We start from the raw sequence: 57,671 nt of genomic DNA, 5'->3' as shown, positions 1-57,671 counted from the left end.
TCGACAAGAGCTTCGCGGATTTCTCGGCCGAATCTCTTGAGCGCGCGCGCCTTCCCTCCCGCGCCGAAATGGCCCGCCCCTTCCTCGAGCTTCTGGCCGGCATCGATCTCCACGCGCCCGCCGACGAGCCGACCAGCGTGAAGCTCGCGACCACCTTCGCGGACTATCTGCGCGCCTGCCGGGCCGACCGCACCGCTTTGTCCACCCTGCCGCCCGGCCGCTTCCTGATGCCGGGCGATCTCGAGGGCTCGCCGGCGCTGACATTCGCGCCGCTGCCCGTTCGGGCGGACGAGACCTACGAGAAAGGAAGCTTCGGCGCTCTCCATGCGCGGCGCTACGAGGCCTACAAGACCGTCGTCGTGAAACCCTTCTTCCGCGAGCACTTCGCTCGGCTCGACCGGCAAATCCTGCTGATCGACGCGCTGCAGGCGATCAATGCGGGGCCGGAAGCGGTGCGCGATCTGGAACTGGCGCTCAGCGACATTCTCTCCTGTTTCCGCCCGGGCCGGGCGAGCTGGCTCGGCTCCTTCCTGAAACGGCGGATCGATCGCATCCTCGTGGCCGCGACCAAGGCCGACCATCTGCATCGCGGCGATCACCAGAAGCTCGAGAACATCGTGCGTCGTCTGGTGCAGGATGCCATGGCGCGGGCCGACTTCTCGGGCGCGCAGACCGACGTCATCGCCATGGCCGCGATCCGCGCGACGCGCGAAGCCAGCGTGACGGATCGCGGCGACACGCTGCCCGTCATCGTCGGCACGCCGATCGAAGGCGAGCGGATCGGCGACGAGTGGTTCGATGGGCGAACGGAGACGGCGGTCTTTCCGGGCGACCTGCCGAGCGATCCCGGCCGCCTTCTTCGCGAGGCCGAGACGCGCACACCCTCGCCCTCCTCGATCGCCTTCGTGCGCTTTCGCCCGCCCCGGCTGGAGCGCTCGGAAGACGGGCTGACCCTGTCGCTTCCCCATATCCGCCTCGACCGGGCGCTTCAGTTTCTTTTGGGAGATCGTCTGGCATGAGCGAGGACACGCCCCGCCGCCCCGCCGCGTTTCGGATGGACCCGCCGGCGCCGCCGCCCGTTGCCGTCGAAACCGCGCCGCGCTCGCCGCGCGCCATCGCCGATCTCGGCCGCGTCGCGATCGAGCCCGATGAAACGCTGGAAGCGGCGGCGATGGAAGCGCTGGACGCCCCGCCCGCCACGGCGCGCCGCCGCAAGGGCTTCTCCTTCGGCAAGCTGCTCATGACGGCGCTCGCGGCGATCGTCTCGATCACCTTCGGTCTCGCGCTCGATGCCTTCATTCGCGACCTCTTCACCCGCGCCGATTGGCTGGGCTGGGTGGCGGTCGGGCTGACGGCGGCGGCTCTCGTCGGTCTCCTCGGCGTCGTCGGGCGTGAAGTGCGGGGGCTCTTCCGCCTCGGCGTGGTGGAGCGCGAGCGCCGCGACGGAATGGAAGCCTTCCGCACCGACGACGAGCGAAAGGCGCGTGCCGTCGTCGAGCGCCTCGTCTCCATCCTGGCGAGCCGGCCCGACACGGCGGCGGGCCGCGAGCGGATGCGCGCCACCGCCGACGACGTGATCGACGGCCGCGATCTCATCGGGCTCGCCGAGCGCGAGCTTCTCCTGCCGCTCGACGCCAAGGCGCGCGCTCTCGTGCTCGCCTCCTCCAAGCGCGTGTCGGTCGTGACGGCGGTCAGCCCGCGCGCCATCGTCGATCTCGCCTTCGTCCTGTTCGAGACGCTGCGCGTGATCCGCATGGTCTCCGAACTCTACGGCGCGCGTCCGGGCACGATCGGTCTCATCCGCCTGACACGCGACGTTCTGGCGCATCTCGCCGTCACCGGCTCCATCGCGGTCGGCGACAGCGTGGTCCAGCAGGTGGTCGGGCATGGGCTGGCGGCGCGGCTGTCCGCCAAGCTCGGCGAAGGTGTCGTCAACGGTCTTCTCACCGCCCGGGTGGGCCTGGCGGCGATGGACCTTTGCCGACCGCTCCCGTTCCTGTCGGTGCAGCGACCGAAGATCGGCGATTTCCTGCGCGATCTCACGAGTTCCGCGACGTCCGGCTCGCGGTGAGTCCTTCCGGCAACATCGTCGTTTCGAGCGATCGAGGGCCGTTACGAGAAAGATTTGATTAACCCTCCGGCGTGATAAAAGGAGCATCGATCCGCTTCCCGAACGTGCCGGAAGGTCCCTCATGGTTCGCTCTCTCGCTGCCAGCCTCGCTCTCGTGGTCCTGTCCGGCCTCTCCGCGCCCACCTTTGCCGCGGACAAGGACGAAGCCTTCTTCCAGACCGTTTTCGGGCGCTGGGTCGGCCCCGGCGAAATCGTCGCCGGAAAGTACAAGGGCACGAAATTCGTCTGCGATCTCAGCGGCGCCAAGCCCTCGCAGGATGTCGGCATGTCGCTCGACGGAACCTGCCGTGTCGGCATGTTCTCGCAGCCGATGACGGCGACGTTCGTCAAGGGCGGCTCGTCCTACAAGGGCTCGTTCCTCGACGGCTCCTCCGGCAAGGGCCTCGACATCGTCTCCGGCAACGTCTCCAACGACAAGATCACCGTCGGCCTCGACCGCAAGCAGCTGAAGGGCGCCATGGTCGCCCGGCTCGACGGCAAGTCCAAGGACAAGCTGCTCATCACCATTTCGGTTCAGGTCGCCAACGAGCTGGTGCCGGTAATCGGGATGCAGCTGAAGCGGGACGAGACGGTAAAGCGCGCGTCGATCGACTAATCCTCGGCGCGGGCTTCATCCCGCCACCAGTCGCCGCCGGCCTCCGACAGTTCGATCCCGCCGGTCGCGATCCGCTCGCGCCAGACCTGGACCGTCTCGCCGTCGATGGTCAGCTTTGGCGCGATCTCTGCCAGCGGCACGAGCACGAAGGCGCGTTGCGTCATGTGCGGATGCGGGAGGACGAGCCGATCCGTCGCGACGCGTCGGCCATCATAATCGAGAAGATCGATATCGATCGTGCGAGGCCCCCAGCGCTCCCGCCGCTCGCGATGCAGCGCGCGCTCGACTTCGAGGCAGAGGTCGAGAAGCGCGGCCGGCTCGATCTCGGTGCGCAGACCGGCGCAGGCGTTCAGGAAATCCGGCTGATCCGTTTTCCCCCAAGGGGGCGTGCGATAGACTGGCGACACGATCTCGACCGAGATTTCGGGATGCGCGTCGAGCCGGCGTAGCGCCGCCGCCATCCGATGGAGCGGATCGCCGACATTGCCCCCCAATCCGATCCAGGCGCGGTTCATGGCTCGCCCTCGCGCAGGGTCGAAAGGGCGGCGTCGGTCAGAGCCAGCGCATCCCGGCTCGGCCCGATCTGGTGCACGCGGAAGATCGCCGCCCCGCGCTCGCGCAGAAGAACGCTGGTCGCCGCCGTCGCTGCATCGGAATCGGCGGTTTCATGGGTCAATGTTCCCCGCACGAAGCGCTTGCGCGAGGTGCCGACGAGGAGCGGCCGCCCGAAACGGTGGAGCGCACCGAGGCGCATCATGAGCGTTAGGTCCTCATGGGCGTTCTTGGCAAAACCGAAGCCTGGATCGAGAACGATCCGCGACGTCTCGACGCCGGCCTTCGCGGCGATCGCCAGCGAGACCTCGAGAAACTGGACCTGATCCTCGATTACGTCCGCCAGCCGCTCTCGGTCGCGGCCCGTGTGCATCAGGCAGAGGCCGGCTCCCGTACGCGCGGCGACATCGGCGATCGCCCGGTCCCGCTGCGCGCCCCACACGTCGTTGACGATATGGGCGCCGCGCTCCACGGCGGCGGCGGCCGTCTCGGATCGGTACGTATCGACGGAGATCAGACAGTCCGAGCGCTTCGCTAGGGCTTCGATGACCGGAAGGATGCGCGCCATCTCCTCGTCGGCCGTTACGGGAACGGCGCCGGGCCTCGTCGACTCCCCGCCGATGTCGATGATGCCGGCCCCTTCTTCCACGAGTCCAAGCGCAGCCTCCACCGCCCGCGACACATCGCCGCCATAGCGCCCGCCGTCGGAAAAGCTGTCGGGCGTCATGTTGAGGATGCCCATGAGGACGGAGCGCGGTCCGAGTTCGATCTGCCGCCCATGCGCCAGGTGCCAGACACGAGGCGCGAAGGCCTGCCCATCGATCATGACCGCACCCAAGATCGGAGACGAACCGGAGACACGTTAAAAAATCCTCGCGCAGACGGCTTGTGCCGCGTTTCTGATCGGGTAGCGTGGTGGTCGAAAGTTTCAAGCTTCCGGGAGAATGGCATGAAACGACGTCTCGCCCTGTGCTTTGTCTTGTGTGCCGCCTCCGTCGGGCCAGCGCTAGCGGGGGAGATTCGAGAACGCACGACCTTCTTCATGGTCCGGGGAAAGACCTTCGACGAGTTGAACCGCCAGCTCGGAATGAACGGACCCGATCTCGGCCGTGGCGCCCGCCATGCCGGGTCCACCGAAGTGTCGTTCAAGTCCAATGTCAGTTACAAGAACCAACCGGGCGGCTGCGGCATCAGGCACGCGCAGGTGACACTCGACCTTCACACCACTCTGCCGCGCTGGGCCTCGCCCGCGAACAGCTCGCCCGACACGCGCACGCTCTGGAAGACGCTGCGTGAGGATATCGCCACGCACGAAGCCGAGCACTCCCACATCGCCAAACTCTGGTTGAAGCGCATCGAGGCCAAGCTGCGCACGCTCCCGCCCGAGCGAACCTGTTCGGCGATGGAGGCGCGGGTGAACGAGTCCGTCCGCACGCTCCTGAAGCAGCATGAAAGCGAACAGATCGCTTTCGACGCCGCCGAATCCAAGCGCATCGACGCGCGCCTCAAGCGCAAGCTTCAGGAAAATCAGAGCCGCGTCGCGAAGCGTTGATCCCGATGCTTGGCCCCCCAGCCGTCAGGGCTGGCGGGCCGGCACCCGAAGCGTGAGCCCCTCCAGTTCCGGCCGGATGCGGATCTGGCAGGACAGGCGTGAATTGGCGCGAACGTCGATCGCGAAATCCAGCATGTCCTCTTCCATCGCCTCCATGGTCGGGAGAAGCGGCAGATAGGCCTCCTCAACATAGACATGGCATGTCGCGCAGGCGCAGGCGCCTCCGCAGTCGGCGTCGATGCCGGGAACGTCGTTGCGCACGGCGTTCTCCATCACGCTCGAACCGTTCGCGGCGTCGATCTCGTAGCGGGTGCCGTCATGGGCGAGGAAGACGATGGCTGTCATGGCGGTCGGGTAGACCGGTGAGCCGGCAAGGTCAACCGGCGCCGGTCACGCACGCCAGATCGGCACGAAGCGTTTCTTCCAGCGACAGGATCGCTTCCGTCACCGACGCGACATTTTCCTCCGCCTCCGGCTCCCCTTCCAGGCGGGCCGCTAGATCCCCCAGCCGCAAGGCGCCGCAGCTGCGCGCCGTGCCTTTCAACGCATGGGCGATCCCCATTCGCTCGTCCGGCGCGACCTCTCGCAGACTGCGTCTTGCGACCGACAATTGGGCGAGCAGAAGCCCCTCGATCTCCCCGACCAATGTTTCGTCACCCCCGCAGTTCGTCAGCAGAATGGTTCGATCGAACACTGGCAAATCTTGGGAACACGACGACATCTTCATTTCCGGTATGAAAAGGCGAACGAAATCGGGGGAAAATCACAAATATCCCGGGTTTGGAATGGCGGCCCTATCGCATGTTGGTCATTGTGGGCTCATGAACCGGACTTGCGAGTCGTCGTTTGGCGTCAGAACCACACACTCGGCTCGCAGAACCATCGGGCGGCGTTAACCAAATGTTTAAACTTGTAGGTTTCGCCCGCTTTTGCGGTTTCTTTCCCGAGCTCTCCTATTTACCTTATGAGCTAGGATCATGCCGTCTTGCCGCCCGTTCGGTGGCGAGAGGGTGGCGAGGTCCTTCGCGGCGCTGATCGGCCTGCCCAAGGCATGCCCGAACGGCCCTGACGGACCCAATGTAACGAGTATCGAGGCGCGGCGCACGATGTCGAAGATCAAGACGGCCGAACAGCTTTCCGACGAAGCGGTCAACGAGTTGGAGGCGGCTCTTCAGGATGAGGACTTCCTCAAGCTCGAAGGCGATGCCGACCGTCTGACGGGCAAGGCGGAAGGCCATGTTGAGAGCCAGACGCTTCGCGCGGAGGACATCTCGATCGAATTCGCCTTGAGTGACTTCGATCGCAGCGTCGAGGAGGCCACCCGCGCCCTTCGCGAGGATGCAGGTCTTGCGTCGTCGGCTTCGGTCGCCCCTACCGCTCCCGCCGCAAACCAAGCTTCCGCCGAGATCCCCGATCTCACCGACTTCAAGTTCGACGACATGGCCGATGTATCACCGGAAGCCTTGAGCCAGGCTGGAGCGGCCCCGCGCGCCGAGACCGCCGCGCCGCAGCCGAGCGTTGCGCCGGACGTGACGCTCGATGCCGCCGAGAACGCGTCTCCGGCGGTTCTGGCGGCCGCCGATGCCAGTTCGCGCATTCGCTCCGAGCGCCGCTCGCGCACGCCGGCGCAGCCGACCGGCGACCCGCGCCGCTCCGCCAGCGCGCCGCTCGCCGAGCCCCCGGCCCGCGCCTCCCGCAATTTCAAGACCGATGTCGCCAATGACGAGCAGCGCTCCGCCGCCGTCATGGCCGACGCACTTCTCAGCCGTCGCTCCTCGAACCGGCCGCTCGTCATCGGCGGCGTGATCGCCGCCGGTTGGGCGGCGCTTTCGGCGTCGGCCTCCTATTCCTTCCTGACGAGCGAGCCGGCGCTGACCGCCAATCTCGTTCCGCTTCTCGCGCCGCTCGCGGCCGCCGTCGTCCTGCCGCCGCTCATGGTCATGGGCCTGTCGGTGATGATCAAGCGCTCGCAGGACCTGCGCCTGATGAGCCGTTCGCTCGCCGAGGTCGCGCTGCGTCTGGCCGAGCCCGAGGGTCTGGCGTCCGAGCGCGTGAGCACGGTCGGGCAGGCGGTCCGCCGCGAAGTGGCGGTGCTCGGCGAAGGCGTCGAGCGGGCTCTGGCGCGCATGGGCGAGCTGGAAGGCCTGGTGAACGCCGAGGTTTCCTCGCTCGAGCGCGCCTATGCCGACAACGAAGTGAAGATCCGCTCGCTCGTGTCCGATCTCGGATCGGAACGCGAAGCGATGCTGTCTCATGCCGAGCGCCTGCGCGCGTCGATCGTCGGCTCGCATGACCGGCTGGTCGGCGACGTCGACAGCGTCTCCACCCGCATCCTGTCTCAGGTCGAGGAAGCCTCGGCCCGCCTCAACACGCTTCTCGACGAGCGCAGCGCCGAAATCTCCCGCGCCTATGACGAGCGCAGCCGCGCGCTCATGGCGCTCTTCGACGAACGTCGCCACGAAGTGGACGGCGCGCTCCTCGGCAGCAGCGCCGCCGTGGTCGATCGCCTGAACGAAACCGCCGAAGCGACGACGGGCCAGCTCCGCCAGACCGGCGAAGAGATCGCCCGCTCGCTGGCGGAGCAGATGGAGGCCTTGAAGGCCCGCTCCGCCGAGCTTCTGCAGAACGTCTCCACCGTCAACGAGGAAGCGCGGGCCCGCCTCGCCTCTTCCAACGAGGCGCTGCTCCAGGTCCTGTCCGATCGCGCCGAGCGCCTGGCCACGCAGAGCGCGGAGTTCGACCGCACGCTCGCCGATACGATCGACACCCGCTCGCAGCGCATGCGCACCGATGGCGAAGCCCTCGTGGGCTCGATCGCCGACAATCTCGACCAGCGCGTCGCGACGCTGTCGTCCGAGGCCGAGCGTTTCATCTCGCTGATGGACAGCGGCTTCGACGCGCGGATCGAAAAGGCGGCGGCGCTTCTGACCGAGCGCAACGCCGATATTCTCGGCCGGTTCGACGAGCGTCTGGCGCAGCTCGAGGAAGCGCTGTCCGGCAAGGGCACGGCGCTGGTCACCACGATCGAGAACCGCGCGGCGGCGATCGATCGCTCCGCCGACCGCATCTCCGACGCCCTGCGCGAGCGCACGGGCGAGTTCGCCAATGTCCTGTCGGAGCGCACCGGCGAGATCGGCCGCGCCTTCGCGACCGGTCAGGCCACGATCTCGCAGGCTGCCAGCGACGCCGTCGCCAATGTCGACGCCGTGTTCCAGTCGCAGACCGTCGAACTACGCAACACGTTCGAGCAGCGCATCGGCACGCTCGGCTCCGTGCTGAGCGACCGCGCCGCCGACATCGACACCTCGCTCGCCTTCGCGCAGCAGTCGCTCGCGGCGACGCTGGAGGAGCGCGGCAACGCGATCACCCAGTCCGTCGACACGAGCGTCACGCGCATCGAAGGGGCGCTGGAAGGCGCCGACACGCGCATCGCGGCGGGCGCCGAAGGCAAGGCGAACGAAATCCGCCTCTCGCTCGAAAATCATGCCGACAAGGTGCAGCGCCTCCTCGAGGATGGCCATGCCCTCCTCGGCAGCGATCTCGACGATCGCCTGACGCGCATCAACGCCCTGCTCGCCGAGAAGCGCGACGCGATCAACGTCGTTTTGGACGAACACTCGCGCGACCTCGCCGGCTCTTTCGATCAGCGCACGACGACGCTGCGCGACATGATCACGGAGCGCTCCACGCGCCTCCTGGACGAGCTGGACGAGCGTTCCGGCGCGATCTCGACCAACCTCTCGGATCGCCTCACCGCCAGCGAAGCCTTCATGCGGGCGAGCGGCGAGCGGCTGACCGAATCGCTCGAGCTCTACACGGCCCGCGTCGGCGAAGACGTCATCGGCCGTCTCGAAAGCGTCCTCGCGATGGGCGACGACCGTCGGCAGGCCTTCCTCGCCGGGCTCGAACTCCAGACCTCGGGTGTGGAGGCGGCCTTCGAAAGCTCGGTCGAGCGCATCGCCGGCGAGTTGCAGGCGCGGGTCGACGAGCTGCGCGCCCTGATCGACAACTCGCGCGACACGCTGGTCGGAAGCCTCGAGTCGCGCAGCGGCGCCTTCTCGCAGGAAGCCGAGGAAACGACCCGCAGCATCCTGGCAGCCGTCGAAGCCGCCGTGTCCTCGCTGACGAACGGGCTCGAAGGTCGCGGCACGCAGCTTCGCGACAGTGTGGAAACCGCGCGTCTGGCGCTGCTCGACGGTCTCGACGAACGCGTCATCGCGATGCGCGAGCTTGCGGACGCGTCGCAGTCCTCGCTGCTCACCGATCTCGAGGCCCGCACGGTCCGCTTCGGCGAGGAACTCGACAAGGGCCATTCGGCCATCGCTCAGACGCTCGACCAGCGCATCGGCGCGCTGCGGGACGCGCTTCTGGAATCCGACGGCCAGCTGGCCGCCGCCATGGACGAGCGCCGCGAAAACCTCACCTCGGCGATCGAGGATGTCGCGAGCTCGCTCGCCGCGACGCTGGGCGACCGGGCGGACGACGTGCGCCGCGTCCTGGAGCAGAGCACGGGCAACGTCACCCGCTCGCTCGAAGCCAAGCGCGAGGAAATCGTCGCCGCGCTGGAAGCCGGCGTCGTCACGCTCGCCCTTGCCGTGGACGAGCGCACCGAGTCGATGACCTCGACGCTGGAGCGCGGCCTCGCCAATGTGGAGCGCACCCTGTCGGGTCGCGCGACGCTGATCGCCGACACGCTGCGCGACACGATCGTCGGCGCCACCGCGACGATGGGCGAAGAGGCCGACCGGGCGCGTCTCGGCCTTCAGTCCGAAACCCAGAAGATCGCGATCGTCATCGGTGAACTCGGCAGCGTGTTCCGCGCGTCGTCCGAGGAAGCGCAGGCCCGCTTCGCCGAGGAAGTCGGCAAGTTCGAGGACCGGATGCGTGCCGTCGCGCAGTCGGTGCAGGACGTGTCCGCTCTCGCCCGCACGGAACTGACCGGCGAGAGCGAGCGTGTCGCGGAAGGCATCGCGGCCTCCGCCGAGACGATCCGCCACCTCAGCGACGAAGCGCGCCAGCGCTTTGCGCAGGAAGCCGAAACTCTCGGCCAGACCGTGGCCGAGGTCGCCGTGCGGATGCGCACGGATGCCGAGGAAGTGCGCGAGGCGCTGGCCCTGGAAGGCACGAGCTTCTCGACGCAGATCGGCGGAGCGTCGCTCGCGATGCGCGCCGAAGCGGAAGCGGCGCGCGAGCGTCTCGCCGAGGTCGCCAACGAGTTCGCCGGCGGCCTGGAAGACATGGCGCAGCGTCTGCGCGACGATGCCGAAGCCGCGCGTCGTCTCGTGGCCGATCAGGCCGTGGCCCTCTCCGCCGATGTGGAAGGCGCCGCCGACAAGCTGCGCATCGTCGGCACGCAGACCCGCGAGCAGTTCGCGGTGGACGCCAGCCAGATCCGCGAGGAGGTCGCCAACGCCGCGACGCAGATCCGCGAGAATTCCGACCTGGTGCGCCGCGAGGTGTCCGAACAGTCCGCCGCGATCGTCGCGGAGTTCCAGAACGCCAGCAGCCATCTGAACGAGGCGGGCGAAGCCTCGCGTCGTCTCCTTCTGGAAGACGCCGGTCGCATCGCCGAGCAGGTCGGCTCGGTGGCCACCGCCATGCGGATCGAGGCCGATCGCCTTCAGCAGGACGTCGCGGATCAGTCGCGTCGCCTCGTCGAAGAGTTCCAGAACGCCAGCGGCAATCTCAACGAAGCCGGCGCGACCTCGCGTCGCCTCCTCCTGGAGGATGCGGGCCGTGTCGCCGAGCAGGTCAGCTCGATGGTCACCGCCATGCGCGTCGAGGCCGACCAGCTTCAGCAGGACGTCGCCCAGCAGACCCGCCGTCTGGTGGAAGAGTTCCAGACCGCCAGCGGGAACCTCAACGAAGCGGGCGAGACGTCGCGTCGCCTTCTCCTCGAGGATGCGGGACGCATCGCCGAACAGGTCGGCTCCGTCGCCACCGCCATGCGCGGCGAGACGGATCGTCTGCAGCTGGAAGTCGCCGAACAGGCCCGCCGCATCGTGGACGAGGTCACGCAGGCGACCGATCGACTGCAGAACGGCGCCGGGGAAACCCGCGAGCGTCTGGCGGCCGAAGCGCTTCGCCTGTCGGAAGAACTCGACGCCGTCGCCCTGTCGATGAGCGAACAGGCTGAAGCCGCCCGCAACCGCCTGTCGGGCGATGCGGAAGCCTTCGCCCACCGCGTGCAGGATGCCGCCGCCCTCATCCGGGGCGAGACGGACCGCTCCTCCTCGACCCTCGACGAGCGCGCCACGCGCTTCGCGACGGAGCTCGCCGGACTGTCCGTGCAGCTCTCGCAGGTTCTCGACGGAACCACGGACGGCGTCCGCGAGGACCTCACGCAGTCGGCCGCCGTTCTTCGGGCCGAGATCGAAAGCGCGGCGAACCTCATTCGCGACGAGATCGTCTCGGTTACCGGGACGATGCGCTCGGACGCGACCGACATCGCGGGCAATATCCTGCGCGACGCGCAGGCCGCCCGTCAGAACCTCATGTCGGAAGGCTCCGAGATCACGCAGCGCCTGTCGGGTGTCGCGACCGCGATCCGCGTCGAGGCCGATCGCATTCGCGAGCAGATCGCCGAATCCACCGGCCTGTTCGGCAACGAACTGGTCCAGCGCGTGGAAGCGTCCGAAAACCAGCTTGTGGCCCGCGCCGAGGCCGTCAGCGACTCGATGAACCAGCGCACCCGCGAGTTGGCGGACCTTCTGTCCGGCCGCAACGCGGAGATCGCCCGCCTTATCGACACCGAAACCCGTCCGATCGTCGAGCGCCTGTCCTCCACCGGCTCGCAGGCCGTGGAAGCGCTGGAAGCCGCCGCGCGTCAGGTGGCCGAGCGCCTGCGCAGCGAGAACGAAGCCATCGTGGCGGACTTCGTTCGCCGCGCCGAGGAGACGGTGGAGCATCTGGGCATTTCGTCCTCCGGCCTTCTGGCCGCGCTGGACGACCGCTCCGGCTCGCTCACCTCGTCGATCTCGGATGCCCGCGAGCTTCTGGCGAGCGACATCGGTTCTCTGGCCGAACGGCTCGAAAGTGGCAATTCGGCCCTGCGCAACCTTCTGGACGATGCCGCCCAGAACATGGGCCGCGCCGAAACCGCGCTCAACGAGACGGGCGCCCGCTTCCGCGACGAGGCGGACCGCGTGGGCGGCGAGATCGCCGCTTCCTCGGAGCGCCTGGAGCGCAACGTGGTGCGGATGGACGACACCACGGCCCAGGCCCTGGATCGCCTGTCGACCCTCGGCGAGAAGCTTGGCGAGCACGAGCGCATGCTGACGGAAGCCGCCGCCCTTCTCGACTCCTCGCAGAACAATCTGCAGGAAACGCTGGAAGGCCGCCGCGAAGGTCTGGAAGCGCTCGCCAGCGGTCTTGCGACCCGTTCGGACGATGTCGGCCGGATGCTCCTGTCCTTCGAGGGCGTGGTGGATCGCCTCTTCGCCGAAGCCGAGCGTCGCACGCAGTCCGTCGTCGAGACGATCAGCGGCGATCTCACCGCGTCGCTGGACGAAGCGGGCCGTCAGATGGAAGAAACGGAGCGCCGCTCCGCCGCCGCCGCCGGTCAGGTGCGCGAGACGATCCGCGGCGTGGTGGAAGAAGCCACGCAGCGCTTCGGCAGCGCGACGAGCGACATGCATCGTGCCGCCGCCGACATCCGCCGCGAGCTGGAAAACGCGCGCACGGAAATCCGCAAGGGCGTCTTCGAACTGCCCGAGGAAACCAAGGAAAGCACGCGTGCCATGCGCCGCGCGGTGTCCGACCAGATCCGCGCCCTGCGCGAGCTGACCGACATCGTCACGCAGTCCGGCCGCTCGCTCGACGTGCGCTCGCCGAGCGCCGTATCCGCTCGCCCGGCAGCCCCGCTGGCGGCCCGCTCGACGGATGTCCGGGCGCCCGCCCGTCCCGCCGCGCAGCCTGCGGAAGCGGCCGAGCGCGCCGCGCCGGAGGCCTATCTCGCCGGCGGCTATGTGAACGAGGGCAACCTGGCCCGCGACACGCGCGGCCATGTGGAGACGCGTCCTGCGGCTCCGGCCGCTCCGGCGCCGCGCGGCTCCGACCTGTCGCCGCTTCGCCCGGCCGCTCTGCCGGAGCGTCCGCAGGCGGGTGGCGAGGGTGAGCGTCAGGGGGGCTGGGTCTCCGACCTCCTCCGCCGCGCCTCGCAGGAAGAGGACGAAGGCTCGCAGGAGCCGGCCGCCCCCGCCCCTGCGGCGAGCGAAACGGCGTCGGACCGGCAGGAGCGCACGCAGGCTCATGTCGTGGACTCGCTGAACTCGCTGTCGGTGGATATCGCCCGCGCGATCGACCACAATGTCTCGGTCGAACTCTGGGACCGCTATCGCAGCGGCGAGCGCAACGTTTTCACGCGCCGCCTCTACACGATGAAGGGTCAGCAGACGTTCGACGAGATCCGTCGCAAGTATCAGCGCGACGCGAGCTTCAAGAGCGCGGTGGACCGCTATATTGGCGACTTCGAGATGCTGCTGCAGGAAGCGTCCCGCAACGACCCGGACAATGCGAAGAGCAAGAGCTACCTTTCGTCCGACACGGGCAAGGTCTACACGATGCTCGCCCACGCCTCGGGCCGCTTCGAGTAAGCGCGGACACCAAAGACGAGACATTCGAGCGGGCGGCCTTCGGGTTGCCCGTTTTCGTTTGGGCGAATGCGTTAGGCGATGCGGCGCGCCGAACCGCGCGCCAACCCGTCTCGGTCGGAGCGACGTTTCAAGTCGGAATGTCGGTTCTCTAGTCCGACGTGGGACGGCTCTCGAAACCTGAATGGCGTCCTCAAGGCCAACTGGGTCAGGTCGTGAGTCAGCGGTGGACGCGTGGAACCCTCGCGTCAGCGACTACGCTGCATCACTTGCGAGGCTCGAGAGGTAATCGTCCCGCGCACGAAAAAGCCCGCCTCGAAAGGCGGGCTTGGCATTGCGACCGAATGTGTTGGCGCGGTCAGATGAGCTTGAGCGTCCAGGCCACGACCTCGTCGGCGACTTGCCCGAACGCCTGATCCAGCGCCGCGACATAGGCCGGATTGCCGGCGGCCGTGACGGGCGCCGTGCCTCGGAAGATGCGTGTGCTGCGAACGACGCCGGTGCGATCGTTCAGGGCCTTCACGGAGAGTTCCACCACGGCGGTCGAGGCGCCGCCATCCACCACCACTTCGAAGCGGCGCAGTTCCGTGACGATCTGATAGTCGATCGCGAGTCCCTGGCCGGGAACGCCGACCGCGCCGACGCGGCCCGTGTTCTGGAACGCCTGGAGCAGACGGAGCTGGATCAGGCGCGGGAGCCGATCGCTCCACTGGCTGGAGCCCAGCGTCTCGATCGTCTGCGGCGTCGGGCGAATGACGATCTGCTGACTGTCGAGCGACTTGGAGGCGGTCGGCTCGGGGATCAGGATCTGCGCCTTGGTCGCGGCCGCGCGGGTGCTCGCTGGCGGCGGTGGGGAAAGCTCGAACGTCGCGGGTGGCTCCTTCAACGACGCGCAGCCGGAGAGAAGCGCGGCCAGAAGCGAGACCGAAAGCAGCTTGAGAGAGGCCTTGCCTGACATTCTATTTCCTCGGCACGGGGTTTGGGTCGGCCAGGAAGCCACCCGAAGTTGGGATGCCCGCCGAACCCGAGAGTGCGGCGGGGCAGAGGGAGCCGTTCTCGACCGCCGCGTCAGCGGCGGGCGCGTCCGTCGTACTGGCGAATCTCGCCGGCGCCGTCGTTGCCGAAGAGAATGCGGCTCGGATTATCGGACAGGTTGGTCACGGCCTGCTCGATCCGCGTCACGGCACGCGTCGCCTCGCGGATGAGGTTGCGCACCTCCTGCAGACCCTGACCCGTGAAGCTGTTGAGGTTCGAGGAGATCGGGCCGACGGCGGCCTGGATGGTCTGCGCCGTCTGGCGGATCGTGCGCAGCGTCTCGCGCGCCTCCACCGTCAGGCCTCGGCCATCCGGGCTGTTGACGAGGTTGTTGACCGAGTTGATCAGCGTCTGTGCCTGAGCCGAAGCCGTCTTCAGGTTCGACGTCGTGTCCTTGGTGTTGCTGATGATCGCGTCGATATCCTCGCGGCGGTTGCCGATGTCGTTGGCGACATTGCGCACGGAATCGGCCGCGCTCGCGATATTGGTCGTGGCCGACGAGACGTTGTTGACCGCGCGGGAGATATCATCGGCGCGGATGCCGGCGAGAAGACCGTCGACGCGGGCGCGGGTCCCATTCAGGCCGGTCAGCGCGTTGTTCAGCGTGGCGAGAACCGTGTCGGTCGCGGCCACCACCGTGCCGATGCGGCTGGACTGGCCGTTCAGCGCCGAGGCGAAGCCCGAGACATTGTCCACCACCGAGCGCACTTCATCCGGATTGACGGCCGCAGTGATGCGATTGACGTTTTCCAGCGTGCCGTCGAGGCGGGTCGCCACGCGGCTCGCGGACTCGCTGATCGGGTCGAGACGGCCGAGGAAGGCGTTGAGGCTCGGCGTGTTCTGACGGATCACGTCGCCGATCGAGCCGAGGCTGCGGGCGGTTTCGCCGATCGAATCCAGTGCGGTGACGAAATTGTCGGTCTGTCCGCGCACCGTCTGCGTGATGGCGGCGACGTTCTGGATGGAATCGTTGACGGCGCCGACATTCAGGGCGGCGAGGAAGTTTCCGACCCGGTCGATCAGCGGCGGCAGGCGCTCGGCGACATTGTTGGCGCTGGTCGACAGGCGCGCCAGACTACCGAGGAAATCGTCGATCTGATCGGCATTGGCCGCCAGGCTGTCGGTGAAGGTGCGCACATTGGTCGAGGTCTGCGCGACGTTTTCCGCCGTCGTGCGGACCGACGGGCCGACGGCCTGAACGATCGATTCAAACTCGCCGAGAATGTTGTTGGCGCGGTCGGCGATATCGCGCGCGGTGGCCAGGATGTCGGTGACATCGGACGGGTTGGCGCGGATCACGGGCGTCGTGCCCTGCTCCATCGCCGACTGGAGGATGTTGCGATCGTTCACGTTGCCGCCCGTCAGGCCGATGAAGCCGATGCCGGTGAGGCCCTGGAAGCCGATCGTGGCCGTGGTCGATGTCGTGATCGGCGTCGTGCGATCGACCTGCGTCGTCGCGATCACCACGCGCGGATTGTTCGGGTCGATGCGAAGGCTCTGCACCGTGCCGACGTTCAACCCGTTGAACAGAACGGCGCTGCCCTGGCTGAGGCCGGAGACCGAGCCCTCGATGCGGATCAGGAGCGTCGTGCGCTGGTCGCGGTCGGAGACATTGGCGGACCAGTAGACGAAGCCGAAGCTGAGGGCGAGGACGACAACCGTGAAGATGCCGACGAGGACGTAATTCGCTCTAGTTTCCATCACTGTCCTTTACCGCGTAGTGCGGATTCTCGTCTTTCGGCACGACGGTTCGGGCGCGCTTGCCGTGGAAATAGGAGCGGACCCAGGGGTCGTCGTGCTCCAGCATGGTCTCGAGCGGTCCTTCCACGAGGACCTTCTTCTGCCCGAGGACCGCGATTCGATCGCACGCCATAAATAGGCTGTCGAGGTCGTGTGTCACCATATAGACGGTGAGCCCGAGCGTATCGCGCAGCGTCATGATGAGTTCGTCGAAATCGGCCGCGCCAATCGGATCGAGACCCGAGGTCGGCTCGTCCAGGAAGACGATGTCGGGATCGAGCGCGAGCGCGCGGGCGAGCGCCGCGCGCTTGATCATGCCGCCCGAAAGCTCGGAGGGAAATTTCTCGGCGGCGTCCGGCGCGAGACCGACGAGATCGATCTTCAACCGGGCGAGCTCTTCCATGAGCTTGGGCGAGATATCCAGATATTCCCGCATGGGAACCTGGATGTTCTCGAGCACCGTCAGCGAGGAGAACAGCGCGCCCTGCTGGAACAGGACGCCCCAGCGCTGCTCGACCGCCAGCCGCTCGGCCTCGCTGGCCTTGTCGTAATCCGTGCCGAAGACCTCGATCTTGCCGCCCTGCTTGGGGTTCAGACCGAGGATCGTGCGCAGAAGCACGGACTTGCCGGTGCCGGACGCGCCGACGAAGCCGAGAATCTCGCCCCGTCGCACGTCGAGGTTCAGCCCGTCGAGGATCGTCTTGGAGCCGAAGCGGACCGTCACATCGCTCGCGCGGATGATGATGTCCTTGTCCTCGGCCGGACGCGTCGTTTCAGTATCCGATGGCGGCATAGAAGATCGCAAAAACAGCATCCATCAGGATGACGAGGAAGATGGATTTGACGACGGAGGCCGTGACGTGGCGGCCGAGGCTTTCGGCGCTGCCGCCGACCTTCATGCCTTCCATCGAGGCGACGATGCCGATGACGATGGCCATGAAGGGTGCCTTGATCAGGCCCGCGAACACGGTGCCGACGTCGATCGCGCTGCGCATGCGCGTGATGAACGCGTCCGGCGTGATGCCGGAATAGATCCAGGTCACGATGATCGCGCCGAGAAGTCCCGCAATGTCGGCGATGAAGGCCAGGAGCGGCAGGACGATCACCAGGGCCACGAGGCGCGGGAAGATCAGGACGCCGATCGGATTGAGGCCGATGACGTGGAGTGCGTCGACCTCCTCGCGCATCTTCATCGAGCCGATCTCGGCCGTGATGGCGCTACCCGAGCGGCCTGCGATCATGATCGCGGTGAGCAGCACGCCGATTTCGCGCAGCTGCAGGATGCCGACGAGATCGACCACGAAGATCTCGGCGCCGAAATTGCGGAGCTGAAACGCGCCCTGCTGCGCGATGACGGCGCCGATCAGGAAGCTCATGAGAAAGATGATCGGCACGGCGCGGACGCCCATCCGATCCATCTGATTGACGATCGCGGCGGGGCGAATCTGCGTCTGCCCGGTCATCCGGCGGCCCGCGCCGTAGAGCGCGGCGCCGATGATGTTGAGGCCGGTCGTAACCTCGCGCACCATGGCGAACATGTTCTCGCCGATCCTGGCGAAGAAGTCCGTCACGGGCGAGGAGGTCTTGGCCGAGGGGGGCTGACGCTTGACGTCGAGCGACTTGCGCACCGCCTCGAACAGCGTGCGGTCCTTGTCGTCGCCTTTGAACTCGACCTTGCCGCCCTTCTCGCCCATCTGGCGGGCGAGGCGTTCGATCAGGTAGGCGCCCGACGTGTCCATCCGGCCGATCCCGGCGCAGTCGAGCACGATCGTCTGTCCGAGATCGGCACGGGCCGTCTCGTCCACCTTGTCTTCGATCGACCCGATCGTGCGCGCGAGCCAGTCTCCGCCCAATTTCAGGACGATGCCGGTCTTGCCTTTTTCCGCTTCGATCGAGGGCGTGGCCGCGTCCGGGTTTCCCTGGCCGTTGCGCCCGTCTGGCTTTGGTTTGTCCAGCATTCCGAGAGTTCAAGCCCTTGATTGAGCAGGAATGGCCCAATCAGGCTCTTCCACTCCTCGCGTTGCACACGTAGCGTCGCAAAAAGACGCCGAATAGAGGCGTTAAGATCGGCTAAAGGATTAAAATGACGAGTCGTCTTTCGGTCACAGTGGACGCTTTTTTGCTAGCGAAGCAATTCACGATCGCTCGCGGCGCGAAGACCGAAGCGGTGGTTGTTTCCTGTACTCTCGCGCGAGACGGCGTGAACGGGCGCGGCGAATGCGTTCCCTATGCGCGTTACGGCGAGAGTGTCGAGACGGTCGTCGCCGCGATCGAGAGCATCCGCGCCGATCTGGAACGGGGGGCGGATCGCGCGGCGCTTAAGGCTCTGCTGCCACCCGGCGCGGCGCGCAATGCGGTGGATTGTGCCCTTTGGGACATGGAAGCCAAGCGAGAAGGACGCCGAGCGGCGGACCTCGCCGGCCTGCCCGCCCTCGATGCCGTGGAAACGGCCTACACGATCTCGCTCGGAACGCCCGAGGAGATGGCCGAGGCGACGCGGCTCGTCGCGCATCGCTCGGTGCTCAAGGTCAAGGTCGGACGCGGCGAGGACGACCCGGCGCGGATGCGCGCGGTGCGCGAGGCGGCCCCTCGGGCGCGTTTGATCATCGACGCCAACGAGGGCTGGACACCGGACAATCTGAAATCCAACCTTCTTGCGGCCGCCTCGATCGGGGCCTTCGTCGTGGAACAGCCCCTGCCCGCCGGCAAGGACGAGATCCTGTCCCGCACGCCGCATCCGGTTCCGATCTGCGCGGATGAATCCGTGCATGGCAGCGCGGACCTGCACGAGCTGATCGGGCGCTACGACTATGTGAACCTGAAGCTCGACAAGACCGGCGGCCTCACCGAAGGGCTGGTCTTCCTGACCGAGGCGCGTCGGCTCGGCTTCGGGGTCATGGTCGGCTGCATGGTCGGCACATCGCTCGGCATGGCGCCTGCGCTTATCCTGGCGCAAGGCGCCGAACTCGTCGATCTCGACGGCCCGCTCCTCCTGCGGGAGGATCGCCCGAACGGGCTGCGCTACGAAGGCTCGCTCGTCTTTCCGCCCGAGCCCTCGCTCTGGGGCTGAGGCGCTAGAAGCAGGATGGCGAAGGCCGTGAGAGCCATGGCAGCCATGGCGTAGAAGGCGCTGGAGAAGATCGTCTCGTAGAGAAGGCCGCCGCCCAAGGTCGCGGCGGCCATGAGAATCGTCTGCAAGGCGAAGCTCAACCCCTGCGCCGCGCCGAACCGGTTTTCGGCGACCGAGGAGCCGATCAGGGATTGAAGCGAGACATGCGTCGCCGCGAAGGTGAGCGCATGGGCGGTTTGCAGGACGGCAAAGCCCAGAAGGCCAAGATCGAAGGTCAGAAGCGTCCACCGCGCCGAGGCCGTCAGCGCGGCGGCGATCAGGAAGCTGCGCACGCCGAAGCGGCGCAAGGGCTTGGCTGCCAGACGGAAGAGCACGACTTCGGCAATGACGCCGATCGCCCAGAAACAGCCGATCTCCATCGCGCTGTAGCCGAGCCGCGCCCAGACGAGCGAGGCAAAACCGTTGAGGAGCGCGTGGCTCGCCTGGATCAGGGCGATGGCGAGGAGAAACGGCAGGAGCCGGCGCAAGTCCGGCGCGGGGGCCAGCCGGCGAAGACGCGAGGTCAAGGAGCGCTGCGGCAGCCAGGGCTCCTGCGAGGGCGAGAGCGGAAGCGGCGAGGCGCGAAGGGGTCGTCCCATGCGCGGCGCAAAGAGCGTGACCGCGACGGTCGCGAGAAAGGTCAGCGACAGAACCATTGGGAAGCCGCCCGGCCCCAGATGCCCCAGCGCGATACCGCCGACCACATTGGCAAGGATGAAGCTGAGCGATCCCCAAAGGCGGGAGCGCCCATAATCCGATCCAAGACGCCGCACGCCGGACAAGGCGATCGCATCGCTTAAGGGAATGGCGGGGCACCAGACCGCCGCCAGAACGAGAGTCGCGACGAGGATCTGCGTGTAGCCATCGACGATCGTGTAGACGCAGGCGGCCGCCAAGCTGGCGACGCTCGTGGCGATCAGCAGATGAGCCCTGTCGCGGGAGCGGTCGGCCAAGCGGAGAACGGGCGGGCAGACGAGAACGCGAAGGCCGATCTGCAGCGCCAGGATCAGGCCGATCTCTTCGCCATTCAGCCCCTCATGGGCCAGCCAGACCGGGAAGAAGGGAAAGAAGATGCCGAGCGAGACGAAATTGCCGGCAAAGACCAAGGACATGCGCCGATCGAACCGCCGCTTCGGGTCGGACGAGATCGGCGGATGCGAAACCATGGCGAGCGCTTTCGAGGACGAGCCTTGCCGTCCCCTATCAAAGGCCTTCCGACGGGGCAAACCCCGGAGAGGCTTACTCCGCTGCTTCGGGCATCCGCTCGCGGGGTTTCAGGAAGCGCATCCCGACGCGCGGGTCGGTCGTCGGGTCGAGCTTTTCGAGCGCCGTCCAGCGCACGAGTTCGAGCGTTCCGTCGTGGCGCTCGACGATGGCCGAGCAACTCTCCACCCAGTCGCCGGTGTTGACGTAGAGCATGTCGCCGAGGTCTTCGATCTTCGGGTGGTGGATGTGGCCGCAGATCACGCCTTCGCAATCCTGCCGCTTGGCCTCGCCCGACAGCGCCTCCTCGAAGGCGCCGATGAAGTTGACGGCGCGCTTCACGCGGCCCTTCGCCCAGGACGAGAAGGACCAGTAGCCGAAGCCAAGGCGACGGCGCGTCCAGTTGAGCACGACGTTGATGGCGATCGCCATGTCATAGGCCCAGTCGCCGAGATGCGCGATGAGCTTGGCGTGGCGCACCACCACGTCGAACTCGTCGCCATGCATCACCAGGAGCCGCTTGCCGTTGGCGGTCACATGCACGTCGTTCAGCCGCACCTCGATGCCGCCGAAATGCGAGCCGACGAAATCGCGCAGGAAGTCGTCGTGATTGCCGGGCACGTAGATGATCTCGGTGCCCTTGCGCGCCTTGCGCAACAGCTTCTGAACGACGTCATTGTGCGACTGCGGCCAGTGCCAGGAGCGCTTGAGGCGCCAGCCGTCCACGATGTCGCCGACGAGATAGATCTTCTCGGCGTCGTGGCAGCGCAGGAAGTCGATGAGAAGATCGGCCTGCGCCGCCCGCGACCCGAGATGGATGTCGGACAGGAACAGGGTTCGCACATGCCGCGTCGCGTTCCACTGTTCCATCGGACCGTCCAGTTCTCTTCGCGCCTCACGGGTCTTAATCTGCATTAAGCCTGTTGCAGGCGTATGACGCAGCGCGGCACGCGCCGGGGGCGCTTGCCGATTGCCCTTTGGGGCGCATCTGTCCTACAGGCTTCGCGGGGGTGGATGCAGGGTAACCGAACCGTTGCGTCCGCCCGGTTCGCAAGCGATGGAGAGAGCATGAGCGCCGAAGAAACCAAGCGGCAGAACGCCGCCGCCGATCTGAACGAGCAGGCGCTCTTCTATCATCGCCATCCCAAGCCCGGTAAACTGGCGATCCAGGCCACCAAGCCCGTCGGCAATCAGCGCGACCTCGCGCTCGCCTATTCGCCCGGCGTCGCGGCGCCCTGCCTCGCCATCGCGGAGGACCCCAATCTCGCGGCCGACTATACGAGCCGCTCGAATCTCGTCGCGGTGGTCTCCAACGGCACGGCCGTGCTCGGTCTCGGCAATATCGGCCCCCTCGCCTCCAAGCCGGTGATGGAGGGCAAGGCTGTCCTCTTCAAGAAATTCGCCGATATCGACGTGTTCGACATCGAGATCGACGCGCAGGAAATCGACCGGATCGTCGATGTCGTCGCCGCGCTCGAGCCGACCTTCGGCGGCATCAATCTCGAAGACATCAAGGCGCCGGAATGTTTCGAGGTCGAGGAACGGCTTCGGGCGCGCATGGGCATCCCGGTCTTCCATGACGACCAGCACGGCACGGCGATCATCGTCGCGGCGGCGGTGCGCAACGCGCTGCTGCTCGGCGACAAGCGCATCGAGGACGTGAAGATCGTCACGTCCGGCGCGGGCGCGGCGGCCATCGCCTGCCTCAACCTCCTGGTTTCGCTCGGCGCCAAGGTCGAGAACATCTTCTGCACCGACAAGGACGGCGTGGTCTACAAGGGCCGCGAAGGCCGGATGGACCGCTGGATGGCGGTCTACGCGCAGGAGACCGACGCCCGCTCGCTCGCCGACGTGATCGACGGCGCCGACATCTTCCTCGGTCTTTCGGCCGCCGGCGTCTTGAAGCCCGAGCTTCTGAAGCGCATGGCCGACCGGCCGCTCATCATGGCGCTCGCCAATCCGACCCCGGAGATCATGCCCGATCTCGCCCGCGAGGTCCGCCCGGACGCGATCATCTGCACCGGCCGCTCGGACTTCCCGAACCAGGTCAACAACGTCCTCTGCTTCCCCTTCATCTTCCGGGGCGCGCTCGACTGCGGCGCGACGACGATCAACGAGGAGATGAAGATCGCGACGGTGGACGCGATCGCGGCGCTGGCGCGCGAGGAAGTCTCGGAAGTCGCGGCCAAGGCCTATGGCTCGGAAACGCCGGTCTTCGGCGCGGAATATCTCATCCCCTCGCCCTTCGACCCGCGCCTGATCCTGAAGATCGCGCCGGCGGTGGCGAAGGCGGCCGAGGAATCGGGCGTCGCCGCACGGCCGATCGCCGATTGGGACGCCTATATCGACCGGCTGAACCGCTTCGTGTTCCGCTCCGGCCTCGTGATGAAGCCGATCTTCCAGATCGCGCGGAACTCGGGCAAGCGCGTCATCTTCGCCGATGGCGAGGACGAGCGCGTGCTGCGCGCCGCGCAGGTCATGCTGGAAGAAAAGATCGGCCAGCCGATCCTGGTCGGCCGTCCGAGCGTGATTCAGACCCGGCTGGAGCGCTTTGCCCTGCGCATTCGCCAGGGCCAGGATTTCGAGGTGGTGAACCCCGAAGACGATCCGCGCTACCGCGACTATGTCGATCATTATTTCTCGAAGGTCGGTCGCCGCGGCGTCAACCCCGATACGGCGCGCGCGCTGGTGCGCACCAACACGACCGTGATCGCGGCCGTTTCCGTGTCGCGCGGCGACGCCGACATCATGCTCTGCGGCCTTGGCGGGCGCTTCTCGCGCCATATCCGGGATATCAAGCAGGTGATCGGCATCGCGCCGGGCGTGAAGCGCCTGTCGGGCCTCAGCCTTCTCCTGTCTCAGTATGGCACGGTGTTCTTCGCGGACACCTATGTGCAGGAAAACCCGAACGCCGAGGAACTCGCCGAGATCGCCTGTCTCGCGGCGGAGGAGGTCAAGCGCTTCGGCATCACGCCACGCGCGGCGTTCCTTTCGCATTCCAATTTCGGCACCAGCGACTATCCGGACGCGACCAAGCTGCGCGAGGCGCTGTCGCTCGTTCACCAGCGCGCGCCGGATCTGGAGATCGACGGCGAAATGCATGGCGACGCGGCCCTGTCGCAGGTCCTGCGTCAGCGCGTCATGCCCAATTCGACACTGACGGGAGACGCCAATCTCCTGCTCTTCCCCTCGCTCGACTCGGCCAATATCTCGATGAATGTCGTGAAGGTCATGACCGACGCGCTGCATGTCGGCCCGATCCTGCTCGGCGCAGCGAGCCCGGCGCATATCCTGACGCCTTCGGTCACCTCGCGCGGCGTCGTCAACATGGCGGCGATCGCCGTGGCGCAGGCCGTTCAGCAGGGCGAAGCCGGTCGCTGAGCGACCGGCCCGCATGGCAAACCGTCGCCCCTCTCAGGGGCGGCGGCTCGAAGCCCGATCGCGGCCGATCAGGGGCAGCAGTTCGGCAAGTTCCGGCCCGTGGTCGAGCCCGGTCAACGCCAGGCGCAGGGGCATGAACAGCCCCTTTCCCTTGCGGCCGGTCTGCGCCTTCACCTGATCCGTCCAGTTCTTCCAGATGGTTCGCTCGAACGGTGCGTCGGGCAGGAGGTCGAAGGCCGCGCGCAGGAAGGTTGTATCCTCGTCGTTGAAGCTCGGCGCGGGGTCGAGGTCGCGATAAAGGATGTCGGCCCAGGTCTTGCCATCCGGCACCTTGGTCAGGTTGCCGCGCACCGCCGTCCAGAACGCCTCGCGCTCCGCCTCCGGCACGCCCCAGGCTGCGACTTGTTCCGACACGGCTTCGACGGGCATGGCGTGAACGAGTTCGGCGTTCAGCCGGTCGAGTTCGACAGGGTCGAATTTCGAGCTCGACGCCGACACGCCGCCGAAATCCAGCCTCTTCCCCAGCGCGGTGAGGTCCGGCATGGCCTCGATCGAACCCGAGAGGCCCGTCAGCACCGCGAGCGAGGCGAGTGACATGGGCTCGTAGCCTTCCGCCCGCAGGGTGCGCAGCGACAGCGCGCCGGTGCGCTTCGACAGGCCTTCGCCGTCGATCGTCGTCAGCAGATTGAAGTGCCCGAAGAGCGGCACGGCGTAGCCCAGCGCCTCGAAAAGCGCGATCTGAACGCCGGTGTTGGTGACGTGATCGTCGCCGCGCAGCACATGGCTTATGCCCATCTCGCCATCGTCCACGACCGAGGGCAGCGTGTAGAGATAGGTTCCGTCCTCGCGCACCAATACGGGGTCGGACAGCGAGGCGAGAACGACCGTCTGACGTCCGCGCACCACATCGTCCCAGTGCACCTCGGTGCGCTCGGGGCTCTGCGGATCGTCGCGGAAATTGGGAAGCCGGAAGCGCCAATGCGGGCGTCGGCCCTCCGCCTCGAAGGCCTCGCGCTCGGCCTCGGTCAGGCTCAGCGCCTCGCGGCCGTAGATCGGCGGCAGGCCGCGCGCCATGCGGCGCTTGCGGCGGCGCTCCAACTCGTCCGGCGTCTCGAAACAGGGGTAGAGCAAGCCCTTCTCGCGAAGGCGCTCGGCGGCGGCGTCATAAAGGGCGATGCGCTCGGACTGCCGGACGATCTCGTCGGGCCGGATGCCGATCCACTGAATGTCTTCTAGGATAGCGTCGGCATACTCCCGGCGCGATCGCTCCGTGTCGGTGTCGTCGTAGCGCAGGACGAAGCGCCCGCCCTCCCGCTGCGCGAACAGCCAGTTGAACAGGGCCGGGCGAAGATTGCCGATATGGAGGTAGCCGGTCGGAGACGGCGCGAAGCGAACGGTGACGGTCATGGGCCGGCGATAGCGCATGGCCCGCTCTCCCGCAACGGACGTGGACCGCTAGGCGAGACGCGCCGCCGGCACCGCGAACCCCAAAAGCGACGCGGCGAGCAACCAACCGAACAGGCCGACGCCGAGGGCGAGGAAGGCAAGGCCGGTGTAAAGCTGACGAACCGCATGGCGTCGCTCGGGCTCGTGTTCGGCGCCGAAGGCGTTGAGGCGGCGCGTTCTCGAAAAATCCGAGAGCGCGAAGCCCGGTTGCGCGCCGGTTTCGCTCCGCAGCCGCCGCAAGGCGAGGAGGAAGCGCAGGACGAAGAGCGCCCCGACGAACAGGAAGGCGGTTGCGATGTCGGAAAGAGGCGGAAGATCAGGCGGCACGGCGGGGTCGCTCCTGCGTTCGATGGGATGTCATAGGGCAAATGGAAGGCTGCCGCGAGATCGGGCCGAGACGGAACGTCCGCTGCCCTGCGTTGGAAGCGCTGCGCGTTGAACGGGTATCGACGCCCTCAGGCAACAGAGCCCCCGCCGAATGGACACCGAAGCGACCACGCTGCACTTAGCATTTGCAAAATAGCCGTCACGCCCGACATAGGGCGGGCGGACAAGAAGAGTCCGCCGAGTCACCCGGAGCTTGCGTGAACGAAATCCTTGCACTGATCGACCGCTTCGGGCTCGGCATCGTCTTCGTCGGTACGTTCTTCGAGGGAGAGGTGTTCGCGATCATCGGCGGCTTCCTGGCCTATCGCGGCACCCATCCCCTATGGCTCATGAGCGGGCTCGCCTTCGTCGGCTCCTTCTGCGGCGACTTGGCCGTGTTTCTCTTCTCGCGCTACTTCTCCAATAGCGACTGGGTGACGCGCTGGAAGCGCAAGCCCAAATTCACCAAGGCGTTGCGGCTGGTGGATCGGTTCCAGGCCTATTTCGTCATCGTGAACCGCTACATCTACGGTCTGCGGATGCCCGGCCTCATCGCGCTCGGCCTCTCCTCGATCAGCGTGCCGCGCTTCCTGATCCTGAATTTCTTCGGCGCGGCGATCTGGGCCGGTATCTTCACAACGATCGGCTACGTGTTCGGCTATTCGATCGCGTCGGTGTTCCAGCATCTCGAGATGATGGAGCATGGCATGCTGATCTTCCTTGCCGTGCTCGCCATCGCGTTGATCGCCTTCTTTGCGTGGCAGCAGGGCGGCTCCGTCCTCCGGGATCGCCTGTTCAACCGCGTCCGCAAGCATCCGGGCGAGCCGAAGCGCGGCGATCCGGTGGAGGCGCGGATCGCGCCCTCGTCGCGCGACCGGACGTCGGACAGCAAGCGGCGGCGCTAGGCGCCTTCGCCGAGATGGCAAACCCGAGATACGAAAAAGGCCGGGTCGACGACCCGGCCTTTCGCTTGTTCGGAACTTGGTGGCCAATCAGAAGTTGACGGCCGTGCGAGGCAGCTGGCGGGCCTCGTGTTCCTTCTTGATGCGCTCGGCGATCAGGAAGGACAGCTCCAGCGCCTGATCGGCGTTGAGGCGGGGGTCGCAATGCGTGTGGTAGCGATCCGACAGGTCCTCGGCGAGAACCGGACGCGCGCCGCCGCCGGTGCATTCGGTCACGTCCTTGCCGGTCATCTCGACATGGATGCCGCCCGCATGGGTGCCTTCGGCCCGGTGTACCTCGAAGAAGGTCTCGACTTCGCTCAAGATGCGGTCGAAGGGCCGCGTCTTGTAGTCGTTCACCGTGATCGTGTTGCCATGCATCGGATCGCAGGACCACACGACCTTGCGCCCTTCCCGCTCCACCGCGCGAATGAGCCGCGGAAGATGCTCGCCGACCTTCTCGTGACCGAAGCGGTTGATGAGCGTCAGACGGCCCGGCTCGTTCTGTGGGTTCAGGATGTCGATGAGACGCAGGAGGTCGTCCGCCGACAGCGAGGGGCCGCATTTGACGCCGAGCGGATTGCGGATGCCACGGCAATATTCGACATGCGCGTTGTCGAGCTGGCGGGTGCGGTCCCCGATCCAGATCATGTGACCCGACGTGGCGTACCATTCGCCGCTGGTCGAATCGACGCGCGTCAGCGCCTGCTCGTAGCCGAGCAGCAGCGCCTCGTGGCTGGTGAAGAAATCCGTCTCGCGCAGCGCGGGATGGGTTTCCGAATCGATGCCGATGGCGCGCATGAAGGCCATGGTCTCGGAGATGCGATCGGCGATCTGGCCGTATCGCTCCGCCTGCGGCGAGCCGGCCACGAAGCCGAGCATCCACTGATGCACATTGTCGAGATTGGCATAGCCGCCCTGCGCGAAGGCGCGCAGAAGGTTGAGCGTCGCCGCCGACTGGCGGTACGCCATTTCCTGCCGCTCGGGGTTCGGAATGCGCGAGGCTTCCTCGAACTCGATCCCGTTGATGATGTCGCCGCGATAGGACGGCAGAGACACACCGTTCTTGGTTTCGGTGCCCGACGAGCGCGGCTTGGCGAACTGCCCGGCGATGCGGCCCACCTTCACGACGGGCGAGGACGCGCCGAAGGTCAGGACGACGGCCATCTGAAGGAAGGCGCGGAAGAAGTCGCGGATATTGTCCGCGCCATGCTCGGCGAAGCTTTCGGCGCAGTCGCCGCCCTGCAGCAGGAAGCCGCGCCCTTCGGCCACTTCGCCGAGCGCCTTCTTCAGCTTCCGCGCCTCACCTGCAAACACCAGCGGGGGAAAGGAGGCGAGGCGCTTTTCCGTTTCCGCAAGAGCATTCGCGTCGGGATACGCAGGCACCTGCTCGATCGCCTTGCTGCGCCAGCTCGCGGGGTTCCAATCCTTGGCCATGAACCTCTCCTCACCCGAACGACGTCCGGCCGTCTCCCCTTGGGTTTCGCATGTCTCGGGACGGCTTCGCGGCAGGCCGATCAATGGGCCATCGACGCTCGGTCGGGCGGGTGTGACACGAACGGAAGGTTTTGTCACGAAAGCGTTTACCGATCAGCCGCTCACGAGACGGGCATGAAGCGCGCGCCGGCCTCCAGAACCAGCCGATCGAACAGCTCGGCCTCGCCATCGGCGAGCGTCACCGGGCGCGGATAGAGCGGCGAAGCGCGGTCCTGGAGGATCGCGGTCCGGAACCCGTCCGTCTCCGAAATGAAGCGGCGAAGGCCCGCGTCGCCGTAGAGCGAAAGAAAGCCCTGAAGCACCGCGTCGAGATAGGACTGGAGGATCGCCGCGCCGGTCTGGGCCGCGTCGGGCTGTTCCGGCTTGCCCTCGTAGATGAACAAGGGAACGTCCCGCAGGGCCCCGCCGCGAATGGTCACGTGATCGGGCATGACGACGCGGCGGTGATAGGCCGCCTCGCGCTCGTCCACGGCCGGCAGATGGTCGGCGAGATCATAGACGACGACGCCCTGCGTCAGCGCCTCGTCTTCCGGCCGAACCGACAGAAGCGCCATGGACTGCCCCTTGCGGGGCAGCCATGCGCGACGCCAGCCGCGAACCTCGGCACGGCGAATGCCCAGAAACTTCGTGCGCAGCGTCCGCTTGTTCACCAGCGAGCCGTAGCCGAAATAGCCGATCACCCGCCCTTCGCGGGCGAGCTCTTCCAGCCTCGGCTCATCGGGATGGATCGGACGCTCTCCCTCAGCCATCCACGCGCGCTCCGTTCCGGATGCGATAGCTCGCTTCGTACATGGTCACGAGTTCCTCGGCCGCCGATGGGTGAAGCGCCATGGTGCGGTCGAAATCCTCCTTGCGCAACTTCGCCTTGACGCAGATGCCGAGAAGCTGCCCCAGTTCCCCGGCGTCCGGCCCGAGAACATGCGCGCCAACGACGACGCCCGTCCGGGCGTCCACGACGAGCTTCATCAGCATGAACTCCTCGCGGCCCGTCAGCGTGTGACGCATGGGCTTGAAGCGCGCGCGGAAGATGTCGAGATCGCCGATCGCCTTCGCCGCCTCGGCTTCCGTCATTCCCACCGTGCCGATTTCGGGCTGCGAGAAGACGGCGGTCGGGATCAGGTCGAAGTCGGGCTTGGTCGGCTTGTCCAGAAACACCGTGTCCACGAAGCACATGGCCTCGTGGATCGCGACAGGCGTCAGCTGGATGCGGCCGGTGATGTCGCCGATCGACCAGATGTTGTCGGCGGTGGTCTTGGAATAGTCGTCGACCTTGATGGCGCCCTTGCCGTCGAGCTCGACGCCGGCCTTCTCGCAGCCGAGATCGATCGTGTTCGGCTGGCGGCCGACGGCCAGCATCACCTCGTCCGCGTCGAGGCACTCGCCGCCCTTGAGATGGGCCTGGAACCGGCCGTCCGCCTTCTGGTCGACCCGCACCAGCGTGTCCTCGCAGCGGATGCGGCAGCCCTTGCGAACCATGGCTTCATGCAGCTCGTGGCGCAGGTCGTCGTCGAAGCCCTGGAGGATTTCCTTGCCGCGATAGACCAGCGTCACCTCCGACCCAAGGCCGAGGAAGATGTTGGCGAACTCGACGGCGATATAGCCCCCGCCCAGGATCACGATCGATTCCGGCAGGCGCTTGAGGTGGAAGGCCTCGTTGGACGTGATGCAGTGCTCGGCGCCCGGCATGTCGGCAAAGGGATTGGCGCGTCCGCCCGCCGCGATCAGGATGCGCTCGGCGGTGACGACCTTGTCGGTCGCCAGAAGGCGGATTTCATTCGGGCCTTCCAGCACCGCGCGGCTCTTCAGGATCTCGGCGCCGGCCTTTTCCAGATTGCGGCGGTAGATCTGCTCCAGTCGGTCGATCTCGCGATCCTTGGCGGCGATCAGGCTCGGCCAGTCGAATTGGGTTTCGCCGACCGACCAGCCATAGCCCGCCGCGTCCTCGAAGGCCTCGGAATATTGCGACGCGTAGACCAGGAGCTTCTTGGGAACGCAGCCCCGGATGACGCAGGTGCCGCCATAGCGATATTCCTCGGCGATCCCGACCTTCCGACCCAGAGCCGCCGTTCGGCGCGCGGCGCGCACGCCGCCCGAACCGCCGCCGATCACAAACAGGTCGTAGTCGAAGCCAGACGTAGCCAAGGCGCTTCTCCTTGCAAAAAAGAAAGGGCGGCCGACGGGCCGCCCTCGCGTTCTTATAGCGGACGATCGTCTGACGTCACTGGGTCTTGGTCGGAGCCGCGGCCGGAGGCGCGAGCTTGGCCATGCCCTTCTGGGCGCTGTCGCGCAGATCGCGCACGATCCCGTTGCTCCACACGTCGGCGGCAGCCATCATCTCGCGCGAGGCCTGGGGGCCCTGCTTGATGAGCTTGCGGCCGGCTTCCGAACTATAGAACTGGCCGATCTCGCGCAGCTCCTGCTCGGTGAAGATCTTGGCGTAGATGCGGGCGATCTCGTTTTCGAGATCGGCGCGGCGCGGCGCGAGCGCGATGGCCGCATCGTCCACCATCTCGGAAATCTTCGACTGAAGGTCCGGATTGTTGACGATCAGTTCGGCCTTGATCTGCGTCGCGGCGTTGGGAAGGATCTGATCGAACTGCTCGGTCGTGTCGATCGCGTCGACAGCCTCGCGCGCGGCCGCCAGATGCGACGCGCTGATCTCCTGCGCCATGGCGGGCGCGCTCGCGAGACCCGCGAGGGCCACGACGGCATAGAGACCGCCACGCAGCGTTCGGCTGAAAACCATCGGACTTCCTTCTCCATCAATTCCTGGTCGGCGCACCCGTGCCAAACTCCGGTTCGAGCCGCAAGCCCCTAGCGTGTCGCGAACGCCGCTTGGCGTCACGCCGCGCCCAGACGCTCGATTCCATCGCGCCCCGCCAGAAGCACGGATGTGGCCAAGCCGAGGAAAAGGCCGTGCTCGACCACGCCCGGAATGGCGTGCAAAGCAGCAGATAGGGCTTCTGGATCGGGAATGAGGCCAAATGATGCGTCGATCACGAGATGGCCACCGTCCGTAATAAAGGGCTTGTCGCCGGCCATGCGCAGCTGGATCGGCCCGGCGAGACCGAGCATCGCGCCGGCCCGCTCGATGGCGAGCGTCGTGGACAGGAGGCCGAACCCGTTGACCTCGATCGGCAGCGGAAAGGCGCCGAGATGCTCGACCTTCTTGGAGCGGTCGGCGATCACCAGCATCCGGCTTGATGCCGCCGCCACGATCTTCTCGCGCAGCAAGGCCCCGCCCCCGCCCTTCACCAGCCGCAGGCGCGGATCGACCTCGTCGGCGCCGTCGATCGTGAGGTCCAGCTCGGGCAGGTCTTCGAGCGTCGCGAGCGGCACGCCGAGCTCGGCGCAAAGCTTGGCCGTGCGCTCGGAGGTCGGCACGCCGACGATGCGCATGCCCTCGCGCACCTTGGGCGCCAGCACGCGGATGAAGGCTTCCGCCGTCGAGCCCGTCCCGATCCCCAGGCGCATTCCGGGTTCGATATGGGCCAGGGCGGCGCGCGCCACCTCGTCCTTCATTGCCGCCGCGTCCATGCTCGTCTCCCTTGATGCCTCAAATCCGACCGTCGCTTTACGACATCGAAGCCGCCAGGCCAAACCCGACGCGCTCCCAAGCTTGCCCGCGCACTAAGCATTTGTTGGTTCGTGAGACCTTACACTGTGGCCGGGACGCTTCAGGCCGCCGACGGAACGGCGCCCGGAGCGGGCCGGAGGGGTCGTTCCCTAGTGGATCGGCTTGACCTCGCTTCCTCTCCAGCCAAAGTCCGACCATGAGCGCAGTTCGTCCGATCCCGCTTGACGCCGCAGGCCTCGCCCGTTCCCGGTCCACCCTCCCGCAGCCGGTCGAATCGCGGCCCACCGTGGTGTTCGATCTCGACGGGACATTGGTGGACACGGCGCCCGACCTTGCGGCCAGCCTCAACCATTGCCTCGAGCGCGTCGACTTGCCGCCGCTGGCGCTGGCCGATGTCCGGCCCCATGCCGGCCATGGGGCGCAGGCCATGCTGCGCGAAGCCTATCGGCTGGCCGCGCGGCCACTCCCTCCCGAGGAATTGGCCGAGCAGACACGCTGCTTCCTCGCGCATTACGAGGCGCATATCGCCGACGAGTCGCAGGTCTTCCCCGGCGGCGTCGCCATGCTGGACCGGCTTGCCGCGTCCGGCGCGCGATTGGCCGTCTGCACCAACAAGACGGAGCGTCTCGCCGTCCGGCTGCTCGAGGAACTTGGGTTAGCCCAGCGTTTCGCGGCGATCTGCGGCGCCGATACGTTTCCGGCCCGCAAGCCCGATCCGATCCATCTCCTCGGCACGATCGAGCGCGCCGGCGGCTGCGCGACCTCGGCCGTCATGGTCGGCGACACGGACACGGACATTCGCGCGGCGCTCGCCGCCGACACGCCCTCGATTCTCGTCCTGTTCGGCTACGATCCCGGCGAAGCGGCGCGCGCTGGCGCGACTTGCACGCTGGACCGGTTCTGCGACCTGACGCCCGCTCTCATCGATTCGCTCCTGTCGCCGAACCGCATCCAGGCAAAAGCGCTTTAGTTTGAGCGGCTTGCATCCGTTGTCGACAAACGGATGCATCTTCGATTGACGGCCCGCTCGTTCGCCTCTATACGACCCTTCATCCGCTAGCCGGCACTGACCGGCCGGAGCGGGCGCGTAGCTCAGCGGGAGAGCACCTCGTTCACACCGAGGGGGTCACAGGTTCGATCCCTGTCGCGCCCACCATTTTCTCAGAGACTTGCACCGATCGTACGACAGGCTCTCAGGTTCGTTGAACCTGTGCTCACGAAAGTCGCGTGTGCCATGCGCCCTCGCCGGGCCGAATGCGTGGGGCTCGATCCGCATCGACCGACGAGCCCCAGCGGGAAATGGGAAAGAGCGACTGCTCTTCCCCATCGCGTTTCGTGACCAGCCCTTCTCCGATCAATTGGCGGCGACGCGGATCATCGATTCGTCCTGAACGGCGATGCGCTGTTCGGCGGCGAAGAAGCGAATCTGCTCCTCATCCAAACGCCGCTTGAGGCGACGGTTGAACTCGCGCCCGACGCCCCATTGCTGGAGCGGCTTGCAGCGGATCGCGCCCTTGATGACGACACCCTCCCGCGTGAACCCGTCGAGGCCCCAGATTTCGAGCGGCGCCAGCATGTCGGCGCCATAGGTGTCGTCGGTCAGAAGCTCGGCTCCGACCTCGCGCATGATGTCCATCGTGCGATCCGCATCGGCTCCGAAGGCGATGGAGACGTTGAGCGGGAAGATGCCGAAGCCGCGCGAGTTGTTCTGCAGCGCCTTGATCTGGCTGAAGGGCACGGAATGCAGCGCGCCGTTGGCGTCGCGAATGCGCACGGTGCGGATGGTCAGGCCCTCGACGGTTCCCGTCCGATCCCCGGTGGAGATGACGTCGCCGACGGCGATCGTGTCCTCGAAGATGATGAAGAAGCCGGTGATGACGTCCTGCACCAGTTGCTGGGCGCCGAAGGAGAAGGCGAGACCGATGACGCCCGCGCCGGCCAGAAGCGGCGTGACGTCGACGCCGATATTGGCGAGCATCGCGATGACCGTGACGATCGACAGAACCACGAAGACGAGATTGCGCAGGAGCGGCAGAAGCGTTCGGATACGGCCCGAGCGATTGCGCACCCGCCCTCGGCTGTCGGTCGGCTCGAGCGAATGGGTGACGGCCGTGTCGATCGTCGTCCAGATCGCGTAGATCACCGCCGGGACGATGATCAGCGAGAGAAGCGGATGCACGAAGCGCTGGCCACGCTCCGAGGCGATCCATCCGGCCAGATCGAAGCCCCAGACATCGACCGCCTGCACCACGACGAAGGCCGCGACGGCGATCTGCAGAAGCAGATGGAAGATGTCGAGATAGCGCCGCAGGATCGCGTTTCGCAGCGTGACGCGGCCTCGGCTCATGGAATGGGACAGGCGCTTGAAGCCGGCATTGGCCACCGCCAGAAGCGCGAGCCCGCCGAAGATGTAGAGAAGCGCCCCCGAGCTTTCGAGAATGAACATGCCGTTGCCGGTGCCGGTCAGGCGCGCCACGACATTGGCGACCACGAAGGCCAGCGCGACGAGATGCCAATAGGTCGCGAGCGCGCGGAAGGCGGACGACAGGACGCCGGAGGAATGCGCGCTCCCGCGATCCTGCCGATGGCCGCGGATCAAAAGGCTGCGCACGGTCAGGCGATGGCGCAGGATGAAGGCGGCGGTCAGAAGGGCGAGGCCGAGGTCGAGAACCAACGACGTCACGTCGGCAAGATTGAAGCCGACGACGATGCGCAGCGAGAACTCGCGCAGGATGGCCGCCGTGGCCGCGAGCGCGGCGAGTGTCGCGACCCAGTTCAGGAGCCGCCGCTGCGCGTAGCCGACGAGCCGCCAGCCGCGTGAAGGCCCGAGCGCCATCAGCACATAGTAGAACACCTGCCGCGTCAGCAGCGCGGCGAAGAGCGGCGAGAACAGAGCGACGAACAGGCGCCCGTCGCGCCAGGTCGGCGCGAAAGCCGCCGCCCAGGCCGAGGCCGTACCGATCACGACCAGGAGCGGCACGATGCCGAACGGGATGCATTTCCCGATCTTTCGCGCGATCTGGAAGCTCGTGCCGGCAGGGCGCTCCTGCAATTCCCGACGCCGGCGCAGCCACCCGTTTCGAAACAGAAGGATACACAGGCCGATGACGACCGCCGCGCCGGGCAAAGCCCAGGTCAGGAAATCCAAGGTCGCCTGACCGCCGAAGGCGTTCTCGACGCGCGACTGAAGCTCGTCGGCGGCCAGCGTCAGCTTTTCTTCCACCGGCGCGCCGAGCGCGTTGGCCTCGACGCCATCCCCGGTTTCCGCAAGGCTCGACGAGATCGCGCCGATCAGGCCCTTGTCGCCGATGATCGGCGCCGTCTCGCCTTCCGCCGCCGGTTCCGCCGGAGCGCCCTCGGCGGACGTCGTCGTGCCATCGGCTTTGGTCGGCGCACCTTGGTTCAGCGCACCCTCGATCGAGCGCAGCTCGTTCAGAAGCGCGGCGCGGCGAGTGTCGTCGGAGAGAAGGCCGATCACCCGTTGCAGGGCTTCGCGGTCGGCCTCCGTTTCCTTGGCGGGCGCGGCCTCGGGCGTGGTCGTCTTGGCCGGCGCGGTGAGACCGGGGATGAGCGGCACCTGGGCCAGGGCCGGCTGAATCTGTGCGGGGATCAGAAGCAGGCAAAGCGCAGCGATCGCGGCGAAAAGTCTGAGCAAGAGGTCCTCGTTCGGTTGGGCTCGAACCGGCCCGTCCCGATCGATGGCGGGAACGGGGCTTCCTGGGTTCGAGCTTCGTCGGTCCCGTCCTGACAGCTGCTTCGGCACGGACGGGACCCTAGCAACACCGAAAACCGGCATCGGGTTCTATTGCCATGCAGCATAAGCGTGGCGAGAGTTCGCCCGATCTCGGCCTCCGACCCATCGAAATCCCGTGTCTTCGAAACGAAAACCCCGGTGAGGCCGGCTTGCGGCTTGCCGAGCGGACGGAACGACGCATCTTCCCTCGCGCCACCGTGAACCACGCTCCTGTCATCCGGACGAGGCGACATACGTCTAAGGATGCGGGGCGGAAACGATGAACGATCCAGGGATGCCATGCACGGTCACAGTTCGGAGTCGATCGCTTCCCCGCTCTCGCAGGCGCCGGACTCCGCCCCGTTTCATCCGGGGGCGGATTGCCTGTGCGTCGCGCAGGCGCACCGCGCCGCGCTGATCGTTGATGCCGACGACTACTTCACCCATGCGCGCGCGGCGATGCTGCGGGCCAAGCGCCGCATCGTCCTGATCGGTTGGGATTTCGACGCGCGCATCCGGCTCGGTCGCGCGGAAGGCGACAACGCGCCCGAAAAGGTCGGCGACTTCATCTACTGGCTGGTGGACCAGAACCCCGCCCTGGAGGTCTATCTCCTGCGATGGGACCTCGGCGCGCTGAAGACGCTCGTTCGCGGATCGACGATCTTCACCGTGATGAAGTGGATGAGCCACCGGCGCATCCACACCAAGCTCGACAGCACGCACCCGCCCGGCGCCTCGCATCACCAGAAGATCGTCGTGATCGACGAAAGCCTCGCCTTTTGCGGCGGCATCGACATGACGGAGGAGCGCTGGGACACGCGCGAACACATTCACCGCGACCCGCGCCGGCGTCTGGTGAGCGGCAAGCCGCACAAGCCCTGGCACGACGCCTCGACCGCCGTGGACGGGCCGATGGCGCTGGCGCTCGCCCAGGTGTCGCGCGACCGTTGGCACGATGCGGGCGGCCGGCCCATGGAGCCGCTGGACCGGACCTACGACGCGTGGCCGGAAAAACTGAAGCCGCATTTCGAGAACGTGCGCATGGCCGTGTCTCGGTCGAGCCCGCCCTCGCATACGCACGGGCCGATCCGCGAAATCGAGACGCTTTATCTCGAGCAGATCGCCTCCGCGCGGCGCACGATCTATGCCGAAAGCCAGTATTTCGCCTCGCGGCGGATCGCCGAGGCGATCGCCAAGCGGCTGGAGGAAGAAGACGGACCGGAAATCGTCCTCATCAACCCCCTGTCGGCCCAAGGCTGGCTGGAACCGCTCGCGATGGACACGGCGCGCGCCCGCCTGCACGAGGCCCTGCGCCTGCATGATCCACACCGGCGCTTTCGGATTTATCATCCGTTCACCGAAGGCGGCGACCCGATCTATGTCCATGCCAAGATCCTGATCGTGGACGATCGCGTTCTTCGCGTCGGCTCCTCCAATCTCAACAACCGCTCCATGCGGCTCGACACGGAATGCGACGTGACGATCGACACGTCCCTGCCCGGCAATTTCGACAAGGGCTCGACGATCACGATGCTGCGGGACGATCTTCTGGCCGAGCATCTGGGCGTCGGCCGCGATGTCGTCACGGCTCAAATCGAGAGGTCGGGTTCGTTGATCGGGGCGATCGAAGCGCTGCGCGGACACGGCAAGACGCTGCGCCCCTATGAGAGGCCGGAACTGTCGGGGATCGAGGAATGGTTGGCCGACAATGAAGTCCTCGACCCGGAAGGACCGGAGGAGATGTTCGAGCCGTTCGAGAAGCGCGGACTTTTCCGTCGCCTGCGGCGCCATCGCCGGGACAAGGACCGAAAATAAAAGAGCCCGCTCTGGGGAGGACAGAGCGGGCTCGAAACGTGCAACGATCTGGGAGGAAGTGTTGCCCGTCCTTTGAACCATGTTCGGGGGACGGGAGGCACCCCTATCGGCGCATAGCTCCCATGCGGAGCCGTGCCTGCTCGGTCGGGGTGCTCGTTCCATCCTCGCTGCGCTCGACGTGAGGCCCTTCCAGGATCGAGCCCTTCTCTCCGGCCGCCTCGCTTGCGACATGCGAGGGTCGCTCGAGCAGGGCTTCCTCAAACAATGCGTCGAGCGCATGGGCGAGATCGGTCCGGAAGGCATGCTCGCGCGCTTGCCGCCAGACCGCGCCGTCTCGCCCGTCCGGCCTCGGCGCGTCGAGCGCTTCCAGAATGGCGCTCACCATGTCGGTCGCTCCGTTGGCGACCCGAAGATCGAGGGGCGGATCGTCGATGCCGCGCAGCGCGACCGTTGTCGCGACGGTGGGCACGCCGAGCCCGAGGGTTTCGATCGTCTTGATCTGGATTCCCGAACCGACCGTGCTGGGGATCGCCACGACGCGGCAGCTGCGCAGGAACGCGCCCGCATCCGGCACGAAGCCCGCGAAGCGGACATTGCTGCGCACCGTGCCGGGCGCATGGTCGGATCGACCGGCGACGGTGATGCGCAGGTCCTTCGGCAAGCGGGGCGCGACGGATTTGAGAAACCAGTCGAGCCCGGCGCGATTGACGTCCCAGGTCCAGCTGCCGAGAAGCCCGACATCGACGCTGGGCTCAGGCAGCGGTTCGCAGGCGCCGCGAAAGGCCTGTCCCGGGACACCGAAGCTGCGCACGACGCGCCCCGGTGCCATCTGCGCGAAGGCGGCGGCGTCGTCGTCGGTCAGCGTCCAGATTTCCTGCGCCCGGAGGGCGGCGGCGCGCTCGACGGCGGAAAGGCGCTCGCCCTCCCGCTTGTAGACGGCACCTTTCAAACGCTGCTTCGGGCTCGCCTTCCCGGCTCCCCCGACAGCGTCGCCATGACTTCCATAGAGCTGATGCTCCACGTTATGGGCGATCAGAACCACCGGGAGATGGGCCGGGACGAGCGGAAGGAGCCAGCTTGCCTGGGCGTGATCGACCACCACGAGATCGGGCGGCGCGGTTCGAAGGCGCAGGCGCAGGAGCCGCTTGATCCGAGCGCCGACATATTTCTGAACCGAGTAGGGCCGGCGCGCGAGATAGGCGCGCCCCATCCAGGCGGCGGCTCGAACAGGGCGTCCCGCGCTTTCGATCGGCCAGTCGCGCGGCGACAGGAAGCCCGGCGGTGGCTCCCGATCGTCGCCCTCCCGCCGATAGGCGAGAATATCGACCTCGCAGCCCGTCGCGCGCAGCCCTTCGATGAAGTTCATGGAGGCGATCTCGCCCCCCGTGCTGCGGCCATGCGGCAGGACGGTGGACAAGACAAGCACACGCCGCCGCTCAGACGTGCGGTCCCTGCCCCGCTCCGCCCGCCATGCGCGTGCGGCGAGGCCAAAGATCGCCGGGCCGCGTTGGAGATAGCGCCGCGCCATGCGGCGAGGATCGCTCGCGAGACGATGGAGCCATTCGAGATTCGCCCGCTGCATCGCCTTCGGCGCGCGCGTCTGGCGATCGGTCAGGAAGTCGATGCTCGCGCCGACGCACAGCGCCAGGCCCCGCTCGCGCCCGGTGCGGCCGAGATCGCGCGCGAAGAGTTCCTGCTTGGGAAAGGACAGGCAGACGAAGAGAAGATCCCAATCCGCCGCGGCGGCGCGTCCGACCGTCTGCCACCACTCTCCCGTGCCGACCCCGAGTTGCGCGGCGCAGGGAATATGCACGAGATCGACGGACGGAAATCGCGCCCGAAGATCGCGAAACGCCGCTTCGTCCGGTCCGATCACGGCCATGCGCAGGCCGGAATGAAGCGGCTGCTCCAGAAGCTCGCGCGTCAGATCGGAGCCCGGAAAGGGCGTCAGGTGCAATCCGTTAAGGGAGGCGAGCTTGGCCAGGACCCGGCTGTCGCAGATCTGAAACGCCGCGCCGTCATAAGCGGCGCGCAAGCCTGCGTCGCCACGATGATAGGAAACGACGTGATCGACATTGGGCGTGACGACGTATCCGAACGGTCCCTTCAGCGCGTCGCACAGGGCGGCGCGGACGCCGGAGGGATTGGCGTCGAGAAAACGCATCCCGAGAAATTCGACCGTCGAAATCATCAAGCGATCCTTGCCTCAGCACGCCATCATGCCCGGCAAGTCTTAAGAGCACCTAACAATACCTCGCGGGGTCGGCTGATCGGTTCTTTTCGCCAGCCGCTTTGTCGCAAATGCTCGCCGATGCCGCCGGCATCGACTGCGCTTTGCTCCGCACGGTCTGACGAAAATCCCTCGACCATCCTCCGCCCGGAGGTTTTGTTAGGCGCTCTAAGAGCTCTGGACGTTCGCATGGTTAAATCGAAGAGCTTCGGAATTCGTGATGGCGCGTGTCGGGATTGGCGAGAGGGCGCGGCGCGGCCGGCCTGAGGGCTGAGCATCCCCTCGCGACCGGCCCGATTTCAGGATTGGACCTCAGACGGTCAGGTGCCTGCGTACCTCGGGGTCGTCCAGATCGGCGCCGACGCCCTCGAACACGATCTGGCCGCGATCCATGATGTAAACCTTGTCGGCGAGCTCGCGGCAGAATTCGAGATATTGCTCCACGAGAAGCACGGCCATGCCGGCGTCCTTCAGGTAGCGGATGGCGCGGCCGATATCCTTGATGATCGAGGGCTGGATGCCCTCGGTCGGCTCGTCCAGCACGAGGAGGCTCGGGCGCGTCACCAGCGCGCGGCCGATGGCGAGCTGCTGCTGCTGGCCGCCCGACAGATCGCCTCCGCGCCGCGAGAGCATGGATTTCAGCACCGGAAACAGCTCGAACACATGGTCGGGAATGGTGCGCTCGCCGCGCTTCACCGGCGCGAATCCGGTCTGGAGATTTTCCTTCACCGAGAGCAGCGGAAAGACCTCGCGGCCCTGCGGCACGAAGCCGATGCCGCGCCGGGCGCGCGTGTAGGGCGCCTCGCCCTTCAGGTCGCTGCCGTCCAGCGCGATCTGCCCGGAGCGGATCGCCTGCTGCCCGACGATGGCGCGCATCAGCGAGGTCTTGCCGACACCGTTGCGGCCGAGGACGCAGGTAATCTGCCCCTTCTGCGCGTTCAGGGAGACGCCGCGCAGAGCCTGCGCCGCGCCATAGAAGAGATCGACATTCGAAACAGTCAGCATGGTCAGCGCCCCAGATAGACTTCGATGACGCGTGGATCGGCCGAGACCTGATCGAGCGGGCCCTCGGCCAGAACATGGCCCTCGTGGAGGCAGGTGACCTTCACGCCGAGTGCGCGGACGAAGTGCATGTCGTGTTCGACCACGACGACGGAGCGCGTCTCGGCGATTTCACGCAGGAGCTTGGCCGTCTCCTCGGTTTCCGCGTCCGTCATGCCCGCGACCGGCTCGTCCACGAGAAGAAGCTCGGGGTCCTGCGCCAGCAACATGCCGATTTCCAGCCATTGCTTCTGCCCGTGGCTGAGGTCGGCGGCCGGCTTGTCGCGGCGCGAGGTCAGGCGCACCGTCTCCAGGATCGCGTCGATCCGCGCCTTTTCCGTCGTCGTGCGCTTGTGAAACAGCGTCGAGAAGACGCCGCGCTGGCCGGACAGGGCGAGAACCAGATTGTCCTCCACCGTGTGGCTTTCGAAGACGGTCGGCTTCTGGAACTTGCGGCCGATGCCCATGGAGGCGATGTCGGCCTCGTCGTGCCGCGTCAGGTCGGTATCACCCGCGAAATAGACCTCGCCCGCGTCGGGCTTGGTCTTTCCGGTGATGATATCCATCATCGTCGTCTTGCCGGCGCCGTTCGGGCCGATGATGGCGCGCATCTCGCCGCGCGCGACGACGAGCGACAGATCGTTGATCGCCTTGAACCCGTCGAAGCTCTTGGTCACGCCATTGAGGTAGAGCAGCGTCTCGCCGCGCGGCGGCCGGCCGGCCGCTTCCCTCTCACGCGCTTCGGCCAGAAGCGTTGCATAGGGGTGCGGCGAAATACGCGCCGGGGCAGAACTCGTCATGGTCATGAGGGTCACTCCGCCGGGCTGGGGTTGGTGGCAGCACCCGAGGCGGTGCCCTTCTCGGCGCGGGCCGCGCTGCGGCGCTCGGACAGGGCGCGCCAGCCCTGGTCGATCGTGCCGACGATGCCGCGCGGCAGGAAGAGCGTGACCACCACGAAGAGCGAGCCGAGAACGAAGAGCCAGCTTTCGGGCGCGGCGGCGGTGAAGTAGCTCTTGCCGCCATTGACGAGCAGCGCGCCGAGCACCGGACCGAGGATCGTTCCGCGCCCGCCAACCGCCGTCCAGACCACGACCTCGATCGAGTTGAGCGGCGCGAACTCGCCGGGATTGATGATGCCGACCTGCGGCACGTAGAGCGCTCCGGCAACGCCCGCCATCACCGCCGAGAGCGTGAAGGCGAAGAGCTTCACATGCTCGGCCCGCCAGCCGAGGAACCGCGTGCGGCTTTCCGCGTCCCGCACGGCGACCATCAGAAGCCCGAGCTTGGAGCGCGTCACGGCCGAGACCATCAGCACGAAGAGCGCGAGCACGATTGCCGTCGCGGCGAAGAGCGCGGCGCGCGTCGATCCGGCCTGGATGGGGAAGCCGAGAATGTCCTTGAAGTCGGTCAGGCCATTGTTGCCGCCGAACCCCATGTCGTTTCGGAAGAAGGCGAGGAGCAAAGCGTAGGTCAGGGCTTGCGTGATGATCGAGAGGTAGACGCCAGTGACCCGCGAGCGGAAGGCGAAATACCCGAACAGGAAGGCCAGAAGGCCCGGCACCAGCAGCACCATGAGCGCTGCGAACCAGAACTGGTCGAACCCCTGCCAGAACCAGGGCAGTTCCTTGTAGTTCAGGAAGACCATGAAATCGGGCAGGACCGGATTGGCATAGACGCCCCGGCTGCCGATCTGGCGCATCAGATACATGCCCATCGCATAGCCGCCGAGTGCGAAGAACGCGCCATGGCCGAGCGAGAGAATGCCGACATAGCCCCAGACGAGATCGAGGCTGAGCGCCAGGATCGCGTAGGAGAGATACTTGCCGAACAGAGGCACGAGATGATCCGGCACGCGCAAGGGATGGCCGACATCGAGCGCGAGGTTCGAGACGGGCACGAGCACGGCGACGAGAACGAGGAGGCCAGCGAGCCAGAGGGCGCGGGGTCCCAGAAAGCGGGCGGTGATCATGCGTCGACGAACCTTCCCTTGAGGGCGAAGAGGCCGCGCGGGCGCTTCTGGATGAAGAGGATGATGAGGACGAGCACCACGATCTTGCCGAGCACCGCGCCGGCATAGGGTTCGAGGAACTTGTTGACGATGCCGAGGCTCATGGCTCCGACGAGCGTGCCCCAGAGATTGCCGACGCCGCCGAAGACCACCACCATGAAACTGTCGATGATGTAGCCTTGGCCCAAGTCGGGCGAGACATTGTCGATCTGGCTGAGCGCGACGCCCGCCATGCCGGCAATGCCGGAGCCGAGCGCGAAGGTCATCGCGTCCACCATCGGCGTGCGGATGCCCATGGCGGCGGCCATGCGCCGGTTCTGCGTCACGGCGCGCATCTTGAGGCCGGCCGAGGTGCGGTTCAGCGCGAAGAGAAGCGCGGCGAAGACGGCGAGCGCGAAGACGATGATCCAGAGGCGGTTCCAGGTGACGGCCATGAGGCCGACATCGAAGGAGCCGGACATCCACGAGGGGTTGGACACTTCGCGGTTGGTCGGCCCGAAGAGCGTGCGAACGGCCTGCTGAAGGATCAGCGACACGCCGAAGGTCGCGAGCAGGGTTTCGAGCGGACGCCCGTAGAGGAAGCGGATGATGCCGCGTTCCATCACGAAGCCGACGAAGCCGGCGACGAGGAAGGCGAGCGGAAGGGCGAGCGCGAGGCTCCAGTCGAGCCATTGCGGCGCATGGAGACGCAGCGCCTGCTGCACGACGAAGGTCGTGTAGGCGCCGATCATCACCATCTCGCCATGCGCCATGTTGATGACGCCCATGACGCCGAACGTAATGGCGAGGCCGATCGCGGCCAGAAGCAGGACCGAGCCGAGCGAAAGCCCGTACCAGATGTTCTGCGCCTGCCCCCAAAGCGCGATTCTCTGGGCGATCGACGCCGAACCCGCGCTCGCCGCCTTGGCGACAGCCGGATCGGGATCATCGACGAAGGCCGAAAGGACGTTCTGCGCCGCCCGGTCGCCACGCGCGGCGACGAGTTGCGCGGCGTCGCGCCGCTCCTCGGAAGGGCGGTCGGATCGCAGCACCGCCACCGCCCTCGCCTCGGCGAAGCGCGCGCGGATCGCCGGGTCGGTTTCCTTGGCGATGGCGCCGTCGAGCACCGCGATCTGATCGGGCGCGGCTTTATCGAACAGGCCGACGGCCGCCGCCATGCGCTCGGCCGGGTCGCTGGAGCCGAGCGTCAGCCCGCCCTTCAACTCCGCCACGAGCGCGCGGATGGAATTCTTGACGCGCACCTTCTCGAGGCTCGCCTTCGGCGCCTCGCCGAGCGAGCCTCCCGTCAGCGGATCGGCAATGGCGAGCGAAGCCCCCTTGCCGGTCGCGATCACGACGCGGTTGTCGCTCTTCCCATAATAGAGATCGCCCGCAGCCAATGCGTCCAGCACCGTCGATACGCGCGGGTCGCCCGTCGCGGCGAGGGCGCGGACGGTCGCTTCGGTGTCCTCGAAGCCTTTCTTGCCGGCGAAGTCCGAGATGATGGCGGCGGGGTCGGCCCCTTGCGCGAAGGACGTGCCGCCGAACGCCACGAACGCGCCCGCCAGAAGCGCGAGGCTGAGCGCCAGCACTTCCAGAAAGCCCGTCAGAACGGCGCGGAGATGATTCAACATGGGGGTCCCGGATCGGTAGATGGAAGAAGGCGACAGAAAGCGGCTCTCCTGTCGGGAGAGCCGCTCGACGTGTCTCAGTTGGAGGCCACCTTGGCGTCCGAACCGCCGCACTTGCCGGTCTGCGTGTTGAAGTTGCCGCAGCTCATGGGCTTGCGCCAATCGGCGATCAGCGGCGCCGATTCCGGCAGGAAGTCCGACCATTCGTCGCCGAGCACGAGGCCGGGCGTCTGATCGACGATCTCGAATTGGCCATCGGCCTGGATCTCGCCAATCAGCACCGGCTTGGTGATGTGGTGGTTCGCGCCCATCGAGGAATAGCCGCCCGACAGATTGGGAACGGCGACGCCGACCATCGCGTCGATCACCTTGTCCGGATCGGTCGTGCCGGCGGCCTCGACGGCCTTCACCCACATGTTGAAGCCGATATAGTGGGCTTCCATCGGGTCGTTGGTGACGCGCTTGTCGTTCTTGGTGAACTCCTTCCACTTCGCGATGAACTCTTCGTTCTCCGGCGTATCGACCGATTCGAAGTAGTTCCAGGCGGCGAGGTGGCCGACGAGCGGCGCGGTGTCGATGCCGGCGAGCTCTTCCTCGCCGACCGAGAAGGCCATGACCGGCGTCGTCTCGGCCGAGACGCCCTGGTTCGCGAGTTCCTTGTAGAAGGGCACGTTGGCGTCGCCGTTCACGGTCGAGACCACGGCCGTCTTCTTGCCGGAGCCGCTGAAATCCTTGATCGCCGAGACCTCGGTCTGCCAGTCGGAGAAGCCGAAGGGCGTGTAGTTCACCTTGATGTCCTCGGCGGCGACACCCTTGGACTTGAGGTACGCTTCGAGGATCTTGTTCGTGGTGCGCGGATAGACATAGTCCGTGCCTTCCAGAACCCAGCGCTCGACGCCTTCCTTCATGAGGTAGTCGACGGCGGGGATCGCCTGCTGGTTGGGAGCGGCGCCCGTGTAGAAGACGTTGCGCTCGGATTCCTCACCCTCGTACTGCACGGGGTAGAAGAGGATCGAGTTCAGCTCCTTGAAGACCGGCAGAACCGACTTGCGCGACACCGAGGTCCAGCAGCCGAAGGTGGCGGCGACCTTGTCCTGCGCGATCAGCTGACGGGCTTTTTCCGCAAAGAGCGGCCAGTCGGAGGCGGGGTCCACGACCACGGCTTCGAGCTTCTTGCCGAGAAGGCCGCCCTTCTTGTTCTGCTCGTCGATGAGCATGAGCATGGCGTCTTTCAGGGTCGTCTCCGAAATCGCCATCGTGCCCGAGAGCGAATGAAGGATGCCGACCTTGATCGTGTCCTCGGCCGCGAGCGCGCCATGAAGCGCGGTGGTGGACAGCGCTGCCGCCAGCGCGACGCCGCAAAGCCTAGCCTTGAAAGTCATGGTGCGTTCCCCTCTTCGTGCCGCGTCGCACCGCCCGTTTCGGCGCCTGCGTTCGCTGTCGGAGAGGACTATCGGCCGGGCTTCCGCGCTTCGCCCATACGTCAAACGACGTAGGTCGGCCTCCATGCCGGACGTGGATGCGGGAGAGACGCCGGCTCTTGCGCTTCTGCGGTGCGACGTGGACAATGCTCAAAATTCAGCCGACCCATCGAACGACCCAGAAAACAGGCATGGCCGCGCGTCAACGCATTCTTCCCGTCCGACGCGAATACAATCGCTGGGTCGCCGATCAAACGCTGGAAGACTACGCGCTGCGCTTCACCGCCAAGCGCGCGCGGCGATGGTCCGCCCCGCAAGTGTCGCAGACCGCGATTGGCGCGATCTCCTTCCTGGCGCTGGAGGCGATCGGCGGCGCGATCACCCTCTCCTTCGGCTTTTCCAACGCGGCGCTGGCGATCATAGTGGTCGGCTTCGTGCTGCTCGTCACCGGCCTGCCGATCAGCCTCTATGCCGCGCGCTACGGCGTCGATATCGACCTTCTGACGCGCGGCGCGGGCTTCGGCTATATCGGCTCCACCATCACCTCGCTGATCTACGCGACCTTCACCTTCATCCTCTTCGCGGTGGAGGCCTCGATCATGACGGCCGCCCTGCAGCTCGCCTTCGGCGTGCCGCTCTGGCTCGGCTATATCGTCTCCGCCCTCGCCGTCGTGCCGCTCGTCACGCATGGCGTCACCTGGATCAGCCGGTTCCAGCTGGCGACGCAGCCAATCTGGATCGGCCTCAACATCCTGCCGATCGGCTTCATTCTCTGGCAGGACTGGGGTGCGGTGGACGCCTGGCTGAACTTTCCGGGTCTCGACGGCATGAGCGAGGCGGACGGGCTGAGTCTGGTGAAGTTCGGCGCGGCGGCCTCCGTCATTCTCGCGCTCATGCCGCAGATCGGGGAGCAGGTGGACATCCTGCGCTTTCTCCCCGAGCCGCGCCGCGCGTCCTTGCGCGATCGCGCCGCCCGCTCCTGGTGGCTGGCGCTTCTGGCGGCGGGACCGGGCTGGATCGTTCTCGGCGTGCCCAAACTCTTCTTCGGCTCGTTTCTCGCCGTGCTGGCGCTGCGGGCGGGCGTGTCGCCCGATCATGCGGCGGAGCCGGCGGCGATGTATCAGGTCGCCTTCGGCTTCGTCCTCCCCTCGCCGCAAGCTGCCGCGTTGCTGACGGCCGGTTTCGTGGTGGTCTCGCAGCTGAAGATCAACGTGATGAACGCCTATGCGGGCTCGCTCGCCTGGTCGAATTTCTTCTCGCGTCTCACCCATAGCCATCCCGGCCGCGTGGTCTGGCTCGTCTTCAACGTCGCGATCGCGCTTCTGCTGATGGAACTCGGCATCTACGAGGCGCTCGAAGTGACGTTCGGCCTGTTCGCCAATGTCGCGGTCGCCTGGCTCGGCGCGATCGTGGCGGATCTGGCGATCAACAAGCCGCTCGGCCTCTCGCCCCCCGGCATCGAGTTCAAGCGCGCCCATCTCTACGACCTTAACCCGGTGGGCCTCGGCGCCATGGGGCTGGCGACGCTCGTCTCGCTTCTCGCCTTCGCGGGTGCGTTCGGCGAGGTGGCGCAGGCGCTTTCGGCCTTCGTCGCGCTCGGCGTCGCGCTCGTCACCGCCCCGCTCATCGCCTATGCGACGGGCGGGCGCTATTATCTCGCCCGCAAGCCGCGCGCCGAATGGGCGAAACGCCGCGAGATCACCTGCGGCGTCTGCGAGTTGCCGTTCGAGCCCGAAGACATGGCTTATTGCCCGGCCTATGCCGCGCCGATCTGCTCGCTCTGCTGCTCGCTCGACGCGCGGTGCCATGATCTCTGCAAACCGCACGCGCGCTTTTCCGCGCAGGTCGCCTCGCTCGGCGCCGCGCTGCCTGCACCGCTGCGAAAGCGGATCGACGCCAAGGTCGGCCATTATATCGGCGGCTTCGCCCTGCTCGCGGGGGTCATCTCGGTCGTCCTGGCGCTGATCTATTATCAAGCCGTTCTAGCGAGCCCCGACGACACGGAGGTCATCGCGCGGGCGCTCTGGGCGGCCTTCTTCGTCCTGATGATCGTGGCCGGCATTTCCACATGGTTCTTCGTGCTGGCGCAGGAATCGCGGCGCGTCGCGCAGGAGGAATCCGCCCGCCAGACCGCCCTCCTCCTGAAGGAGATCGAGGCGCATCGGCAGACGGACGCCGCGCTCCAGAAAGCCAAGGAAACCGCGGAAGCGGCGAGCCTCGCCAAGAGCCGCTATGTCGTCGGCATGAGCCACGAGCTGCGCACGCCGCTGAACGCCGTGCTCGGCTATGCGCAGCTTCTGGAACAGGACGTCGCCATTCCGCCGGCCAAGATCGGCGGCATCCGAACCATCCGCCGCTCGGCCGAGCATCTGTCCGGCCTGATCGACGGACTTCTCGACATTTCCAAGATCGAGACCGGCCGGTTGCAACTCCAGCGAAGCGAGGTGCGGCTGGCCGATTTCCTCGCCCAGCTCGTCGACATGTTTCAGCTTCAGGCGAGCGCCAAGGGCCTGCGCTTTCAGTTCGTGCGCCCGGACACGCTGCCGGAGGTCGTGCGCACCGACGAGAAGCGCCTGCGGCAGATCCTCATCAATCTCCTGTCCAACGCGGTCAAATACACGGAAACCGGCGGCGTGACCTTCGAGGTCGCCTATCGCAGCCAGGTCGCCATTCTCACCGTGTCGGATACGGGCCCCGGCATCGCCGAGCCCGAGCTTGGCCGCATCTTCGAGCCGTTCGAGCGCGGGAGCGCGGCTCAGGGCAAGGCGCCGGGCCTCGGGCTCGGCCTGACGATCACCCGCCTTCTCGCCAATCTCATGGGCGGCGACATCAAGGTCATCTCCGAGCCCGGGGCGGGAAGCCGGTTCGAAGTGCGCGTCATGCTCTCCGCGCTTCCGCCCGGCCGCGCCTCGCCCCTGCCGACGGCCCCCGAGCGCGGCGCCGCCCATGCGATCCGAGGCTATGGCGGGCCGCGCCGCACGGTTCTGGCCGTCGACGACGACGAAACGCATCGCGATCTGATGGTGGAGCTTCTGCGCCCGCTCGGCTTCATCGTGCTGACGGCGCCCGACGGCCCGGCCGCGCTGGCGCTGACGGCGGAGATGCGCCCCGACCTGTTTCTTCTCGACGTGCAGATGCCCGGCATGAGCGGCTGGGACCTCGCCAAGGCGCTGCGCGCCAACGGGCAGAAAGGCGGGATCGTGATGCTGTCGGCCACCTTCGCCGAAGCGCCAGGCGTCGGCGAGACCGGCCCCGAGGCGGCCGCCCAGCTGCCCAAGCCCTTCGACGTCAGACAATTGCTGGCGACCGTCGGCGACGTGCTCGGGCTCGAATGGACGCAAGGCGAGCCGGCGACGGAGGCCACTGATTCCGCGCCGCTGCGCTATCCCGCGCCCGCCATTCGCGCGCAGCTTCTTCAGTTCGGCCGGATCGGCTATGCCAAGGGCATCGAACAGGTGCTCGCGAATCTGGAGAACGAGGCCGGCATGAAACCCTTCGTGGACGCGATGCGGGTTCCTCTCGGCGCGTTCGATCTTCGCCGCATCGTCGCCCTTCTGGAGGCCGCGCCCGATGACTGACCCCAAGGCCGGGCCGGGCCGCGAGCGCGACATCGTTCTGGTGGTGGACGATTCGCCCGACACGCTGCGGCTTCTGACGGACGCGATCGAACAGGGTGGCTCGACGGTTCTCGTCGCGCTCGACGGCGAACAGGCGCTCGGCATCGCGCAGGCGATCACGCCCGACATCGTGCTCATGGACGCGATCATGCCCGGCATGGACGGGTTCGAGACGACGCGGCGGCTGAAGGCCGATCCGACGCTGCGCCATGTGCCCGTCATCTTCATGACCGGGCTCGCCGACACCGAACATGTCGTGCAGGGCCTCGAAGCGGGCGGCGTCGACTATGTCGCCAAACCCATCGTGCCGGACGAGCTTCTGGCGCGGATGCGCGTCCATCTCGCCAATGCACGCGCGGCGCAGAACACGCGCGCCGCGCTCGACACGGCCGGCCGGTTCCTTCTGGCGAGCAACGGAGCCGGCGTCATCCTCTGGGCGACGCCGCAGGCGACGCGGCTTCTCACCGGCGCGGCAGAGCCCGTCGACGGCCGCCCCGCCCTGCCCACGCCGGTGCGCGCCTGGCTGGAAGCGGGGGCGACGGGTCCGCTGGGGGCCGCCGGCGATCTGCCGTCCGAGGCGGGAATGCGCCTGCAACTCAGCGCGCTCGGCAAGGTGGCCGAGGACGAGCATCTGTTTCGCCTGACCGTGGACGACACGGCCGGCGAGGAAGCGCTCCTTCGCCAGCATTTCGGGCTGACGGCGCGCGAGGCGGACGTCCTGCTTTGGCTGGTGCGCGGCAAGTCGAACCGGGACATCGCGGCCATTCTCGACCTCAGCCCCCGCACGGTGAACAAGCATCTGGAGGTCGTCTTCGCCAAGCTCGGCGTCGAGAACCGCGCGTCGGCGACGTTTCTGGTGATGAAGACCTTGAGTGAAAGCTGACGGCGCGCGGGTCGCGCCAATCGGGGATGAATGGCCGCTGCGGCTGGAACGCGCCGCCGAGAGGATTTCGTAACGGCAACTTGCAATTCCGGATGCGGAACTCCCCCCGATTGCGTAGGCTCGACCGACGCAACCGAGCCCGAAAGCCGCGCCCCCGATGGACAACCCGATCACCGCCTCCCGCATGGCCATGGGGAACTGGAACCTCGGCAAGGGCGTCGCGAGCCATTTCGTCGCCGGGGCCGGCGACTTCATGTCGGCGGCGGCCGCGGCCGACAAGGCGTCGCTCCTCAGCGACATCCTGCAGATCTACTTTCAGGCGCGCGACGAGTCCTACGACAACAAGGACATCGCCCCCGAAGACGTGAAGCGCGCGATCCTCCATGCGCGCGGGAAGAAGACCGTGAAGGCGCAGCGGAAGCTGGTGATCGGCGGCTCCAAGGTCGCGATCGCCGTCGGTGTCGCCGCGACGGGCGCGACGGTGGGCTCGATCGTTCCGGTTGCCGGAACGGTGGCGGGCGGCGTCGCGGGATACGGCGCGGGTGTCCTGCTCGGAACGGGCGTGACCGTGCTCGATCAGGGCAAACGCAAGATCAAGGGCATCATCAAATATGCCAGCGGAACGCGCGGGAAGCATCGCGAACAAGCGGCCCTCTGCCTGATCCATTGCGCCCAGAAGCCGTCCAAGCCCTTCGACGTGAAACAGGCCGCCGCGAAAGCCGCGATGGATGCGATCCTCGGCATCGAGGCGGATGTGTTCGCCAGCGAGCGCCTGACCGACAAGGCGCGGATCGAGCGCTTGGCCGCGCGCATGAAATCGAACTGACGAGCGCTCGGCGCACGTTCCCGTTCAAGGCCGACTTATCGGATCGCTCGGCACCGCTCTTAGCCCCTCGGGCGTGAGCGGTGCCGACTTGTCCTACGCCGAAGCCCCGTCCCGGTAGAGCTGCCAGCGGCGCGGGCGCACATGCAGCTGCGTGCCCGGCTCGCCGCCCCGGTCGGCCGGAAGCTCGACCTCGATGCGATGCCGGTCCGGTCCCAGTTCGAACTCCGAGATGCGCGACCCGCCGGCCCGCCGGGACAGCGACACGGTGCCGCTCAAGGCCGGCGCCCCCGGCTCCACGATGTCGAGATCGTGCGGGCGGACATAGAGATTCCAGCGCCCGTCCGCTTCCGACGTCTGCCCGAGCACGGTCTCGCCATGGCGGATTTCGCCGCCCCGAACGTCCACCGGCACGAGATTGGACTGGCCGATGAAGGAGAAGACGAACGGCGTCTTCGGTCGGTCGTAGATGTCGTCGGCCGACCCCACCTGCTCGATGCGGCCCTGGCTCATGACCACGACGCGGTCGGCAAGCTCCAGCGCCTCTTCCTGGTCATGCGTGACAAAGACGGTGGTGAGGCCGATCTTGTCGTGCAACTCGCGCAGCCAGCGGCGCAGTTCCTTGCGCACCTTGGCGTCCAGCGCGCCGAAGGGCTCGTCGAGAAGCAGAACGCGCGGCTCGATGGCGAGCGCGCGGGCGAGCGCCACGCGCTGCCGCTGGCCGCCCGAGAGCTGTTGCGGATAGCGCTTCTCGAGGCCCGAAAGCTGCACCAGATCGAGAAGCTCGCTCGCGCGCCGGCGGATTTCCGTCTTGGACGGGCGCGTCGCGCGCTCGCGCACGCTGAGGCCGAAGCCGATATTCTCGGCGACGGTCATGTGCTTGAACAGCGCGTAGTGCTGGAACATGAAGCCGACATTGCGCTCCTGCACGCTCTTCTCCGACGCGTCGTCGTCGCCGAAGAAGATCTGCCCGGCGGTCGGAAACTCCAGCCCCGCGATGAGCCGGAGAAGCGTGGTCTTGCCCGAGCCGGACGGCCCGAGCAGAGCGATCAGCTCGCCCGAGCGAATGTCCAGCGAGACGTCGTGCAGGGCGGGATAGAGATCGAATTCCTTGCGGATGTTGCGAACGCGAATGTCCATGACCATCGTTCCTTCGTCTCAATGTCCGCCGCGCGCGGAAGCGATGTCGCCGGCATAGCGCCATTCCAGAAACGCCTTCAGGCCCAGCGTCAGAAGCGCGAGGAAGGCGAGAAGGGAGGCGACGGCGAAGGCGGCGGAGAAAGCGTATTCGTTGTAGAGAATTTCGACCTGCAGCGGCATCGTGCTCGTTTCGCCGCGAATACGGCCCGAAACGACGGACACCGCTCCGAACTCTCCCATGGCGCGGGCGTTGCACAGGAGAACGCCGTAGAGCAGCGCCCATTTCACGTTGGGCAAGGTGACGCGGAAGAAGGTCTTCCAGCCGCTGGCGCCGAGCGAAATGGCCGCTTCCTCGTCGCCCGTCCCCTGCTCCTGCATGAGCGGGATCAGCTCGCGCGCGACGAAGGGCAGCGTGACGAAGACGGTGGCAAGCACGATGCCCGGCAGCGCGAAGACGATCTGGATACCCGTCCCCTGCAGGAACGGCGAGAAATAGCCCTGCGCACCGAACAGGAGGATGTAGACGAGGCCCGCGATCACCGGCGAGACGGAGAACGGCAGGTCGATCAGCGTGATCAGCAGCGCCTTTCCCTTGAACTCGAACTTGGCGATCGCCCAGGCCGCCGCCAGACCGAACACGACGTTGAGCGGAACCGAGATCGCGGCGACGAGCAGCGTCAGCCGGATCGCGGCCAAGGCCTCCGGCTCCACGATCGCCGCCCAGTACATCGCCGCGCCGTTGCGGAACGCTTCCACGAACACCGCGACCAGCGGCAGAAACAGGAAGAAGCCCAGAAACAGGAGCGCGATCGTGATCAGCGTCCATTTCACGGCGGGCGCCTCGGTCGTCACCGGACGGCGCTTGGGGCGCGCGAGGGTCGTCGCGGGGTTCAACGAGGCCTCAAGCACCATGACCGTATCTCCGCCGGCTCCAGGCCTGAATGAGGTTGATGGCAAGCAGCATCAGAAAGGAGATGACCAGCATCATGGCCGCGACGGCCGTCGCCCCGCCATAGTTGAACTCCTCCAGCCGGATGACGATCAGAAGCGGCGCGATTTCCGAGACATAGGGAATGTTGCCGGCGATGAAGATGACCGAGCCGTATTCGCCGACCGAGCGCGCGAGCGCCAGGGCGAAGCCCGTCAGCAGCGCGGGCGTGATGCTCGGCAGGACGACGCGCGTCACCGTCTGGAAGCGATTGGCGCCGAGCGTCGCCGCCGCCTGCTCCACCTCGGCGTCGATCTCTTCGAGAACCGGCTGGACGGTTCGCACCACGAAGGGCAGCGACACGAAGACCAGCGCCACGACGATGCCGAGCGGCGTGTAGGCGACCTTGATCCCGAGGGGAGCGAGATACTGGCCGACCCAGCCGTTCGGCGCATAAAGCGCCGTCAGCGCGATGCCCGCGACGGCAGTGGGCAGCGCGAAGGGCAGATCGATCACCGCATCCACCAGACGCCTTCCGGGGAAATCGTAGCGCACGAGGACCCAGGCGATGAGAAGCCCGAACACGGCGTTGATCGCCGCCGCCACGAAGGACGCGCCGAAGGACAGGCGAAGCGCGCCGAGCACGCGCGGGTCGAGCGCCAGACGCACGAACTCGTCCCAGCCGAGGCTGGAGCTGCGAATGACGAGGGCGGACAGGGGAATGAGAACCAGAAGCCCAAGATAGGCCAGGGTGAACCCGAGCGCGAGGCCGAAGCCGGGAATGACGCTCGGTGCGCGAAAACGCGGCAACGCGGACGACGCCATGGATCAGGCGCAACCTCTTGCCGGCGGACCCGAAGGCCGATGCCGGACAGCATTCCGATGAAGCATGAGAACCCCTTCAAACCTGCCGTCAGCCGGCATGATGCGTGCAATGTGCCCGGCAGGACAAGTCCTGCCGGGCCAAACTCCCCGAGATGTCGGGAGGACGACGTGTCGGGGAGAGCCCGTTCAGCGAGCGGGCTTGTAGATCTGGTCGAAAATGCCGCCGTCGCCGAAATGCTCGGGCTGCGCCTTCGCCCATCCACCGAACTGCGCGTCGTCGATCTTCACGAGGTCGAGCTTCGGGAAGCGATCGAGCAGCGCCTTGTCGGTGACCTTCTCCGGCTCCGACGGGCGGTAATAGTGTTTGGCCGCGATGGTCTGGCCTTCCGGGCTGTAGAGGTGCTGAAGGTAGGCCGTCGCCACTTCGCGCGATCCCTTCGCGTCCACATTGCCATCCACCAGCGCGACCGGCGGTTCGGCGAGAATGGAGATCGAGGGCACGACGATCTCGAACTGGTCGGGGCCGAGTTCCTCGAGCGCGAGGAAGGCTTCGTTCTCCCAGGCGAGCAGGACGTCGCCGATGCCGCGCTGGACGAAGGTCGTCGTGGAACCGCGCGCGCCCGTGTCGAGAACCGGAACGTGGCGATAAAGGTCGCCGACGAAGGCCTTCGTCTTCTCGGGATCGTTGCCGAAGGCCTTGTTGGCGTAGGCCCAGGCGGCCAGATAGTTCCAGCGCGCACCGCCCGAGGTCTTTGGATTGGGCGTGATGACCTCCACCCCATCCTTCACGAAGTCGTTCCAGTCCTTGATCGCCTTCGGATTGTCCTTGCGAACCAGGAACACGATGGTCGACGTGTAGGGCGCGGAATTGTGCGGCAGGCGGGTGCGCCAATCCGCCGGAATCTTGCCGGTCGCCTTGGCGATCGCGTCGATATCGGCCTGGAGCGCCAGGGTCACGACGTCGGCGTCGAGCCCGTCGATCACCGTGCGCGCCTGCGCACCCGACCCGCCATGCGACTGGCGCACGGTCACGGCCTCGTGTCCCTGGCCTGTCCAGAACTTCGAGAACTCCGCGTTGTAGTCGCGATAAAGCTCACGCGTCGGATCGTAGGAGACGTTGAGGAGCGCGGTCTGCGCGGTGGCAGGAAGCACGGCGGCGAGCGAAAGACCGATCGCGAGGAGCCCGGTGCGCAAGCGTGTCATGGATGGCCAAACTCCATCGTTGGAATAGATTGATTCTCTTCTAAAGACCGGCTTCGAACAAGGCGGGCCGCTCTCCCTGCCACCCCTGCAGAAGAAAAGAATCCGCTCCCGAAAGACGCTGAAAGAGAAAATTCTGCCCCGTCGTCGTCGTCGGCCTTCGCAAGCCGCGTCCTCTCTTCGCTGACCTCGAATGATCGCTGGGCAATCATCTGCTCCAGAGGTGGTCTTTTCTCGCGTTTGCGCTTATAGACTGCGCGTTCTCGCGGTTGAGGCGATACTCCGGCTGGATTTGAGCGCCGGAAACCGAGCCCCGCTCCGCGAATGGGACTCAAGATCCCATGTCACCAATGGAGCCATGACAGGAGGCGGCGGCCGGTTCGGCCAAAGTTCGATGGAACGGCACAATCTTCAAGGACTTCCGGTGCCCTTCCGCCCGACACACCCCGCCCTTTCGGCCGCTCTCGAAGAGCGTGGCTACCAAGACCCGACGCCCGTTCAGGACGCCGTTCTCGAACCCGAAGCCGCCGAGCGCGACCTTCTCGTATCCGCCCAGACCGGCTCCGGCAAGACCGTCGCCTTCGGCCTCGCCTTCGCTTCGACGCTTCTGCGCGGGCAAGATGCGCTGCCCGAAGCCGGCGATCCGCTGGCGCTCGTCGTCGCGCCGACGCGCGAACTGGCACTTCAGGTGCAGCGCGAGCTGGAATGGCTCTATGCCAAGGTCGGCGCGCGCATCGTCACCTGCGTCGGCGGCATGGACCCGCGCGCCGAGCAGCGCGCGCTTCAGCGCGGCGCGCATATCGTCGTCGGCACGCCCGGCCGCCTGCGCGACCATCTGGAGCGCGGCCGTCTTCTGATCGGTGGCCTGCGCGTCGTCGTGCTGGACGAAGCGGACGAGATGCTCAATCTCGGCTTCCGCGAGGATCTGGAGTTCATTCTGGAAGCGACGCCGGACGAGCGACGCACGCTTCTCTTCTCGGCGACCCTGCCAAAGCAGATCATCGCCCTCACCAAGCGCTATCAGCGCGACGCGATGCGCATCGAGGCGAGCGCACGCAACACGAGCCATGCCGATATCGAGTACCGCGCGATCCGCATCGCGCCGACCGAATCGGAACTCGCCGTCGTCAACCTCCTGCGTCAGGCCGAAGCGCCCGCCGCGATCGTCTTCTGCAACACGCGCGAGCAGGTCCGCCATCTCCACACCGGCCTTGTGGACCGTGGCTTTGCCGCCGTTTCGCTGTCGGGCGAACTCGGGCAGGCCGAGCGCAACCAAGCGCTTCAGGCGCTGCGCGACGGTCGGGCGCGCGTCTGCGTCGCCACCGACGTCGCCGCGCGCGGCATCGATCTGCCGAGCCTGACCCTCGTCATCCACGCCGAACTGCCGAACGACGCCGAGACCCTTCAGCATCGCAGCGGTCGCACGGGCCGCGCCGGGCGCAAGGGCGTTTCGGTTCTGCTCGTTCCCCTCTCGCGCCGTCGCAAGGCCGAGCGTCTTCTGACCGACGCGCGAATCAAGCCGGTCTGGAGCGGCGCGCCCTCGGCCGACGAGATCCGCGCGCTCGACCGCAATCGCCTTCTCGCCGATCCGATCCTCACCGAGGAGCTCACGGAGGAAGATCAGGACGTCGTGCGCGAGCTCGTCGCCCAGCGCTCGCCCGAGGAGATCGCCGCCGCCTTCGCGCGTCTCTATCGCCAGCGACTGCCCGCGCCGGAAGATGTCTACGATCCCGGTGAGCCGCGCAGCGTCAAGCCGCGTCGCGGCGACGAAGGCTGGACGGAGCGTCCCGAGCGCGAGGAGCGCGCCCCGCGCTCGCGCGATGTCGGCCCGACCGCGTGGTTCGTCATGGATATCGGCCGTCGCAACAATGCCGATCCCAAGTGGCTGCTGCCGCTTTTGTGCCGTCGCGGCAAGATCACGCGCGAGGACATCGGCGCCATCCGCATCTTCGACCGGGAAACCCGCTTCGAGATCGTGGAAGCCGCCGCCAAGCGATTCGCCGCGAGCGCCGAGGGTCTGGACGACGACATCACGATTTCCTCGGCCGATGCGCCGCCGAAGGGCGATCGCGGCGCGGAACGTCCGCGCGGAGGGCCCAAGAAGCCCGGCGGCTTCAAGAAGCAGGGCGAGCGTCGTCCCGGCGGCGACCGGCCGGAGCGGACGGATCGTCCCGAGCGGTCGGAACGGCCGGATCGGTCCTCGGATCGCCCCGAGCGACGCGGTCCCCCGGCGGGCGCCAAGCCCCGCCGCCCTCGCCCGCCGAAAGCCTGACGCGGCGCGACCCCTCTTTGCGGCTGAGACGCCGTAACCCTACGAAAGCCCGGGCCGAGCGCCCGGGCTTTCTCGTTGTCGGGACACGCTCCGCACCGCACCAGATTCCGCGAGCGAGCCTCTAGAGCGTTTCAGGTTTTGACGGAAGCATAGCCTGCGTTTTCGAAGTAGTTTGCGCATTCGTCGGACGGGATGGTGGTGACGAGGTGGCCGACGTGTCGCCACGTTTCCTCGATGGTCCGCTTCTGGGCCATGCGCATCCAATGCTTGATCTTGGCGAAGGCCTGTTCGATCGGATTGAGGTCGGGCGAGTAGGGCGGCAGGTACCAGAGCCGTGCCCCGGCCGCCTGGATCATCCGGCGGATCTCGGCCGACTTGTGCGAGCCGAGGTTATCCATGACGACGATGT

43 protein-coding genes and 1 tRNA gene (1 of these 44 running past the window's edge) are annotated in these 57,671 nt (G+C 66.8%); 15 read left to right on the top strand and 29 right to left on the bottom strand.

Translation table 11 applies throughout. From position 1 onward, the window contains the following. The 3 genes from B146_RS0121035 to B146_RS0121025 all read left to right on the top strand — a co-directional run. Positions 1 to 1,019: the 3' portion of a YcjX family GTP-binding protein gene (locus B146_RS0121035; RefSeq protein ID WP_019998459.1), read on the top strand. Its footprint begins 439 nt before the window's first position; 1,019 of the gene's 1,458 nt are visible here — the last part of the coding sequence; its start codon lies beyond the left edge, outside the window; its stop codon occupies positions 1,017 to 1,019. Next, positions 1,016 to 2,071, top strand: coding sequence for a YcjF family protein (locus B146_RS0121030; protein WP_019998458.1), 1,056 nt, complete (start codon positions 1,016 to 1,018; stop codon positions 2,069 to 2,071). The genes B146_RS0121035 and B146_RS0121030 overlap by 4 nt, the downstream gene beginning before the upstream one ends. A 121-nt stretch (positions 2,072 to 2,192) precedes the next feature. Further along, complete coding sequence (locus B146_RS0121025) at positions 2,193 to 2,726, top strand: hypothetical protein (protein ID WP_019998457.1); 534 nt, start codon at positions 2,193 to 2,195, stop codon at positions 2,724 to 2,726. Here B146_RS0121025 and folK read toward each other — a convergent pair. Continuing rightward, positions 2,723 to 3,241, bottom strand: a complete 519-nt coding sequence (gene folK / locus B146_RS0121020; protein WP_019998456.1) for a 2-amino-4-hydroxy-6-hydroxymethyldihydropteridine diphosphokinase — start codon at positions 3,239 to 3,241, stop codon at positions 2,723 to 2,725. The two genes, B146_RS0121025 and folK, sit on opposite strands and share 4 nt — an antisense overlap. Then, positions 3,238 to 4,104, bottom strand: a complete 867-nt coding sequence (gene folP / locus B146_RS0121015) for a dihydropteroate synthase (protein ID WP_026358825.1) — start codon at positions 4,102 to 4,104, stop codon at positions 3,238 to 3,240. Before folP ends, folK begins: the two co-directional genes overlap by 4 nt. A gap of 216 nt (positions 4,105 to 4,320) precedes the next feature. Between folP and B146_RS0121010 the strand changes: the two genes are divergently transcribed. Further along, positions 4,321 to 4,830, top strand: a complete 510-nt coding sequence (locus tag B146_RS0121010; protein WP_019998454.1) for a DUF922 domain-containing protein — start codon at positions 4,321 to 4,323, stop codon at positions 4,828 to 4,830. A 24-nt stretch (positions 4,831 to 4,854) separates the two neighbouring features. On the opposite strand, the gene B146_RS0121005 is transcribed toward B146_RS0121010, so the two are convergent. After that, positions 4,855 to 5,175, bottom strand: a complete 321-nt coding sequence (locus B146_RS0121005) for a 2Fe-2S iron-sulfur cluster-binding protein (RefSeq protein WP_019998453.1) — start codon at positions 5,173 to 5,175, stop codon at positions 4,855 to 4,857. Between the two features lie 31 nt (positions 5,176 to 5,206). After that, entirely contained in the window at positions 5,207 to 5,557 is a 351-nt protein-coding gene (locus B146_RS26890) for an Hpt domain-containing protein (RefSeq protein WP_081631063.1), read from the bottom strand. Positions 5,558 to 5,936: 379 nt separating this feature from the next. Here B146_RS26890 and B146_RS0120995 point away from each other — a divergent pair, with 379 nt between their 5' ends. Continuing rightward, positions 5,937 to 13,424 carry an apolipoprotein A-IV repeat region-like domain-containing protein gene (locus tag B146_RS0120995; RefSeq protein WP_019998451.1) on the top strand — a complete coding sequence of 2,496 codons (7,488 nt, stop codon included), beginning with the start codon at positions 5,937 to 5,939 and terminating at the stop codon, positions 13,422 to 13,424. Between the two features lie 355 nt (positions 13,425 to 13,779). On the opposite strand, the gene B146_RS0120990 is transcribed toward B146_RS0120995, so the two are convergent. The 4 genes from B146_RS0120990 to B146_RS0120975 form a co-directional block, all read right to left on the bottom strand. Then, entirely contained in the window at positions 13,780 to 14,379 is a 600-nt protein-coding gene (locus tag B146_RS0120990) for an ABC-type transport auxiliary lipoprotein family protein (protein WP_019998450.1), read from the bottom strand. 110 nt (positions 14,380 to 14,489) lie between these two features. Further along, entirely contained in the window at positions 14,490 to 16,157 is a 1,668-nt protein-coding gene (locus B146_RS27995) for an MlaD family protein (protein ID WP_019998449.1), read from the bottom strand. Continuing rightward, a complete protein-coding gene (locus B146_RS0120980; protein ID WP_019998448.1) occupies positions 16,147 to 16,989 on the bottom strand; it encodes an ABC transporter ATP-binding protein in 843 nt (280 codons plus the stop codon). Before B146_RS0120980 ends, B146_RS27995 begins: the two co-directional genes overlap by 11 nt. After that, positions 16,970 to 18,154: an ABC transporter permease gene (locus B146_RS0120975; protein WP_019998447.1), complete on the bottom strand. Its 1,185-nt coding sequence runs from the start codon at positions 18,152 to 18,154 to the stop codon at positions 16,970 to 16,972. The genes B146_RS0120980 and B146_RS0120975 overlap by 20 nt, the downstream gene beginning before the upstream one ends. A 125-nt stretch (positions 18,155 to 18,279) precedes the next feature. On the opposite strand from B146_RS0120975, the gene dgcA reads away from it, so the two are divergent. Next, positions 18,280 to 19,266 carry an N-acetyl-D-Glu racemase DgcA gene (dgcA, locus tag B146_RS0120970; protein WP_026358824.1) on the top strand — a complete coding sequence of 329 codons (987 nt, stop codon included), beginning with the start codon at positions 18,280 to 18,282 and terminating at the stop codon, positions 19,264 to 19,266. On the opposite strand, the gene B146_RS0120965 is transcribed toward dgcA, so the two are convergent. Together B146_RS0120965 and B146_RS0120960 are read right to left on the bottom strand one after the other, a co-directional pair. Next, a complete protein-coding gene (locus B146_RS0120965; protein ID WP_019998445.1) occupies positions 19,218 to 20,471 on the bottom strand; it encodes an MFS transporter in 1,254 nt (417 codons plus the stop codon). The genes dgcA and B146_RS0120965 overlap by 49 nt on opposite strands. Positions 20,472 to 20,544: 73 nt before the next feature. Next, a complete protein-coding gene (locus B146_RS0120960; protein WP_019998444.1) occupies positions 20,545 to 21,378 on the bottom strand; it encodes a UDP-2,3-diacylglucosamine diphosphatase in 834 nt (277 codons plus the stop codon). Between the two features lie 198 nt (positions 21,379 to 21,576). On the opposite strand from B146_RS0120960, the gene B146_RS0120955 reads away from it, so the two are divergent. Then, positions 21,577 to 23,889 carry an NADP-dependent malic enzyme gene (locus B146_RS0120955; protein ID WP_019998443.1) on the top strand — a complete coding sequence of 771 codons (2,313 nt, stop codon included), beginning with the start codon at positions 21,577 to 21,579 and terminating at the stop codon, positions 23,887 to 23,889. A 33-nt stretch (positions 23,890 to 23,922) separates the two neighbouring features. On the opposite strand, the gene gltX is transcribed toward B146_RS0120955, so the two are convergent. Continuing rightward, positions 23,923 to 25,296, bottom strand: coding sequence for a glutamate--tRNA ligase (gltX, locus tag B146_RS0120950; protein ID WP_026358823.1), 1,374 nt, complete (start codon positions 25,294 to 25,296; stop codon positions 23,923 to 23,925). Between the two features lie 48 nt (positions 25,297 to 25,344). Further along, on the bottom strand, positions 25,345 to 25,662 hold the full coding sequence (locus B146_RS0120945) for a hypothetical protein (RefSeq protein ID WP_019998441.1): 318 nt from the start codon (positions 25,660 to 25,662) through the stop codon (positions 25,345 to 25,347). Between the two features lie 257 nt (positions 25,663 to 25,919). Between B146_RS0120945 and B146_RS0120940 the strand changes: the two genes are divergently transcribed. Then, positions 25,920 to 26,606, top strand: a complete 687-nt coding sequence (locus B146_RS0120940) for a DedA family protein (RefSeq protein WP_019998440.1) — start codon at positions 25,920 to 25,922, stop codon at positions 26,604 to 26,606. 87 nt (positions 26,607 to 26,693) lie between these two features. Here the strand turns inward: B146_RS0120940 and B146_RS0120935 are convergent, their stop codons facing one another. The 5 genes from B146_RS0120935 to rpiA form a co-directional block, all read right to left on the bottom strand. Continuing rightward, the gene (locus tag B146_RS0120935) at positions 26,694 to 28,079 is read right to left on the bottom strand and encodes a class II 3-deoxy-7-phosphoheptulonate synthase (RefSeq protein WP_019998439.1); all 1,386 of its coding nucleotides are present in this window, start codon (positions 28,077 to 28,079) and stop codon (positions 26,694 to 26,696) included. Positions 28,080 to 28,240: 161 nt separating this feature from the next. After that, positions 28,241 to 28,888, bottom strand: coding sequence for a gamma-glutamylcyclotransferase family protein (locus tag B146_RS0120930; protein WP_019998438.1), 648 nt, complete (start codon positions 28,886 to 28,888; stop codon positions 28,241 to 28,243). Further along, positions 28,881 to 30,281 carry a glutathione-disulfide reductase gene (gene gor / locus B146_RS0120925; RefSeq protein ID WP_019998437.1) on the bottom strand — a complete coding sequence of 467 codons (1,401 nt, stop codon included), beginning with the start codon at positions 30,279 to 30,281 and terminating at the stop codon, positions 28,881 to 28,883. Before gor ends, B146_RS0120930 begins: the two co-directional genes overlap by 8 nt. Before the next feature lie 76 nt (positions 30,282 to 30,357). Continuing rightward, positions 30,358 to 30,885, bottom strand: coding sequence for a DUF2059 domain-containing protein (locus B146_RS0120920; protein WP_019998436.1), 528 nt, complete (start codon positions 30,883 to 30,885; stop codon positions 30,358 to 30,360). A gap of 95 nt (positions 30,886 to 30,980) precedes the next feature. Further along, a complete protein-coding gene (rpiA, locus tag B146_RS0120915; RefSeq protein WP_019998435.1) occupies positions 30,981 to 31,676 on the bottom strand; it encodes a ribose-5-phosphate isomerase RpiA in 696 nt (231 codons plus the stop codon). A gap of 236 nt (positions 31,677 to 31,912) precedes the next feature. On the opposite strand from rpiA, the gene B146_RS0120910 reads away from it, so the two are divergent. Then, positions 31,913 to 32,686, top strand: a complete 774-nt coding sequence (locus tag B146_RS0120910; RefSeq protein WP_019998434.1) for an HAD family hydrolase — start codon at positions 31,913 to 31,915, stop codon at positions 32,684 to 32,686. A 111-nt stretch (positions 32,687 to 32,797) separates the two neighbouring features. Next, a tRNA-Val gene (locus tag B146_RS0120905) sits at positions 32,798 to 32,872 on the top strand. Between the two features lie 198 nt (positions 32,873 to 33,070). Here the strand turns inward: B146_RS0120905 and B146_RS0120900 are convergent. Further along, positions 33,071 to 35,371, bottom strand: a complete 2,301-nt coding sequence (locus B146_RS0120900) for a mechanosensitive ion channel family protein (protein WP_019998433.1) — start codon at positions 35,369 to 35,371, stop codon at positions 33,071 to 33,073. Positions 35,372 to 35,749: 378 nt separating this feature from the next. Here B146_RS0120900 and B146_RS0120895 point away from each other — a divergent pair, with 378 nt between their 5' ends. After that, positions 35,750 to 37,264: a phospholipase D-like domain-containing protein gene (locus tag B146_RS0120895; RefSeq protein WP_019998432.1), complete on the top strand. Its 1,515-nt coding sequence runs from the start codon at positions 35,750 to 35,752 to the stop codon at positions 37,262 to 37,264. Positions 37,265 to 37,367: 103 nt separating this feature from the next. Here the strand turns inward: B146_RS0120895 and B146_RS0120890 are convergent, their stop codons facing one another. The 6 genes from B146_RS0120890 to urtA all read right to left on the bottom strand — a co-directional run bounded on the left by B146_RS0120890 (position 37,368) and on the right by urtA (position 45,535). Then, complete coding sequence (locus B146_RS0120890) at positions 37,368 to 39,455, bottom strand: WecB/TagA/CpsF family glycosyltransferase (protein ID WP_019998431.1); 2,088 nt, start codon at positions 39,453 to 39,455, stop codon at positions 37,368 to 37,370. Positions 39,456 to 39,806: 351 nt separating this feature from the next. Continuing rightward, a complete protein-coding gene (gene urtE / locus B146_RS0120885; protein ID WP_019998430.1) occupies positions 39,807 to 40,499 on the bottom strand; it encodes an urea ABC transporter ATP-binding subunit UrtE in 693 nt (230 codons plus the stop codon). 2 nt (positions 40,500 to 40,501) lie between these two features. Beyond that, on the bottom strand, positions 40,502 to 41,341 hold the full coding sequence (urtD, locus tag B146_RS0120880) for an urea ABC transporter ATP-binding protein UrtD (RefSeq protein WP_019998429.1): 840 nt from the start codon (positions 41,339 to 41,341) through the stop codon (positions 40,502 to 40,504). Positions 41,342 to 41,346: 5 nt separating this feature from the next. Then, positions 41,347 to 42,504 (bottom strand): urea ABC transporter permease subunit UrtC, encoded by a 1,158-nt coding sequence (gene urtC / locus B146_RS0120875; RefSeq protein ID WP_019998428.1) that lies wholly within the window; start codon positions 42,502 to 42,504, stop codon positions 41,347 to 41,349. Beyond that, positions 42,501 to 44,156: an urea ABC transporter permease subunit UrtB gene (gene urtB, locus B146_RS0120870; RefSeq protein WP_019998427.1), complete on the bottom strand. Its 1,656-nt coding sequence runs from the start codon at positions 44,154 to 44,156 to the stop codon at positions 42,501 to 42,503. The genes urtC and urtB overlap by 4 nt, the downstream gene beginning before the upstream one ends. A 74-nt stretch (positions 44,157 to 44,230) precedes the next feature. Continuing rightward, positions 44,231 to 45,535: an urea ABC transporter substrate-binding protein gene (gene urtA / locus B146_RS0120865; protein WP_019998426.1), complete on the bottom strand. Its 1,305-nt coding sequence runs from the start codon at positions 45,533 to 45,535 to the stop codon at positions 44,231 to 44,233. 230 nt (positions 45,536 to 45,765) lie between these two features. Here urtA and B146_RS26880 point away from each other — a divergent pair, with 230 nt between their 5' ends. The 3 genes from B146_RS26880 (at position 45,766) to B146_RS26875 (ending at position 50,900) form a co-directional block, all read left to right on the top strand. Then, on the top strand, positions 45,766 to 49,152 hold the full coding sequence (locus B146_RS26880) for an ATP-binding protein (protein WP_019998425.1): 3,387 nt from the start codon (positions 45,766 to 45,768) through the stop codon (positions 49,150 to 49,152). After that, the gene (locus B146_RS0120855) at positions 49,145 to 50,074 is read left to right on the top strand and encodes a response regulator transcription factor (protein ID WP_019998424.1); all 930 of its coding nucleotides are present in this window, start codon (positions 49,145 to 49,147) and stop codon (positions 50,072 to 50,074) included. The genes B146_RS26880 and B146_RS0120855 overlap by 8 nt, the downstream gene beginning before the upstream one ends. A 157-nt stretch (positions 50,075 to 50,231) precedes the next feature. Continuing rightward, positions 50,232 to 50,900, top strand: coding sequence for a hypothetical protein (locus B146_RS26875; protein ID WP_019998423.1), 669 nt, complete (start codon positions 50,232 to 50,234; stop codon positions 50,898 to 50,900). Positions 50,901 to 50,993: 93 nt separating this feature from the next. On the opposite strand, the gene B146_RS0120845 is transcribed toward B146_RS26875, so the two are convergent. From B146_RS0120845 to B146_RS0120830, 4 genes are all read right to left on the bottom strand, one after another. Continuing rightward, positions 50,994 to 52,037 (bottom strand): sulfate/molybdate ABC transporter ATP-binding protein, encoded by a 1,044-nt coding sequence (locus B146_RS0120845; RefSeq protein ID WP_026358817.1) that lies wholly within the window; start codon positions 52,035 to 52,037, stop codon positions 50,994 to 50,996. Positions 52,038 to 52,055: 18 nt separating this feature from the next. Beyond that, positions 52,056 to 52,949 carry a sulfate ABC transporter permease subunit CysW gene (gene cysW / locus B146_RS0120840; protein ID WP_019998421.1) on the bottom strand — a complete coding sequence of 298 codons (894 nt, stop codon included), beginning with the start codon at positions 52,947 to 52,949 and terminating at the stop codon, positions 52,056 to 52,058. Continuing rightward, positions 52,939 to 53,790 (bottom strand): sulfate ABC transporter permease subunit CysT, encoded by an 852-nt coding sequence (cysT, locus tag B146_RS0120835; protein ID WP_019998420.1) that lies wholly within the window; start codon positions 53,788 to 53,790, stop codon positions 52,939 to 52,941. The genes cysW and cysT overlap by 11 nt, the downstream gene beginning before the upstream one ends. Positions 53,791 to 53,976: 186 nt before the next feature. Continuing rightward, the gene (locus B146_RS0120830) at positions 53,977 to 54,993 is read right to left on the bottom strand and encodes a sulfate ABC transporter substrate-binding protein (RefSeq protein ID WP_040408845.1); all 1,017 of its coding nucleotides are present in this window, start codon (positions 54,991 to 54,993) and stop codon (positions 53,977 to 53,979) included. A 391-nt stretch (positions 54,994 to 55,384) separates the two neighbouring features. Between B146_RS0120830 and B146_RS0120825 the strand changes: the two genes are divergently transcribed. Continuing rightward, the gene (locus tag B146_RS0120825) at positions 55,385 to 57,262 is read left to right on the top strand and encodes a DEAD/DEAH box helicase (RefSeq protein ID WP_019998418.1); all 1,878 of its coding nucleotides are present in this window, start codon (positions 55,385 to 55,387) and stop codon (positions 57,260 to 57,262) included. 131 nt (positions 57,263 to 57,393) lie between these two features. Here the strand turns inward: B146_RS0120825 and B146_RS0120820 are convergent. After that, the coding region (locus B146_RS0120820) for a transposase (protein ID WP_019996715.1) at positions 57,394 to 57,671 on the bottom strand (278 nt) is incomplete at its 5' end.

This window comes from Aureimonas ureilytica DSM 18598 = NBRC 106430, assembly GCF_000382705.1.
Lineage (GTDB): Bacteria > Pseudomonadota > Alphaproteobacteria > Rhizobiales > Rhizobiaceae > Aureimonas > Aureimonas ureilytica.
This window is presented reverse-complemented; position numbering and strand designations above follow the sequence as displayed.

What these genes read in the sequence shown, in the direction of transcription:
- B146_RS0120965 (WP_019998445.1), bottom strand. Translation starts at nt 20,471, where the DNA reads ATGGTTTCGCATCCGCCGATCTCGTCCGACCCGAAGCGGCGGTTCGAT.
- urtD (WP_019998429.1), bottom strand. Translation starts at nt 41,341, where the DNA reads ATGACCATGACGAGTTCTGCCCCGGCGCGTATTTCGCCGCACCCCTAT.
- B146_RS0120960 (WP_019998444.1), bottom strand. Translation starts at nt 21,378, where the DNA reads ATGGAACAGTGGAACGCGACGCGGCATGTGCGAACCCTGTTCCTGTCC.
- folK (WP_019998456.1), bottom strand. Translation starts at nt 3,241, where the DNA reads ATGAACCGCGCCTGGATCGGATTGGGGGGCAATGTCGGCGATCCGCTC.
- folP (WP_026358825.1), bottom strand. Translation starts at nt 4,104, where the DNA reads ATGATCGATGGGCAGGCCTTCGCGCCTCGTGTCTGGCACCTGGCGCAT.
- B146_RS0120825 (WP_019998418.1), top strand. Translation starts at nt 55,385, where the DNA reads ATGGAACGGCACAATCTTCAAGGACTTCCGGTGCCCTTCCGCCCGACA.
- urtC (WP_019998428.1), bottom strand. Translation starts at nt 42,504, where the DNA reads ATGATCACCGCCCGCTTTCTGGGACCCCGCGCCCTCTGGCTCGCTGGC.
- B146_RS0120990 (WP_019998450.1), bottom strand. Translation starts at nt 14,379, where the DNA reads ATGTCAGGCAAGGCCTCTCTCAAGCTGCTTTCGGTCTCGCTTCTGGCC.
- B146_RS0120955 (WP_019998443.1), top strand. Translation starts at nt 21,577, where the DNA reads ATGAGCGCCGAAGAAACCAAGCGGCAGAACGCCGCCGCCGATCTGAAC.
- B146_RS26875 (WP_019998423.1), top strand. Translation starts at nt 50,232, where the DNA reads ATGGACAACCCGATCACCGCCTCCCGCATGGCCATGGGGAACTGGAAC.
- urtA (WP_019998426.1), bottom strand. Translation starts at nt 45,535, where the DNA reads ATGACTTTCAAGGCTAGGCTTTGCGGCGTCGCGCTGGCGGCAGCGCTG.
- cysW (WP_019998421.1), bottom strand. Translation starts at nt 52,949, where the DNA reads ATGGTGCTTGAGGCCTCGTTGAACCCCGCGACGACCCTCGCGCGCCCC.
- B146_RS0120910 (WP_019998434.1), top strand. Translation starts at nt 31,913, where the DNA reads ATGAGCGCAGTTCGTCCGATCCCGCTTGACGCCGCAGGCCTCGCCCGT.
- B146_RS0121030 (WP_019998458.1), top strand. Translation starts at nt 1,016, where the DNA reads ATGAGCGAGGACACGCCCCGCCGCCCCGCCGCGTTTCGGATGGACCCG.
- B146_RS26890 (WP_081631063.1), bottom strand. Translation starts at nt 5,557, where the DNA reads ATGAAGATGTCGTCGTGTTCCCAAGATTTGCCAGTGTTCGATCGAACC.
- B146_RS0121025 (WP_019998457.1), top strand. Translation starts at nt 2,193, where the DNA reads ATGGTTCGCTCTCTCGCTGCCAGCCTCGCTCTCGTGGTCCTGTCCGGC.
- B146_RS0121010 (WP_019998454.1), top strand. Translation starts at nt 4,321, where the DNA reads ATGGTCCGGGGAAAGACCTTCGACGAGTTGAACCGCCAGCTCGGAATG.
- B146_RS0120935 (WP_019998439.1), bottom strand. Translation starts at nt 28,079, where the DNA reads ATGGCCAAGGATTGGAACCCCGCGAGCTGGCGCAGCAAGGCGATCGAG.
- B146_RS0121005 (WP_019998453.1), bottom strand. Translation starts at nt 5,175, where the DNA reads ATGACAGCCATCGTCTTCCTCGCCCATGACGGCACCCGCTACGAGATC.
- B146_RS0120920 (WP_019998436.1), bottom strand. Translation starts at nt 30,885, where the DNA reads ATGGTTTTCAGCCGAACGCTGCGTGGCGGTCTCTATGCCGTCGTGGCC.
- B146_RS27995 (WP_019998449.1), bottom strand. Translation starts at nt 16,157, where the DNA reads ATGGAAACTAGAGCGAATTACGTCCTCGTCGGCATCTTCACGGTTGTC.
- cysT (WP_019998420.1), bottom strand. Translation starts at nt 53,790, where the DNA reads ATGGCGTCGTCCGCGTTGCCGCGTTTTCGCGCACCGAGCGTCATTCCC.
- B146_RS0120845 (WP_026358817.1), bottom strand. Translation starts at nt 52,037, where the DNA reads ATGGACATTCGCGTTCGCAACATCCGCAAGGAATTCGATCTCTATCCC.
- B146_RS0120855 (WP_019998424.1), top strand. Translation starts at nt 49,145, where the DNA reads ATGACTGACCCCAAGGCCGGGCCGGGCCGCGAGCGCGACATCGTTCTG.
- B146_RS0120890 (WP_019998431.1), bottom strand. Translation starts at nt 39,455, where the DNA reads ATGATTTCGACGGTCGAATTTCTCGGGATGCGTTTTCTCGACGCCAAT.
- B146_RS0120830 (WP_040408845.1), bottom strand. Translation starts at nt 54,993, where the DNA reads ATGACACGCTTGCGCACCGGGCTCCTCGCGATCGGTCTTTCGCTCGCC.
- dgcA (WP_026358824.1), top strand. Translation starts at nt 18,280, where the DNA reads ATGACGAGTCGTCTTTCGGTCACAGTGGACGCTTTTTTGCTAGCGAAG.
- B146_RS0120895 (WP_019998432.1), top strand. Translation starts at nt 35,750, where the DNA reads ATGCACGGTCACAGTTCGGAGTCGATCGCTTCCCCGCTCTCGCAGGCG.
- B146_RS0120975 (WP_019998447.1), bottom strand. Translation starts at nt 18,154, where the DNA reads ATGCTGGACAAACCAAAGCCAGACGGGCGCAACGGCCAGGGAAACCCG.
- urtB (WP_019998427.1), bottom strand. Translation starts at nt 44,156, where the DNA reads ATGTTGAATCATCTCCGCGCCGTTCTGACGGGCTTTCTGGAAGTGCTG.
- B146_RS0120980 (WP_019998448.1), bottom strand. Translation starts at nt 16,989, where the DNA reads ATGCCGCCATCGGATACTGAAACGACGCGTCCGGCCGAGGACAAGGAC.
- rpiA (WP_019998435.1), bottom strand. Translation starts at nt 31,676, where the DNA reads ATGGACGCGGCGGCAATGAAGGACGAGGTGGCGCGCGCCGCCCTGGCC.
- B146_RS0120930 (WP_019998438.1), bottom strand. Translation starts at nt 28,888, where the DNA reads ATGGCTGAGGGAGAGCGTCCGATCCATCCCGATGAGCCGAGGCTGGAA.
- gltX (WP_026358823.1), bottom strand. Translation starts at nt 25,296, where the DNA reads ATGACCGTCACCGTTCGCTTCGCGCCGTCTCCGACCGGCTACCTCCAT.
- B146_RS26880 (WP_019998425.1), top strand. Translation starts at nt 45,766, where the DNA reads ATGGCCGCGCGTCAACGCATTCTTCCCGTCCGACGCGAATACAATCGC.
- B146_RS0120995 (WP_019998451.1), top strand. Translation starts at nt 5,937, where the DNA reads ATGTCGAAGATCAAGACGGCCGAACAGCTTTCCGACGAAGCGGTCAAC.
- urtE (WP_019998430.1), bottom strand. Translation starts at nt 40,499, where the DNA reads ATGCTGACTGTTTCGAATGTCGATCTCTTCTATGGCGCGGCGCAGGCT.